This window comes from Ferrovibrio sp. (genome assembly GCF_025869515.1).
GTDB lineage: Bacteria > Pseudomonadota > Alphaproteobacteria > Ferrovibrionales > Ferrovibrionaceae > Ferrovibrio.
On sequence record NZ_JAOZVR010000074.1, the window covers coordinates 1 to 57,353 of the forward strand.

Consider the following 57,353-nt stretch of genomic DNA (forward strand, 5'->3'; position numbering starts at 1 on the left):
TGCAATCGCGTGTCATCATCACGTGCGCCGTGACCGGCAACCAGACCACGCCGGAGATGACGCCTCATCTGCCGATCACACCCGAAGAGATTGCCGAGGCCTGCCTGGGCGCGGCCGAGGCGGGCGCGGCCAGCGTGCATATCCACGTGCGCGATCCGAAGACCGGCCGGCCGTCGATGGAGATCGACTATTATCGCGACGTTATCGATCGCATCCGCGCCAGGAACAAACCGCTCATCATCAACCTCACCACCGGGCCGGGCGGCCGGTTCGTGCCGGACGCGGATGATCCGAAAGTCGCCGGCCCCGGCACCACGTTGACGCGGCCCGAAAACAGGGTCGCACATATTGCGCAGCTGAAGCCGGACATCGCGACCCTCGATCTCAACACCATGAATTCCGGCAAGCAGGTGGTCATCAATACGCCGGACAACGTTCGTCGCATGGCTGCGGTGATCAACGATGCGGGCGTGAAGCCCGAGATCGAACTGTTCGATTCCGGCGACATCGCCCTGTGCAGCGACCTCGTCCGTGACGGCACGCTGAAAGGCCCGGTCCTGTGCTCGATCGTCATGGGCGTGAAATACGGTTTCCAGCCATCGCCGGAAACGGTGCTGTATGCGCGCGGCCTGCTGCCGCCCGGCGCCGTATGGACCGCGTTCGGCACCGGTCGTATGTCTTTTCCGATGGTGGCGCAATCCTGTCTGGCAGGCGGCCATGTCCGCGTCGGACTGGAAGATGCGGTCTATCTCGCGAGGGACATGCTTGCCCCGTCCAATGCCGCGATGGTGGAGAAGGCGCGCGGCATTGTCGAATCGCTTGGCGGGCAGATCGCGACCGCGCGACAGGCCCGTGAAATTCTATCGCTGCCAGTGTAACGGAAAGAATGGTCTGACGAGGTCAAAAACAATCGCAGCGTAAATGCTGCATCAAAATCGGAGGAAACATGCGTCTGCTCTCTTTTGCCCTCTTGGGCCTTGCACTTGCTTTTTCACCCTGTCATGAGGCGGTGGCGGAAGGATGGCCGGATCGCCCGGTCACCATGATCGTGCCGTTCCCTCCGGGTTCTGCCGTCGACTTCCTCGCGCGGGCCACCGCCAGCCATCTGGCTGAAAGTTACGGCAAGCCGTTCGTCGTCGAGAACCGCACGGGCGCGGGCGGCAATATCGGCGGCGCCGCGGTGGCCAAGGCGCCAGCCGATGGCTACACGCTGTTGTTCGGGACGCCGTCGCCGATAGCGATCAACAAGTTGATGTACAAGGGGCTGAGCTATGATTCGGCGAAGGATTTCATGCCGGTCGTGCTCGTTGCCAGATCGCCGCTCATGATCTCGACGAGGCTCGGTTTTCCGGCGAAGACCTTCGAGGAGCTGATCGCTTATGCCAAGAAAAATCCGGGCAAGGTCAATGTCGGCAATCCGGGCAATGGCACGCTCGGGCATATCACGGCGGAGCTGATCCAGCAGTTTACCGGCGTGACGATGACGATGGTGCCCTATCGCGGTACGGTACCGCTGATGACCGACCTTCTTGGCGGGCAGGTGGATGTCGCCATGGATTTCATGCCGACCTATGTGCCGCAGGTGATTGAGCGCAAGATCAACGCACTTGCAGTGACGACCAGCCAGCGCAGCAAGCAGCTGCCTGACGTGCCGACGGTACAGGAAGCAGGCTTCAAGGGTTTCGAGGCCTCGGCGTGGTATGCGATGGTTGCGCCGACCGGCACGCCCCCCGACATCATCGGCAAGCTGAACAAGGGCGTGAACGACTTCCTGAAAAGCGACATGACCAAGAGCCTTCTCGAGCAGAATACCCTGGAAGGCGTCGGTGGATCGCCGGAAGACCTCAAGGCCTTCATCGCAAGCGAACTTGCCAAGTGGAAGCCGGTGATCGAGGCGGCAAAGATTTCGATGTAGCTGGGCGGGGCCGCCAGTGCGCGGCCCCGAAGCCGTTAGCTGAACTGTAAGAGTGGTGTGAATGGCCAGTATTGAAATTCCTGTGCTGCCGGTTCCGAAGGTTGCACTTGTCACCGGCAGCAGCAGCGGTATCGGCAAGGCGACCGCCGCCCGCCTCGCCGCCATGGGATCGGCAGTTGTGGTCGGCTACAACAGCCGGCAGGCCCTGGCGGAAGAAGTCGTTGCCGGCCTGCAGGGCAGCGGACATATGGCCCTGCGTATCGCAATCGAAGATTCCGCCTCCATCGCCGAAGCGGCGAAGGCTGTGGGAGACCGCTATGGGCGACTCGATGCACTGGTCAATTGCGGGGGCGCGACCACGCCAGTGCCCGTCAATGATCTGGACCGGCTGACGGACGATATCTTCGACCGCGCCGTTGCGATCAATCTGCGCGGACCCTTTGCCATGATCCGCGCCTTCCGTTCCCTTCTGGAATGTGGCGACCAGGCGGCGATTGTGAACATTTCCTCCATTGCTGCCCGTACGGGGCTGGGCAGCAGCCTGGCCTATCTGTCGGCAAAGGCAGGCGTCGACGCGCTCACCATCGCGCTCGCGAAAGTGCTTGCGCCGCGAATCCGCGTCTTCTCCGTCTCACCCGCCGGCGTGGATACGGAATTCGTTCCCGGCCGCAGCCGCGAGCAACTGCTGAAGGTGGCGGAAAAGCTGCCGCTGGCCCATGTCACTATGCCGGACGATGTCGCAAGGGCGGTGATCGCCTGTCTCGTTAATCTGACCAGCTCGACGGGCATTGTGGTGCCCGTGGATGAGGGCAGACATCTTTAAGGATGAGCAGGGAATGATCGAGAAGCTGAAATTCTATATCGACGGCGGCTGGGTGAATCCGTCCGTGCCGTCAACCTTGGGCATAACGAACCCTGCGACGGAGGAGACCTTCGCGCGAATCAGCCTGGGTTCCCGGCAGGATGTTGATCTGGCAGTAAAGGCGGCACGCCTTGCTTTCGCGACATATTCCGGGGTCAGTGTCGAGGATCGCCTGGCCTGGCTTCGGAAGATCATCGAAGGGTTTAAGGCACGCCTGCCGGAACTGGCGCGAACGATGACCCTGGAAATGGGCGCACCCATCACGTTTGCGACCGAGCGCCAGGCGACTGTCGCGCTCTTTCATTTCGAGGAAGCGGCACGCGTGCTGGCGCAATACCGGTTCGAGGAGCCGATGGGGAACGGGGTCATCCGCCGCGAACCGATCGGCGTCTGCGGCCTGATCACGCCATGGAACTGGCCGCTGAACCAGGTGGCCTCCAAAGTCGCGCCGGCACTGGCTACCGGCTGCACGGTCGTTCTGAAGCCCAGCGAGATCGCGCCACTCAGCGCGATGCTGCTGGCGGAGATCATTCACGATGCCGGCCTCCCGGCGGGCGTCTTCAATCTTGTGAACGGCGACGGCCCCACGGTCGGCGAAGCCATCGCTGCCCATCCGGAAATCGACATGGTGTCCATCACCGGCTCGACAGCGGCCGGTGTAAGAGTGGCCAAACTGGCAGCCGACACGGTCAAGCGCGTCGCGCAGGAACTGGGCGGCAAGTCCGCCAACATCATTCTTCCCGATGCCGACCTGAAGGCTGCCGTGATCGCGGGCGTCCATGCCTGTTACACGAATGGCGGGCAGAACTGCCAGTCGCCCACCCGCATGCTGATCCCGCGGACGCAGCGGGATGCGGCCTTCGCGGCGGCGCGCCAGGCGGTTGACACCATTCGCCTGGGAGATCCACTCGATCCGGCCTCCACCATGGGGCCGCTGGTGAGCCAGGCGCAGTTCGACAAGGTCCAGGCTCTGATCCAGTCGGGCCTCGATGAGGGTGCGACCCTGGTAGCAGGCGGAACCGGGCGGCCGGCCGACCTCAACCGCGGATATTATGTCCGCCCGACCGTCTTCGGCGATGTGACGCCGCAGATGCGGATCGCCCGCGAGGAGATCTTCGGCCCCGTGCTGGCGATCCTGGGCTATGACACCGAGGATGAAGCCGTCGAGATCGCCAACGACACGCCGTTCGGTCTGGCGGGTTTCGTGCAGTCGAAGAACCGCGACCATGCCCGCGCCGTCGCCAACCGCATCCGGGCCGGGCGCGTCTACCTCAACGGCGCGCCTTTCGACCGCAGCCTGCCCTTCGGCGGCTACAAGCAGTCTGGCAACGGGCGTGAATTCGGAGTTTTCGGATTCGAGGAGTATCTCGAAGTGAAGGCCATTCTCGGCTAGCGGCTGACACGGCCGCTAGTGCCTCCCGGCCTGTAACGCCGGCGTTTCACTGAAACGCCGGCGTCTTTTTACGTTCCGGCATCAGTTACCGGCAAACTTGTCCAGGCCCTTGCGCTGCAGCCATTTGGAGAGTTGGTCGGCCACGGCTTCGTTGTTGAGGTCGGCGAAGGGGATATGCGAGTTGCCGCGCAGGCCCGCATCCGGCAGTTTCAGTACCTCGCAGTCGCCACCATGCTTGTTCACGATGCCGCAGAAGGTTTTCGCCACCTCGGCCGAATTTTTCCAGATCGGGCGGGTGTCGGTATAATCGCCGAACACCATCTGGATCGGGAATTTCGTCAGCTTCATGAACTCGGCCAGTGGCACGGAGTGGGGACCGTAGGGTGCTTTCGGCTGCGGTTCGGGGCCCTCGCCAATCGGGAAAACGAACCCCGGGGTCTCATAAGCGACAATCCCCTTCATGTTGCTGCTGTTCGCCTTGAGCGCCGACAGCAGCGCGCGCCAGCCGCCGGCGGAATTGGTGAGGGCGATGACGGGGCCGATCCGGTCGATGGCCTGGCCGCCGGCCTCGGCCTGCAGCAGGGCATTGTCCAGTGTGTCGTATTCGTCGTAACGGGCGCGGGTCGCCTGGTTCCAGGCTTCCTTGTCGGCGGTCGGGAATTGCAGGCCCGGATGCCAGTTAGGATAGGTGATGCCGAAGCGCCAGGCGGCGAAGTTACGCTGGTCGAAATAATCCGGCGTATAGGTGATCGGCTCGCAGCTCCAGTTCGCGCGGCCGACGCGCGGGCCATCCCACAGATACACGGGATAGCCTTTGCGCAGGAACATGCTCTTGAAGCCTTCCCCGCCATCCCAGCGGTTCTCCCACACCTTGGTGCTGGAGCTGTGCCACATGACCAGGCCGACCTGCCGGCGCTTCTGCGGGATAAAGTATTCGACGTATCCGTGGTCGCAGGAGAGCGTCTCGTTGGGATTTTTCGGGTTGGCAATCATTCTGCCCCCCACCTCATACGCGCCTGTCGAGTCCAGGACGATCGGCGGTTTCGCCGCAGTCGAATTCCCTTGCGCGCAGGCAGCAAGGCTGAGTCCGGTCAGCAGCGCTGCTGCGACATGGAGTTTTAACTGTTTCGAGTCTTTAGAACGGTTTTTGTTTTTCCCGCACGTCATGATGTGCCTCCCTCCGGCTTTTCTTGTGCCGGCGACCCTACAGATGAAGGATGAGGAGCGGGACAGGAAGTTCCGGTCATTCCGCAATCCGGAATGTACTTGCCTTGGCATGGCCAGCGTTTCACAATACGAAACAAGCAACGTGTTTGAGGAAACGCCATGTCCCCGGCCGCCGATCAGGTGCAATCGGTTACGCGCGCGCTCGATCTCCTGCAGGCGCTGAACCGTCAGAAGGTCGCCTCGATCAAGCAGCTGCACGATACGACCGGCCTGCCCAAGCCGACCATCGTGCGCCTGCTCAGAACGCTGACCGTGCGGGGCTATGTCGTTAACGATCCCCGGCAGGGCGGCTATTCCGTGACCTCGCAGGTGCGCGCGCTGAGCTGCGGCTTCCACGGCGATCCGCTGGTGGTTGAGGCGGGACGGGCCTGGGCGATCGATCTTACCCGCCGGTTCAAGTGGCCGGCGGCGATTGCGGTGCTTGACGAAGACGCGATGACTGTACGTTTCAGCACCATCCCCGACAGCCCCATCTCGCCGTTCCACGGCACGGTGGGTCTGCGGCTCAGCCTGGTGTCGCGCAGCCTGGGGCGGGCCTATCTCGCGTTTTGCCCCGCCGCAGAACGCAACATCCTGCTGCAGATGCTGTCGGCGTCGAAAGATCCCGAAGATGCATCGGCCCGCCGGCCCACTGCGCTGCTGCGCAGCCTGCAACCCATTCGCAGCCAGGGCTTCGCCGAGCGCGATCCGACCGTCGAGCCAAAATCCTCCTCCACGCTGGCGGTTCCGGTGATGGATGGCGACCGCGTGCTGGCAACCCTGGGGCTGACCTATTTCACCTCGGCCATGAAGCGCGCCCAGGCGGTGGAGCTCTATGTGCCGCATCTGCGCGAGGCGGCGGAGAACATCACGCGCAGCATCAGTCGCCTGGGGAGCTGATACCCGGCAAAGGTCGTTCCGTAATACGGAATGCCACAGAAATCTTCGCCACGCAGCGGCGCACCTTCCGTATGATCCGGTCCAATCGACCGGCTCATGACGAGGGAGGCATGCCGTGTACAACCCCAGCGATCCGCGGGCGGGCCTGACGACCAAGCCGGCAGGCGCGCCGGCCGCGCCCATCACCGCTTATGGCGGCTGCGACTACGTACGCTTCTACCAGGAGACCCCGGAAGATGGTCCGGAGGGCAAGACCTGGTATGCGCGCGGTCAGAATTTCCTGATCGCCATCACCGATCCGGCGGAAGGCGCCGTGCTGATGCGCGCGGCGCAGCCGGATGAATATGCGATCATCCTGGACGACCCGAAGATCGAGGTGGAGATCACCACCGGTCAGGGTTCGCAGGTGGTGAAGGGCAATTCCCTGGCCTTCATCCCGCCTGGCAAATCGAGTGTGAAGGTGCTGAAGCCCGGTCGCATCGTGCGCATGTTCACCACGCAGTCGACCGACCTCGTGGCGAAGTGCATCAACAATGCCTCCTACAGGGAGCCGAAGCCGGCGGTGGCTCCGGTCAAGCCCTGGCCGGTGCCGAAAGACGGGTTGAAGCTTCGCGTCTATTCGCTCGACGTGCCGCCGGAGAAGGGGCGCTTCGGGCGCATTTGGCGCTGCACGACCCTGATGATCAACTACATCGATCCGCGCCAGGGTCCGCGCGACCCAACCACGCTCTCGCCGCATCATCACGACGATTTCGAGCAGGGTTCCCTCGCGCTGGAAGGCGAATTCGTTCACCACATTCGCTGGCCCTGGACGCCGAACAGGCATATCTGGCGCGACGACCAGCATGAGCTGTGCGGCAGTCCGTCCATCGCCGTCATCCCGCCGCCGTCGGTGCACACCACCGAAGCCGTCGGCAAGGGCCTGAACCAGCTCGTCGACCTGTTCTGCCCGCCGCGCATGGATTTCTCGCTGAAGCCCGGCTGGGTGCTGAATGCCGACGATTATCCGATGCCGGAATAGAGAGAGTCTGAACAGAGAATGAGTGAGCTTTAAGCATGGCGGAGACGCGTTCTTTCCGGCAGCGGCTGCTGGCCGGCGACAAGCTGGTTGGCACATTCCTCAAGACACCGACCAGTCACGCCACCGAGATTGTCGCGGGTCTCGGTTTCGATTTCGTGGTCATCGATCAGGAACATGCGCCGTTCGACCGCACCACGACCGACATCGCGCTGATGGCGGCGCGTGGCAGTAACATTCCGGCACTGGTGCGTGTGTCCGGCCCGGATACGATCCTGTCCGTGCTCGATTGTGGTGCAACCGGCATTCTGGTTCCGCATGTGGCGAGCGCCGATTATGCGCGCGAGGTGGCAGCTTTGTGCCGCTATCGCAATGGCCGCCGCGGCTATGCCACCAGCACCCGCGCCGGCGGTTATACGGCCGTCCCGATGTGGCAGCATATCCGCGCCTCGGACGATACGGTCACCGTCATCGCACAGATCGAGGACCCCGAGGCGCTTGACCGGATCGACACGATCGCTGCGGTCGAGGGAATCGACTCGCTTTTCATCGGGCGTGGCGACCTGACGGCAGCCTTCGGCGATGAGACGCCCAATCCGCCGGCCATACGGGCGGCGGTGGAGACGATAACGGCGGCGGCGCGCAAGGCGAACAAGCCGGTCAGCGTTTATGTCGGCGGCCGTCCCGAGGCGGAGTGGCTGCAGAGCCAAGGAGCGACAACCTTCATCTTGAATTCGGATCAGGGCTTTTTGCGTCAGGCGGCCACCAGGGGCCTCGCCGAGATGCGCGAAGTGCTCGGCTGACTTCCATGCTGGAGATTCGTCCTGCCGATCTGTCGGGCGACGCCGCCTATAAGCTGCTCTGCGGCGTCGTCGTGCCGCGGCCGATCGCCTGGGTCAGCACCAGGTCTGCGTCCGGTGTTTCGAACCTGGCGCCGTTCAGCTGTTTCACCTTCGTCTCACACCGCCCGCCGATGCTGGGCGTGAGTATTGGCCGAAGACCGAACGGCCTCAAGGATACGGCGCGCAACATCCATGAGACGCAGGAATTCGTAGTCCATATCGGCGACGAGACCCTGCTCGATCCGCTGCATCGCAGCGGTGCGGAGTTTCCGCCCGAGATCAGCGAAGCCGATCTGCTCGGGCTCGAGCTGGTGCCCAGCAAACTGGTGGCCCCGCTGCGCGTGGCGAAGGCGCCGATCGCCATGGAATGCCGGCTGCACAAGGTCGTCGATTTCGGCAGCAACCAGTTCTTCGCCGGCGAGATCCAGCTGTTCCATATCCGTGAGGGTCTCGCGGTGGACAACAAGATCGACACCGGCCGTCTGCGGCCCATCGCACGCCTGGGCGGTCCGAACTATGCGACGCTTGGCGAGATCATCGGCATGACGCCGCAGGCCGAGCAATCCAGCCCGCAAAAAAGCGCCGTCAGCTGGGGCTAGGGCGCGTTAACACCAACACCAGGAGACACAGCGATGAGCGGCGATCCCATTCTTACCTTTTCGAAAACCGTCGAGGAGTATTCTGACGCGCCTGAATCGGTGATCGCGGACATCCTGCGCGGCGCCGTCGACCTGCATTGTCACAGCGGTCCGTCGGTGATGCCGCGCTCTCTCAATCACCTGCAGGCGATTCTTGAGGCCCAGGATGCCGGCATGCACGCGATCCTGTTCAAGGATCACTACTACTCCGTGACGCCGGTGGCGAAGTATATCGAGGAGACCATGCCCGATCTCAGGCTCAGCCTGCTGACCGGCGTGGCGCTCAACAACACGGTCGGCGGACTCAATCCTTACGCGGTGGACCATATGCTCAAGCTCGGCGGGCATATCGTGTGGATGCCCACCTTCAGCGCGGCAAACCATCTGCGCCACGGCCACCGGCACGTCATCCTGCCGACCAAGGAAAGGATGCTGCAACCCACCGGCCTGTCGGTCGTCACCGACCGGGGCGATCTTAAGGAGGAGGTCAAGCCGATCCTGGATATAATCGCCGAGTCCGACTGCGTGCTTTCGGCGGGCCACCTGCATATCAGCGAGATCTGGCCGCTGTTCGACGAGGCCAAGAAGCGCGGCGTGAAGCGCCTGCTCGTCAACCACCCGACCTTCGTGGTCGATGCCAATCTGCGCGACATCAAAGAACTCGCCGATATGGGGGCTTATATCGAGCACTCGTTCTGCATGTTCATCAATGAGACCTACAACAAGAAATTCACCGGCGAACAGCTCAAGCAGCTGATCGACGCCGCCGGGGTCGAGCGCACGATCCTGGGCTCGGATCTCGGCCAGGCCAAGAATCCGCATCCGGTTGCCGGCTTCCGGGCGGTCATCCGGCTCTGCCTGGGGCTCGGCTACGGCGAGGCAGACATCCGCAAGATGATCGGCCTGAATGCCTGCCGGCTGATGGGTCTTCCGGAGCCGCAGCTCGCTGTATCGGCCGCCGCCGCCCGCTGAGCCACTTTATCCCCCTGCGCTCCACGCATCCGTTGCGTCGGATGCAGCGGACCTGTCCGGGGTGGAGCCGCGCCCTTGGCCAGACCCGGCTGCGGACAGGATCGCTCGTTTCCGGCACAAGTGATCCGATCTCTTTGCCGACAGTCAATTCGGCCCAATAGCCGCGGCCGGAAGATCAGTACCCGCCGCTTTTCGCAGATCTTGTGCAAAGCAACATCCGCAATGCCTGGCTCGGTCCCCTTGACGGGGTTTGGTAAACCCCGCAGCGCCATGTGTAGTTTCACGGCTGTTTACTCGTGTCGTGAAGTACCAAGTAGCGGCATTCAGCATCCTTGCTTGCCGGTGGTGCTGTCCCGGCTATATGCTGACATCTAATATATCAGGGAGGAGTGCCATAATGGCAGGTGTATTCTGCCGCGACGTCCGGAAGGCGTTCGGCGCGACGCATGTATTGCACGGCATTTCGGTCGATATTCCAGACGGTGAATTTGTCGTGCTCGTCGGGCCTTCCGGTTGCGGCAAATCCACCCTCCTCAGGATGATCGCCGGCCTTGAGAACATCACCGGCGGCGAGATCAGCATTGGCGACCATGTGGTCAATCATGTCCCCCCAAAAGAGCGGGACGTTGCCATGGTATTCCAGAATTACGCGCTCTATCCGCACATGACCGTAGAAGCCAACATGGCATTCTCGATGATGCTGCGTGGCGCCGAGAAAAGCGAAATCGACCAGCGCGTACAGGAGGCGGCAGGCATCCTGGGGCTGAAGCCTTTGCTCGGGCGCTTTCCGCGCCAGCTTTCGGGCGGCCAGCGCCAGCGCGTTGCCATGGGCCGCGCCATCGTGCGCGATCCGCAGGTTTTCCTGTTCGACGAACCGCTTTCCAACCTGGATGCGAAGCTGCGTGTTGCCATGCGCACGGAAATCAAGGAACTGCATCAGCGGCTTAAGACAACCACTGTCTACGTGACGCATGATCAGGTCGAGGCTATGACGATGGCCGACAAGATCGTGGTGATGCATGACGGCCGGGTCGAGCAGATCGGCGCGCCGCTCGATCTGTATGACCGGCCCGACAACATGTTCGTGGCGGGCTTTATCGGCTCTCCGGCCATGAATTTCGTGCACGGCAAGATCAATGGCGGCAGTTTCGAGGGGCAGGGCGGCCTGCATCTTCCGCTGTCATCGGCACCGAACGGGTCTGCCGGACAGCCAGCGGTCTACGGCATCCGGCCTGAACATTTCGCGCTCGCCGACGATGGCGTGGAGGCGGAAGTGCGGGTTGTCGAGCCGACCGGATCGGAAATCATGGTCGCCGCCAGGCTCGGCGAGGAGCATGTCATCGCAGTATTTCACGAGCGCCACAAATTCAGGCCGGGCGACAAGATCCGGCTTAAACCCAACCCAGGGCTTGTTCATCTGTTTGACGCGTCGACTGGAAAAAGGCTGAACGCCTGATAATCAACGGAGGAAACGACCGATGAACGATTTCACACGCCGTACATTTGTTAAAGGCAGTACCGCACTTGCAGGTGTCGGTATGCTTGGTGGCAGCGCCCTGTTCGATTGGGCCAAAGCCTGGGCACAGACTGCGCCCTGGAAGCCGGAGAAAGGCGCCAAGATTAACCTGATGCGCTGGCGCCGCTTCGTTGAAGCCGAAGATGTCGCCTTCATGAAAATGGTCAGCGCCTTCAAGGCGGCAACGGGCGTCGAAGTGAATGTGGTCAACGAATCGTTTGACGACATCCAGCCGAAAGCCTCCGTGGTGGCCAATACTGGCCAGGGCCTCGATATGGTCTGGGGCCTGTATTCGCTGCCGCATCTCTTCCCGCAGAAATGTCTGGATCAAACCGACGTGGCCGACTATCTCGGCAAGAAATACGGCGGCTGGGCCCCGGCGGCAGAGCTCTACGGCAAGTCTGGCGGTAAGTGGATCGGCATTCCGGTCGCCACCACCGGCGGCCTGATGAACTACCGCATCTCCTCGATGCAGAAGGCCGGCTTCAAGGAATTCCCCAAGGACACGGCCAGCTTCCTTGAACTGGTGAAAGCGCTCAAGAAGAACAACACGCCGGCCGGTTTCGCACTGGGACACGCCTCGGGCGATGCCAATACCTGGCTGCACTGGGCGCTGTGGTCGCATGGCGGCCAGCTGGTCGACAAGGATGACAAGGTCATCATCAACTCGCCGGAAACCGCCAAGGCGCTCGAATTCGTCAAGGCGCTGTACGAGAACTTTATCCCCGGCACCGCGTCGTGGAATGACTCGTCAAACAACAAGATTTTCGTGTCCGGCGATCTCCACCTCACCTCGAACGGCATCTCGGTCTATGTGGCAGCCCAGAAGGACAACAAGGCCGTCGCCGACGACATGGATCATGCCTATATGCCGATCGGCCCGGTCGGCAAGCCGACCGAACTGCATCTGGCCTTCCCGATCCTGACCTTCAACTTCACCAAGGCGCCGCAGGCTTGCAAGGCATTCACGGCGTTCATGCTGGAGGCGGAAAACTTCAACCCGTGGGTCGAGGCAGCGCAGGGGTATCTGTCGCACTTCCTCAACGCCTATGACAAGAATCCGATCTGGACCTCGGATCCCAAGCGCACGCCGTATCGCGATGTATCGAAGCGGACGCTGACGCCCGGTGGCCTTGGTTCGCTGGGCGAGAAAGCGGCAGCTGCGGTTGCCGATTTCATCGTCGTCGACATGTTCGCCAATTACGCAACAGGCCGCGAAGACGTGAAGGGCGCCATTGCCGTCGCCGAACGGCAGGCCAAGCGTATTTACCGCTGACGGGAATGGGTCACGGGCGGCTGTCCGCCCGTGACCCCCTGCCAGCCCAAAATTATATTGAACCGGGCGTATTGAACGGGAACAGCATGGTTGATGTGACCACTAAACCGATGACCAAAACCGGCGGGCGGCGCACACCGCAGCAGAGTCAGCTCAGCGCATGGAGCCAGCTCAAGTCGAACCGGACCTGGCTCGGCTACTGGTTCATGCTGCCTGCCCTGGCGATCCTGTTTCTTTTCCTCGCCTATCCACTGGGTCTCGGCGTGTGGCTCTCGTTTACGGATACGCGCATTGGCCGTAGCGGCGTTTTCATCGGGATCGAGAATTACGAGTGGCTGCAGGGTGATTCGATCTTCTGGCTCTCGGTCTTCAATACGCTGCTGTATACGATCGTCGCCAGTGCCATAAAGTTTGCCGCAGGCTTGTACCTGGCGCTGCTGCTCAACAAGCATATTCCCTTCAAGGCCATCATCCGCGCTGCGGTGCTGATACCATTCATTGTCCCGACGGTTCTCTCGGCGATTGCCTTCTGGTGGATCTACGACTCGCAATTCTCCATCCTGTCATGGTCTCTCAAAAAGCTGGGCCTGATCACGGTCAACATTGATTTTCTGGGCGATCCGTGGAATGCGCGCTGGTCAACCATCTTCGCCAATATCTGGCGCGGTATTCCCTTTGTTGCCATCACGTTGTTGGCCGGCCTGCAAACCGTATCGCCGTCGCTCTATGAAGCCGCGACGCTCGATGGCGCCACGCCCTGGCAGCGCTTCCGCCACATAACCTACCCGCTGCTGACGCCGATTATCGCTGTCGTGATGACATTCTCGGTGCTGTTCACCTTCACCGACTTCCAGTTGATCTGGGCGATGACCCGCGGCGGGCCGGTGAATGCCACTCACCTTATGGCCACGCTGTCGTATCAACGCGGGATCATCGCCGGGCAACTCGGCGAGGGTGCGGCGATCGCCACGGCCATGATTCCATTCCTGCTCGGCGCCATCATGATTTCGTGGTTCGGGCTGCAACGCCGGAAATGGCAGCAGGGAGCCGACAATGACTGAGGCCAAGACAATGGGTGCTGGCCGCGCGGGTGCGTCCGACGATCATTCCGAGGGTATGAGTTACCTGGAATCGGTGCCGCGGCGGCTGGTCACACTCTATCTGCCGCTGGCTCTGTTCCTCGTGATTCTGCTGTTTCCATTTTACTGGATGGCACTCACATCGATTAAGCCGAATGAGCAGTTGCTGGACATGGAGCGGGTCAGCCCGTTCTGGACCTGGGAGCCGACATTCCAACACATCAAGAAACTCCTGTTCGAGTCGAACTATCCGCGCTGGCTGTGGAACACGATGTATGTCGCGGCGGCGGCGACGGCATTGTCGCTGTTTGCCAGCGTGCTTGCCGCCTATGCCATCGTGCGCCTGCGCTTCCGGGGTGCACAGACCGTCGGCGGCCTGATCTTCCTTGCCTATCTTGTCCCGCCGTCCATCCTGTTCATCCCGCTCGCCACCGTCGTCTTCAATTACGGGCTGTTCGACAGTCCATTCGCCCTCATTCTGGTCTATCCGACCATCCTGATCCCGTTCTCCACCTGGCTTCTGATGGGGTACTTCAAGACCATTCCCTATGAGCTTGAGGAATGCGCGCTGATCGATGGTGCGTCGCGCTGGCAGATACTGACCAAGATAGTACTGCCGCTGTCCGTGCCGGGCCTGATCTCAGCCTTTATCTTCTGCTTCACGCTGTGTTGGAATGAGTTCATCTACGCGCTCACGTTCCTGCAGTCCGTCCAGAACAAGACGGTGCCCGTGGCCATCGTCAACGAATTCGTCGATGGCGATATCTATCGCTGGGGCTCGCTGATGGCGGGCGCGCTCGTGGGATCGCTGCCCCTCGTCGTACTTTATGCCTTCTTCGTGGAACACTATGTCTCGGCGATGACCGGCGCGGTGAAGGAATAGGAATCGTCAGCTCTCGGGTATCTTCAGGTCGCAGGAAATTGCGGGCTGCTGCAGGACCCGCCACCTCATTCAGCCGGTCAGTTTTCCATCAGGCGGGGCAGGATCGTCATCAGGCCGGGGAATGCCATGGCAATCAGCAGGCCTGCGCCCTGTAACAGGAAGAACGGCACGATGCCACGATAGACGACGCCCATATCCAGACTCCTGGGCAGCACGCCTTTCATATAGAACAGCGTGTAGCCAAAGGGCGGCGAGATATATCCCATCTGGATCGTGATGGCGTAGAGCACACCGAACCAGATTTCGTCGAAGCCGAGGAATTTCACCACCGGGATGAAGACCGGCACGGTGAGCAGGATGATGCCGATCTCGTCCAGTACGGTGCCGAGGAAGATCAGGATCAGCATCATCACCGCCAGGATCACGTAAGGTCCGACGTCGAGCGATTTGATCAGGCCGAGCAGCGAATCGGCGCCGCCCAGTCCGGTGAAGATGGCGACATAGGCTTTGGCGCCGATGGTGATCCACAGGATCATCGCCGTGGCCTTGCCGGTATCGGCTGCCGCCGAAACCAGCGCATCGATGCTCAGCTTCTTCTCCAGCGCCGTTGCAACCAGGGCGCCGAATACCCCGACGGCGGCGGCCTCGGTGGGTGTGGCGATGCCGAAGAAGATCGATCCCAGGATCAGCACGATCAGCAGGCCAGGCAGCACCAGCGCTTTCAGTGCGGTGAGGCGCTGGCGCAGGGGCACCGGCGCGTAATCCTCGCGCAGGGGCGCGGCGCCAGGCTTCAGCCAGGCCACCAGCAGGATATAGGTGATATACAGCAACGCCAGCACCAGGCCGGGCACAATGCCGGCGATCAGCATCTTGCCGATCGAGACCTGCGCGGTGACGGCATAGACGATGGTGAGTACCGAGGGTGGGATCAGGATGCCGAGCGTGCCGGCGGCGCAGATCGTGCCGGTGGCGAGCTCCGGGCTGTACTTGCGGCGCAGCATCTCGGGCAGGGCCAGCATGCCCATGGCGGTGACGGCGGCGCCGACCACGCCTGTCATCGCTGCCATGATCACGCAGATCACCACGGTGCCGACGGCAAGCCCGCCGCGCAGGCGGCCGAACCACAATTCCATGGCGCGGTAGAGCTTTTCGATCACGCCCGAGCGCGACAGCAACGCCGCCATCAGGATGTAAAGCGGTATCGCCAGCAGGGCTTCCGACTTCATGGTGTCGAAAATCTGCAGTACCAGAATGATGACGGCCTGCGGATTCCAGAACAGCACGGTGATCAGCAGTGACAGGCCGCCAAGCACGAAGGCGATCGGCAGTCCGGTCAGCATGAACAGCGTCAGGCCGCCGAACATCAGGATCAGAATGGCAGTCGAACTCACAGCGCGACCTCCTCGTGGCGATGGCCCATGGCACCGGGGTCGCGGAACAGCACGCGCAGGAATTCAGCCAGGCCCTGCAGCAGCATCAGGACCAGCGACAGCGGCACGGCCGCCTTGGTCCACCAGATCGGCGGGTTCCAGGCCGAGAAGGAGGTTTCGCCGTAATTCCAGGAATCGACCGCAGCCGGCACCGAGAACCACAGCAGGATCGCGCAGAAGGCGATGATGATCGGCAGGTTGACCAGTTCGACCATACGGTCGGCGCGCAGCTTCAGCCGCTGGCGCAGGATATCCATCGCCACATGGCCCTTGAGGTGCAGCACATAGGGGCCGGCGAGCAGGAAATATGGGCCGAACAGCAGGGTAGCCAGTTCCATGCCCCAGACCGTCGGCGCATTGAAGACATAGCGTGCCACCACGTCGATCAGCATCACCGGCACGATCAGGTAGACCAGGGATATGGCAAGATAGAAGGCTGCGCGGTTGATCGCGGTAACGGCACCGGTGAACCCGGCGATGACTGACGGCATGGGCTTCCCCGGTATTCTGGAAAGAAAACGGCGGATGCTGGGGCATCCGCCGTACGATGAGTGCGTTAGGCCAATACGCCGAGACGCTTCATGAAGGCAACCTGGCTTTCGAGAATTTTCTTGGCCAGCGGGTTGTCCTTGGTCGCTGCCTGCCAAGCCGCGACGGCCTTCGGACGGTTGGCAAGGATATCGGCCGGATCGAAGCTGTGGATGGTGCAACCCTTCGCTTTGTACTTTTCGAGTGCGAGCGCATCCTGCACCAGGATGTGCTGGCGCAGGCTGGAGGAGATTTCCCGCGCCGCCACGGCCAGGGCCGCCTTGAACTCGGCCGGCAGCTTTTCATAGGCGCCGCGATTGGCGACATAGCTGGTGGCCGTGGTCGGCTGATGCACGCCGGGCACCACCACATGCTTGGCCACTTCGGCGATACCGGCTTCGAAATTCGCCGTCAGGTCGCCGCGGTCGGCGATGTCGATCACGCCCTTGTCGAGTGCGGAATAGACCTCGCCGGTCGGCAGCGGCGAAACGCTGACGCCGAAGGCACCCATCACCGCCGAGGCCAGGCCGACGAAGCGGCCCTTCTTGCCGGCCAGATCGGCGATCTTGGTGATCGGCATCTTGGCGTGGATCGGCTCCTGGCCGTAGACCGTCGGAGCAATGTAGGTCAGCCCGGCCGGTGCATAGGCCTCGCGGGCCATCTCCAGGCCGCCGACCTCATAGAACCAGGCTTCGTACTGATCCGACTCGGGGAAGCCGAAGGGAATCGTGCTGGTGAAGGCAAAGGCCGGAATCTTGCCAGCCTCGTAACCGTCGAAAGTTTTCATCATCTCGAAGGCGCCGCCGCGCACGGCATCGAAGGCCTGCGCCGCTGGCACGATCTGGCCGCCGGCGAACAGTTCGAGGGTGAATTTGCCGCCGGTCAGTTCGGCGACGCGCTTGACGAAACGCTCTTCGAACTTCTGCGGCGTGGTGCCCGGATCCCACAGCGACTGCATGCGCCATTTCACAGCGCCGCTCTGGGCCAGCGCCGGTGTTGCAGCCGCAAAGGTAGCGGCTCCCAGCAGGGCGCCGCCCGAGCCGAGCAGCTTGCGTCGATTGATCGTCATTCCTGTTTCCTCCGGTTGGTTTGTTTTCTTGGATTACTGAACGCGGTGATTTCAAGCCTTGCGCAGGCGGGTGATGATTTCGGCCGCACGGTCGGTACGCACGTCATGGCTCGCCGCCAGTTCAGCGGCGACCTTGTCGATTTCCTCCCCTACTGCGCCGGCAACGATCGCGATATTTCTGGCATGCAGCGCCATATGGCCGCGTTGGATGCCTTCGGTGGCGAGCGCACGTAGTGCCGCCATGTTTTGCGCCAGGCCGACGGTGACGGTGACCTCAGCCAACTCCTGCGCCGTGGTCACGCCGAGGATGCGCAACGCCAGCTGGGCCAGCGGATGCGTCTTGGTGGCGCCGCCGACCAGGCCGAGTGCCATCGGCATCTCCAGCGTGCCGACCAGGCGACCGTCGTTGCTGAGTTCCCAGGTGGTCAGCGAAGTGTAATGGCCGCTGCGTGCGGCCCAGGCATGGGCGCCGGCCTCGATGGCGCGCCAGTCGTTGCCGGTGGCGACCACCACGGGATCGATGCCGTTCATGATGCCCTTGTTATGGGTCGCGGCGCGGTAAGGATCGACGGCGGCGAAGGTATAGGCGTCCAGAATGCCGTCGATGATGCGACGGCCGGAGAAATCCTTGGTCGCCAGCGCCTCCTCGGTGAGGCTGACGCGGGCGCGCGCCAGGCGGCGGTCGGCGAGATTGGACAGGATTCGCAGGCGCACCTGGCCGCCGGTAACACGCTCGACGATCGGCGCTACCGTCTCGGCCATGGTGTTCACCGTGTTGGCGCCCATGGCATCGCGCACATCGACCAGCAGATGCAGCACCACGATGGGGCCGCGCGGGGTCTGCGGAAAAACATGCACCTCGATGTCACGGCAGCCGCCGCCCAGACTAATCAGCACCTTGTCACGTGCATTGGCGGCGGCAATGATTTCGTCGCGGACGGCCAGAATCTGCAGCCGCGCGCCGTGCGGATCGGACAGGCCGATCACCTGCACCTGGGCGCGCATGATCGGCATGGTGCTGGAGGTTTCGAAGCCGCCGCAGCTGCGTGCGATCCGTGCCATATAGGCGGCGGCGGCAACGATGGAGGGTTCTTCCACCGCCATCGGAATCAGGTAGTCGCGGCCGTTGATCTGGAAATTGGTGGCGATGGCAAACGGCAGTTCGAAGGTGCCTATCACATTCTCGATCATGCCATTGGCGCGTTCGACCGGCAGGGCACCGGGCGCCGCCAGCAGGGCGCGGTCGGCGTCGCTCAGACCGGCGGCCTGCACCAGCGCCTCCAGGCGCTGCACCGGCGTCATGTTGCGGTAGTTTTCGATACGCGAATTCACATTTCGCCCTGCCTCAGTGGCAGAGACCGCCTTGCTCATGTGCTTCCTCCATATGGCCGCCGCCTTGCCGGCGCGGTCCTGATCGCTGCCCAAAATCAGGCGGCATGCGGGTTTAAACAAGGGACAATTCTCGGTATTGTCCGAGTAACTGTACTGATTGATTATCTGGTACAGTTTAAGAGGAAGCAGCATCATGCGGATCGCCAGGGCCGAGCAGATCGCCCGTAACATCGCGCAGCAGGTAGAACAGGGCCATCTGACGCCGGGCATGCGGCTCGGTTCGGTGCGCCAGGCGGCGGGCGAATTCGGCGTGTCGAAAAACACCATGGTCGAGGCTTACGACCGGCTGGTGGCGCAGGGCTATCTCGAACCCAAGCGCGGCTCGGGCTTCTATGTCGCGCGGCCACGGCCGAAGGCATCCGCCAGCATTCGTCCTGCCCATGTCAGCGAGGCCATCGACCTGGTCTCTCTGCTGCGCGAGCAACTCAACCAGCATTACGCCGTGCGCGTCGGCGACGGCCGGCCGCCGGCCGCATGGATGGAGGCATCCGAACTCGGCCGTCACCTGCGCCTGAGCACGCGCGGCGGCGAACGGATCGAACACGGCTATGGTGCACCGCAGGGCTATGGTCCGCTGCGCGAGATGATCGCCGGCCGGCTGATCGAACGCTCGATCCATGTGAATGCCGAACAGATTTTGCTCACCTTCGGTGCCAACCACGCGCTCGACCTGATCGTGCGGCATTTCATCGAGCCGGGCGACGCCGTGCTGGTCGACAGCCCGGGTTATTATCCGCTGTTCGGCAAGCTGCGGCTGGCGCGCGCCAATGTGATCGGCGTGCGCCGCACCGCCGAAGGCCCCGATCCGGAAGACTTGGAAGCCAAGGCGGCGCAGTACCGGCCGCGGCTGTTCTTCACGCAGACGCTGGCGCATAACCCGACCGGCACTTCGATGACGCCGGCGGCGATCCACCGCCTGCTGCAGCAGGCCGACCGGCTCGGCATGATCCTGGTGGAAGACGATCCCTTCGCCGATCTGCTGCCGCCGATCACACCGCGTCTGGCCACGCTGGACCAGCTCGACCGCGTGATCTATGTCGGCACATTTTCAAAAACGCTGTCGGCCAGCCTGCGCACCGGCTATATCGCCGCTTCGGCGGCGCTGATCCGCTCACTCACCGATGTGAAGATGCTGACCGTGGTGAACAGTTCGGGCTATGTCGAGCGACTGATCCACGATCTAATGGCCGACGGGCATTACCGCCATCACCTGAGCCGCCTGCGCGACCGGGTGGCGCGCGCCTCAAGCCGGGCGATGGCCGATCTCGCCGCCATCGGGCTGGGTGGTTTCAGCGCACCGGCCGGCGGCTATTACCTGTGGTGCCCGTTGCCACCGGGCTGCGACGATGTGAAGCTGGCGCGGCTGGCGGCCGAACGCGGCATCTTCCTGGCACCCAGCTCGATCTTCACGCTGGATCGCGCGGTCCATACGCCGGCGCTGCGTGTCAATGTAGCTTATGCGCAGGATGATGCGTTCCTGCGTTTCATGGCCGAGCAGTGCGGCGACCGATAAGGCCCCGACCTTTCTTGTCTGCTGGCTCGCGGTCATTCCGGCAGCCATGCAGAAACAGCTCGACGGCATGGTCGATCATGTCGTCGAGCGCGACTGCGGTCTTTGTTGCCGGCCGTGCAGCCAGCAGCAGGCCGAGCTGGTTCTGCGCCAGCACCATGCCGAGAAACTGCTGGGCCGCCAGTTCCGGATTCGCGATGCGCAGCGCTGATTGCACCCGGAGATATTCAGCCAGCGTATCGACAATGGCCTTGGGGCCATTGCGGAAGATCAGCTTGCCCAGCTGCGGATGGCGCACCGCTTCGGCAACAACGAGCCGATGCAGCGCCAGCGACCGCGGGGCCAGCGCCAGATCGAGATAGGCCCGCGCCACCTGTCGCAGGGCCTGGGCCGGCGGCAATCCCGCCAGGGTCAGGCGTTGAATCGTCCCGGTCAGCCGGCCGGCGAGTTCAGCTATGATCGCGCTGAACAACGCCTGTTTGCTGGAAAAATGCGCGTAAACGGTGATTTTCGATACTTCGGCGCGCTCGGCGATTGCGTCCATGCTGGCGGCGTGAAAGCCGCGTTCCAGGAACACATCCATGGCCACGGCCAGGATGTCGGCATGCTTGCGGGCATCGGCGGGGCGGCCGCGCCGGCGCACGGGCTGGCGAGAGGTTCGTGGCGGCGCCGCCCCGGAATTGGTACGCTTGGTTCGGACTGTCATGCGGTAACATTTGCCTTATATTTTCTACACTCTACAGTACAGATATACGGCGTGCATCTGGATACGGGGCAAGGTCCAGCGAAAGCCCGGTCTGTGAGATGGGCGGCGCCGTGTTTTCCGAATTGGCAGGCGGGTGATGAAGAAGAGCTTCGGTATCAGTATTCTTGTACTGGCGGCGGCGGGCGGCGTCATCTGGGTTTATGGCCCGCAGATCAGGTCGCAGCTGGCTCCCAACGCGGCCGGCACGACGACCGCTGCACCGCGCCAGGGCAGCGAGCAGGCGCCCATTCCCGTCGACATCCGTCCGGTCATCATCGGGGCGGTGCGTCAGCAGATCGAAGCGATCGGCAGTCTGCGCTCCGACGAATCCGTCGTTCTGCGGCCGGAAATCACCGGCCGGATCAGCGAGATTCTGTTCGAGGAAGGCCAGCCGGTGAAGCGCGGTACGCCGCTGCTGCGTCTGGATGCTGCGATCGCCCGCGCCCAGGTCAATCAGGCCCGTGCCAGCATCATCCTGAGCCGCGCCAATTTCAGCCGCGCCAGGGAATTGCATGAGCGCGGCGCCGGCACCCAGCGCACGCTCGACGAAGCGCTGGCCAAGCTGTCGAATGACGAGGCCGTGCTGGCGCTGGCCCAGGCCACGCTCGACAAAAGCAGTATCCAGGCGCCATTCGACGGCATCATCGGCCTGCGTCAAGTTAGTGTCGGCGATTACGTCAATCCGGGTCAGGCCATTGCCAATATCGAAAGCGTCGAGCAGCTCAAGGTCGATTTCCGTATCCCAGAAGTCCATGCACAGGTCATCGCTGTCGGACAGGCGATCCGCGTGCGCCTTGATGCCATCCCCGGCGCCATCTTCGAGGGCAGCGTCTATGCCATCGATCCGGCCATCGACCCGAACGGGCGCGCCGCCATCCTGCGTGCCCGCTTGCCCAACACCGACAAGAAGCTGCGGCCCGGCATGTTCGCCCGCGTCACCCTGATCGTGGAGGAACGGCCGAATGCGGTTCTGATTCCTGAAACCGCGCTGATGCCGATGGGACGCGACGTGTTTGCCTTCCGTGTCATCCAGGGCAAGGCTGTGCAGACCAGGTTGCATATCGGCCTGCGCCGCGGCGGCGAAGTGGAAGTGCTGGAAGGCCTCACGCCCGGCGACCAAATTGTCGCCGAAGGTGCACAGAAACTGCGCGACGGGCAGTTCGTCCGCGAATCGAAGCTGGCCGGGTCGTAGACCATGAAGATTTCCGATCTGTGCATCCGCCGCCCGGTTTTCGCCACCGTCCTCAGCCTGGTCGTGGTCCTGATCGGTCTGGTCGCCTTCACCCGCCTGACCGTGCGCGAATATCCGAATATCGATCCGCCGGTGGTGCTGGTCGAAACGATTTACCGCGGTGCCAGCGCAGAAGTGATCGAAAGCCAGGTCACCCGTGTTCTGGAAGAGTCGATTGCCGGCATCGAGGGAATCGACTTCGTCCGCTCGATCACCCGGCCGGAACGCAGTCTGGTCGTAGTGCGGTTCAAGCTGTCGCGCGACGCCGAAGCGACCGCTAATGACGTGCGCGACCGCGTCAGCCGGGTACGAGGCAAGCTTCCCGATGAAATCGACGAACCGATCGTCTCGAAGGTTGAGGCCGATGCCCAGCCGGTGCTCTACATCGCCTTCTCCTCGGACCGGCATTCCGCGCTCGAGCTGACCGATTTCGCCGATCGCTATGTGAAAGATCGGCTGCAGTCGATTGCCGGTGTAGCCGAGGCCCGTATTTTCGGCGAGCGGCGCTATGCCATGCGCATCTGGCTCGATGCCGGCCGCCTGGCGGCTTACAACCTGACGTCACAGGATGTCGAAGGCGCGCTGCGCCGGCAGAATGTGGAAGTGCCGGCCGGCCGTATCGAAAGCCGCAATATGGAATTCACCGTGTTGTCGGAAACCGACCTGCGCACGGCGGGACAGTTTGGCGCCATCATCATCCGTGAAGTGAGTGGTTATCCGGTGCGGCTCAGTGATGTCGGCCATGTCGAGGTCGGTCCGCTGGACGAGCGCGTCAGCGTGCGTTTCAACGGCAAGCCCGCCGTCTCACTCGGCATCGTCAAGCAGGCAGTGGCCAATCCGCTCGATATCTCCGAGGGTGTACGCGACGCCCTGCCTGCCATCCTGGACAGTCTGCCGGAAGGGATGCGCGCCGAAATCGCCTACGACACCTCGGTCTTCATCCGTGCCTCGATCGATTCGGTCTATCGCACCATCGGTGAGGCGGTGCTGCTGGTGGTGGCCGTGGTGTTCCTGTTTCTGCGCAACTGGCGCGCCACGCTGATCCCGGTCGTTACCATCCCGGCCTCACTGATGGGCGCCTTCGCGATCATGTATGCGATGGGATTCACCATCAACACGCTGACGTTGCTTGCTATGGTTCTTGCCATCGGGCTGGTGGTCGACGACGCCATTGTGGTGCTGGAGAATATCTACCGCCATATCGAAGAGGGCATGGCGCCGCTGGAGGCAGCTTTCAAGGGCGCCAAGGAAATCGGCTTCGCGGTGATCGCCATGACGCTGACGCTCGCGGCCGTCTATGCGCCGATCGGCTTCATGAGCGGTACCACTGGCCGCCTGTTCACCGAATTCGCCTGGGCACTGGCCGGCGCAGTGCTGGTCTCGGGCTTTGTCGCGCTGACGCTCAGTCCGATGATGTGCGGCCGGCTGCTGCGGCATGAATCCAAGCATGGCCGGCTGTTCAATCTGGTGGAGGATGCGCTCAACGGCATGACCAGCGGCTACAGCCGCTTCCTGCGCGTCACGCTGAAGGCGCGTCTGCTGGTGATCCTGGCCGGCCTGGTCTTTGCCGGCAGCAGCTATTTCCTGTTTTCCGCTCTCAAGCCGGAACTGTCGCCGATCGAGGATCGTGGCACCATCATCGGCAGCTTCAACGGGCCTGAAGGCGCCACCATCAATTACATGGAGAAATACGCCCGCCAGGTCGAGAAAATCATGGAAGCGGTGCCCGAAGCGCAATCACGTTTCGTCGTCTCGGGCAATCCCATCGTGTCGCAGGGCGTGTCCTTCACCCGCTTGGCACATTGGGATGAGCGCGATCGCAAGCAGCAGAAAATTGTCACCGAACTGACGCCCAGGTTCAGCGAACTCGCCGGCGTGCAGGGCTTTGTGAACAATCCACCCTCATTGGGCCAGAATCTGCGCTCATCGCCGATCTGGATCGTGCTCCAAGGCAGTATGGATTACGACGAATTGAATCGTCTTGTCGGTCTCGTATTGGCCGAGGCATCGACCTATCCCGCCCTGGCCAATGTCGATACCCGCCTCAAGCTCAACAAACCCGAGATCAAGGTTTCGGTGAACCGCGAAAAGGCCTCTGATCTCGGTATCGATGTCGACACCATCGGCCGCACGCTGGAAACCATGCTGGGCGGTCGTCAGGTGACGCGCTTCAAGCAGAATGGCAAACAGTATGACGTCATCGTGCAGGTGGCCGATATCGAACGCACCAATCCGGAAGATCTGTCGAAAATCTATGTGCGCAGCCGCAGCGGCCAGATGGTGCAACTGTCCAACCTGGTCGAGGTGCGCGAATCGCTTACGGCACGCGAGCTGACCCGCATGAGCCAGCTGCGCGCCGCCGATATCACGGCCAATGTGGCGCCTGGCTATTCCGAGGGCGAGGCTCTGGCGCAGCTGGAGGAGGCTGCCCGTAAGGTGCTGCCGGCCAACGTGCAGATCGACTACAATGGCCAGTCGCGCGAATTCAAGCAGGCGGCTGGCGACATCTATTTCACCTTCATTCTGGCCCTGATGTTCATCTACCTGGTGCTGGCGGCGCAGTTCGAGAGTTTCATCGATCCGTTCATCATCATGCTGACGGTGCCATTGTCGATGACCGGTGCGTTGCTGGCGCTCAAGCTCGGCGGCGGTACCATGAACATCTACAGCCAGGTCGGATTGGTGACACTGGTCGGCCTGATCACCAAGAACGGCATCCTGATCGTGGAGTTCGCCAACCAGTTGCAGGAAGAGGGACGCAGCCGGCTGGATGCAGTGATCGAAGCAGCGTCGCTGCGTCTGCGCCCGATCCTGATGACGACGGCCGCCATGGTGCTGGGCGCGGTGCCGCTGGCCATGGCCATGGGCGCCGGCGCCGAAAGCCGCAACCAGATCGGCCTGGTCATCGTCGGCGGACTACTGCTCGGCACGCTGCTCACTCTGTTCGTGGTGCCGACAGCCTATACCCTGCTGGCGCGCGACCGCAGCAAGGCTAGAGCCGCCGCCCCCGCACTGCATCCGGCCGAATAGGCCGGCTTACCACTGCAGGCGTTCGACGCCGTCGAAGGTCAGTTCGCTGCCATCGGCCATCACAATGGTGCCTGATACGTCGCTGCCCAGCGCCAGGGTGCCGGTCGCTGCATTGTTGGTGATCAGCGTGCCGTCGCTCAGCGTCACCGTCCAGTCGCCGAAACCCGGCCCGCCAGTCGCGCCATTGATATAGATGGTGTCGGTCCAACCGCCGGCCATGCCGCCGCTGAACTGGTCATTGCCCCAGCCGGCAGCGAAATAGGCAGTGTCGCTGCCGTCGCCACCCAGCATGATGTCATCGCCCAGCCCACCGCTCAGGCTGTCGTTGCCGATGCCGCCGCTCAGGGTGTTGGCGCCATCGCTGCCGGTCAGCGTATCGTTGTAGCTGCTGCCGGTCAGGTTCTCGATGGAACTGAGTGTATCGCCGACGGCATGGCCACCGCTGGCGGTGGCGGCGGCAAGGTTCACCGTCACGGCGGCATTCGAACCGGCGAAGCTGGCCGTATCGCTACCGTCACCGCCCGATAGCACGTCTCCGCCGGCCATGCCAGTCAGGATGTCATCGCCGCCGCCGCCGGTGAGCGTATTGGCGGCACTGCTGCCGGTCAGCGTGTCGGCGAAATCAGAGCCGGTCAGGTTCTCGATCGTAGTGTAGGTGTCGCCCGCCGCGTCGCCGGTATTGCTGGTGCTGGTCGTGAGGTTGGCTGTCACGCCGGCTGTAGCGCCTGCATAGCTGGCGGTATCGGTACCGGTGCCGCCAACCAGCACGTCGGCGCCGGCGCCGCCTTCCAGGATGTCATTACCGGTACCGCCATCAAGGCGATTGGCACCGGTGTCGCCGGTCAGCGTATCGGCGTAGCTGCTGCCGGTCAGATTCTCGATTTCTGACAGCGCATCGCCTTGAGCATCGCCGCCGAAACCTTCGCCGGTGGCGAGATTCGCAGTCACGGCAGTCGTGGAGGACGAATAGCTCGCCGTATCGATACCGGCGCCGCCGATCAGCGTATCGGCACCCGCGCCGCCCTGCAGCGTGTCAGTGCCGGCTCCGCCCTGCAGCGTATTGGCATTGACGTCGCCGGTCAGGCTGTCGTTGTAGTCAGAACCGATCACAATCTCGATGCCGGTCAGCGTATCGCCAGCCGCCTCGCTGCCGGTGCCACTGCCGGCGCCAGTGCCCAGGTTCACCGTGACCGCGGCAGTCGAGCCGGCATAGCTGGCTGTGTCGATGCCAAGGCCGCCGGCCAGGGTATCCGAGCCGAGGCCACCAATCAGCAGGTCGTCGCCTTCGCCGCCGGTCAGCACATTGGCCGCGGTATTACCGGTCAGGATGTCGCCGTAGACCGAGCCAGTGATGTTCTCGATAGTGGTGAGCGTGTCGCCGGCGGCATCGCCGCCGCTGGTGACGCCAGTGGCAAGATTGACGGTCACGGCCGCACCGGAGCCGGCATAGCTCGCGGTATCCGAACCATTGCCGCCGATCAGCGTGTCGGCGCCGGCGCCGCCTTCCAGAATGTTGGCGCTGTTGTCGCCGGTGAGTGTGTCGTCATAGGCCGAACCGGTCAGGTTCTCGATGGTGGCGAGCGTATCGCCCTGCGCATCGCCGCCGCTGCCTGTGCCGGCGGCCAGGCTGACGGTGACACCAGCCAAGGATGTCTTGTAGCTCGCAGTATCCGTGCCGGTGCCGCCGACCAGTGCATCGGCGCCGGCGCCGCCTTCCAGCATGTCGTTGCCGGTGCCGCCATCCAGGCGATTCGCGGCCGCATCGCCGGTCAGCGTGTCATTGTAGTTGCTGCCGGTGAGGTTTTCGATCTCCGACAGGACATCGCCTTCGGCATCGCCGCCGCTGCCGGCACCAGTGGCGAGATCGACATTCACCGCCACGGTAGACGCCACATAGCTTGCCGTGTCGGTGCCGGCGCCGCCGATCAGGGTGTCGGCGCCGGCCGCGCCGGTCAGTGTGTCGTTGCCGGCCCCGCCGTCGATCACGTTGGCGGCGGTACTGCCGGTCAAGGTATCGGCCAGATCCGAGCCGATCACATTCTCGAAGCCCGAGATCGTGTCGCCCTGGGCATCGCCGCCCGAGACGGCATTGGTCGCCAGATTGACCGAAACGGCCGCCGAGGAACCGGCATAGCTGATGGTATCGGTGCCGGTACCGCCCGACAGCACGTCGCTGCCGGCGCCGCCGCGCAGTACGTCGTCGCCCAGGCCGCCGGTCAGGGTATTGGCATTGGCATCGCCGGTCAGCGTGTCGGCGTAATCCGTGCCGGTGATATTCTCGATGGTGGCGAGTGTGTCGCCTTCGGCATCGCCGCCGCTGCCGGTGCCGGCGGCAAGGTTCACGGTCACTGCTTCAGTGGAAGCCGCATAGCTGGCGGTATCGGTGCCGACGCCGCCGATCAGGGTGTCGGCGCCGCCTGCGCCAACCAGCATGTCATTGCCGCTGCCACCAGTGATGACGTTGGCATTCGCATCTCCGGTCAGCGTGTCGGCGCCACTGCCGCCAGTCAGGTTCTCGATGCTGTCGAAGGTGTCGCCGGCCGCATCTGTGCCGCTGGCAGTACCGGTGGCGAGGTTCACGGTAACCGCCGCCGTCGAGGTCGTGTAACTGGCTGTATCGCTGCCGTCGCCGCCGACCAGTGCATCGGCGCCCGCGCCGCCGATCAGGATGTCGTCGCCCGCGCCGCCGTCGAGGCGGTTGCCAGCGGTGCTGCCGGTGAGAGTGTCGGCATAAGCCGAACCGACAAGATTCTCGATGGTGGCGAGCGTGTCGCCCTGGGCATCACCACCGGTGCCGGTGCCGCTGGCAAGGCTGACCGTGACGCCGGCCGAAGAGGCGGCGTAGCTGGCGGTATCGCTGCCCGTGCCGCCGGTCAGCACGTCGGCGCCGGCGCCGCCCTGCAGCAGGTCGTCGCCCAGGCCGCCGGTCAGTGTATTTACGTTGGCGTCGCCGGTGAGCGTATCGGCATGATCGGAACCGATCACCGTCTCGATGCCCGACAGCGTGTCACCCTCGGCATCGCCGCCCGTGCCGGTGCCGGCGGCGAGATCGATGGTTACGGCCGCCGTCGAGGCGGCATAGCTGGCGGTATCGGTGCCGGCACCGCCGATCAGGGTGTCGGCACCGCCGCCGCCGACCAGGGTGTCGTTGCCGACACCGCCATCGATGACATTGGCATCGGCGTTGCCGGTCAGCGTATCGGCGCCGCCGCCGCCGGTCAGGTTCTCGATGCTGCTGAAGGTATCGCCGGCGGCATCGCCGCCGCTGGCCGCGCCGGTGCCAAGATTGACGGTGACCGCGGTGTTGGAGGTGGCATAGCTGGCGGTATCGCTGCCGTCACCGCCGATCAGGGCATCAGCGCCGCCGCTGCCGATCAGGGTGTCGTCGCCGCTGCCGCCCTCCAGGCGATTCGCGGCCGTGGTGCCGGTCAGCGTATCGGCATGATCGGAACCGATGACATTCTCGATGGTGGCGAGCGTATCGCCCTGCGCATCGCCGCCGCTGCCGGTGCCAGCGGTCAGGTTCACGGTTACGCCGGCCGAAGAGCCGGCATAGCTGGCGGTGTCGGTGCCGGTGCCGCCGATCAGCGCATCGGCGCCCGCGCCACCCAGCAGCTGGTCATCGCCGGTGCCGCCATCCAGACGGTTGTCTGCCGCATCGCCGGTCAGCATGTCGGCATAGGAGCTGCCGGTGACATTCTCGATTTCGGACAGTGCGTCGCCTTCTGCGTCGCCGCCGCTGCCAAGGCCGGTGGCGAGATTGACGTTCACTGCGGCGGTGGAGGCGGCATAGCTGGCGGTATCGGTATCGGCGCCGCCGATCAGCGTATCGGCACCGGCGCCGCCGGTCAGCGTATCGGCACCGGCCGCACCTTCGAGGCGGTTGGCATTGGCATCGCCGGTCAGCGTGTCGCCATAGGCCGAGCCGGTGAGATTCTCAATGCCCGACAGCGTGTCGCTGGCGGCATCGCCGCCCGTGCCCGTGCCGCTCGCCAGGCTGACGGTCACCGCGGCCGTTGAGGCCATGTAACTTGCCGTGTCGGCTCCAGCGCCGCCGACCAGCGCATCCGCGCCGGCGCCACCGGTCAGCAGGTCGTCGCCGGCGCCACCCTCCAGGCGGTTGGCCGCCGCATCACCGGTCAACGTGTCGGCGTGATCCGAGCCGGTGAGGTTCTCGATGGTGGCAAGCGTGTCGCCATCGGCATCGCCGCCGCTGGCCGTGCCGGCCGCCAGGTTGACCGCGATGCCTGCTGCCGATCCGGCATAGCTGGCCGTGTCGGTGCCGATGCCGCCGATCAGCGTATCCGCACCGGCGCCACCGCTCAGCATGTCGTTGCCGCTGCCACCATCCAGCCGATTGGCATTGGCGTCGCCGGTCAGGGTGTCGTTGCCGCTGCCGCCGGTGAGGTCCTCGATCCCGGACAGGATATCGCCGGCGGCATCGCCGCCGCTGGCAGTCCCGGCCGCCAGATCGATGCTGACGGCCACTGTGGCGGTGGCGTAACTGGCTGTATCGCTGCCGGCGCCACCGATCAGGGTATCGGCGCCCGCGGCACCGCTCAGCGTGTCGTCGCCGGCGCCACCCTCCAGCCGGTTGGCATTGGCATCGCCGGTCAGCATGTCGGCAAAGTCGGAGCCGGTGACATTCTCGATGGTGGCGAGCGTATCGCCTTGGGCGTCGCCGCCTGTGCCGGTGCCGGCCGTCAGGCTGACGGTCACGCCGGTCGTGGAGGCCGCATAATTCGCCGTGTCGCTGCCGGTGCCGCCGATCAGCGCATCGGCACCGGCACCGCCGGTCAGCAGGTCATCGCCCGCGCCGCCATCCAGGCGGTTGGCCGCTGCATCGCCGGTCAGTGTGTCGCCGCCACTGCCGCCGGTGAGATTTTCAATTTCGGACAGTGTGTCGCCTTCGGCATCGCTGCCGCTCGCCGTGCCATCCGCCAGATTGACGTTCACCGTGGCCGTGGCGGTGGCATAGCTCGCGGTATCCGTGCCGGTGCCGCCGATCAGGGTATCCGCACCGGAACCGCCGGTCAGCGTGTCGTTGCCGGCGCCGCCATCGATGCGGTTTTCGCCGGCTTCGCCGGTCAGGGTATCGGCGCCGCTGCCGCCAACCAGATTCTCGATGCTGCTGAATGTGTCGCCGGCAGCATCGCCGCCGCTGGCAGTGCCCGTGGCAAGGCTCACGGTCACTGCGGTGGCCGTGCCGGCGTAGCTGGCGGTATCGCTGCCCTCGCCGCCGACCAGGGCGTCCGAACCGGCGCCACCGATCAGCAGATCGTCGCCGGCGCCGCCTTCGAGGCGGTTGTTCGCGGTGCTTCCGGTCAGCGTATCGGCAAAGTCGGAGCCAGTGACATTTTCGATGGTGGCGAGCGTGTCGCCCTGGGCGTCGCCGCCGGTGGCGGTGCCCGTCGCCAGGTTGACGGCGACGGCAGCGGAGGAGCCGGCATAACTTGCGGTATCGGTGCCGGTGCCGCCGATCAGGGTATCCGCGCCGCTGCCACCCAGCAGCGTATCGTTGCCGCTGCTGCCATCAAGCCGGTCGTTGCCGGCACCGCCTTCCAGCAGATTGTCGCCGGTATTGCCGGTCAGCGTATCGGCAAAGTCGGAGCCGATGATGTTTTCGATGGTGGCGAGCGTGTCGCCCTGGGCATCGCCGCCCGTGCCGGTGCCGCTGGTCAGGCTGACGGTGACAGCGGCGGAAGATCCGGCATAGCTCGCGGTATCGGTGCCGGTGCCACCGATCAGCGTATCACTGCCGGTGCCGCCGACCAGAAGGTCGTTACCAGTACCGCCATCCAGCCGGTCGTTGCCGGCGCCGCCATCCAGGCGGTTGTTGCCGGCATCGCCGGTGAGAGTGTCGGCGTAATCCGAGCCGGTGACATTTTCGATGGTGGCGAGCGTGTCGCCCTGGGCATCGCCGCCGGTGCCGGTGCCGGTCGCGAGATTGACCGTCACGGCCGCCGCCGAAGCCGCGTAACTGGCGGTATCGGCGCCATCGCCGCCGATCAGGGTATCCGCGCCGGCACCACCGGCGAGCGTATCGTCACCGGCGTCAGCGTCCAATGTATTGGCGCTGGCATCGCCGGTTATGGTATCGGAAAAATCAGATCCGATGACATTCTCAATGCTGCTGAGTGTATCGCCATCGCTGGCGGTGCCTGCTGCCAGATCGACGGTCACGCCGGCCGCCGCGCTGGCATAGCTGGCGGTATCGGTGCCGCTGCCGCCGATCAGGGTATCCGCGCCTGCCGCGCCTGCCAGCGTGTCATCGCCCGCGCCGCCATCCAGGATGTTGGCGCCGGCATCGCCGGTCAGCGTATCGGCGTGATCCGATCCGGTGACATTCTCGATGTCGGTCAGCGTGTCGCCGTCGCTGGCCGTACCCGCCGCCAGATCGACGGTCACGCCAGTCGTCGATGCAGCATAGCTGGCAGTGTCGGTGCCGCTGCCGCCGATCAGGGTATCCGCGCCTGCCGCGCCTGCCAGCGTGTCATCGCCCGCGCCGCCATCCAGGATGTTGGCGCCGGCATCGCCGGTCAGCGTATCGGCGTGATCCGATCCGGTGACATTCTCGATGTCGGTCAGCGTGTCGCCGTCGCTGGCCGTACCCGCCGCCAGATCGACGGTCACGCCGATGGTCGCGTCGGCATAGCTGGTTGTGTCGCTGCCGGCACCACCGGCGAGCACATCCGCGCCGCCGCCGCCAAGCAGGAGATTGTCGCCGGCGTCGCCGGTCAGCGTATCGGCGAAGGCCGAGCCGGTGAGATTTTCGATGCTGATATAGCTGTCGCCTTCGGCAAGGCCCTGCGTGCCTTTTCCGGCCGACAGATCGACCGTGACGCTCGCGCCGGCCGTGGCATAACTGACCGTATCACTGCCGGCCTTGCCATCGAAGGTCTCGGCTGTCGTCGTGGCCGTAAAGACGTCGTCGCCCGCGGTGCCGCTATGAACGAGAGGACCAGCCGGCGGTTCGGCCGGGGCTTCTTCCTCCAGCGTTTCGGGCGTCTCGATTTCGGAGGATGCAGCGCTCTGGTCCTGTGTGACGGACTGCAGCTCAGGCGCCGGTGCAGCGGCGGTGGCCGAAGCCGTGGCTGGTGTGGTCGCGGGCTGCGCCCGCGCCGTCGACAATGCGCCGGAGGGCTGCTGATCGGGTGTGAAATCGGCGCTGGTTGCGGCTGCCGCTGCGCCGCCCTCGGCCGTCGGAGCGGCAGCAGTTGCCGCCGGTGCCGGGATTGCTGCTGTATCGGCCGCTTCGGTGCCCGGCGCCGCAGTTGCGCGCGGAGTGATCGTGGCGCGGGCATCGGCCACGGTAATCGCAATACGCCCGTCGGCCAGGCCGGTATCGGTCGGCGCCGCAGTCTTATCCATTGCAGCCATCGCCGGTGTGGCGGATGGCTGGAGGTTGCCGCCGAAATCCGCAGTTCCTGTGCTCTGGCTCGCAACCGGTTGGTAGATGCGTTCTTCGCCGATCACAGTACCATAATGCACAGCGCCCAGCGCGGTGCCGGCATCGCTGTTTTCGGCACCATTCTGGGGTTGCGCGAGGGGGACTTCCGCGCTGCCCGACCGCGGTGTCTTACCGCCCTTGGGCAATGCGGTCAGTTCGTCGCTCAGGATATCGGATTTCGTGGCCATGGTCCTATTTTCGCCAGACAAGTAGTAATCAAGAGTTAATCTTGTGAAACGCTAACTCTCCTTTTAGTTATACCCAGTATATCGCCACCCGGCACATTAGTGTTGATTCCGGTCAATGCTCGCCTTCTTTGGGAAACATAAACATTGCCCCTGGAAATAATCTGTAGACGGATTTATGGCGAATGAGCCAAAGGTCTTTGATTCATAAAAATGCCGGCAGCAGTCTGATTTTCAATCCGACGCTGATTGCCTGTTCGATTCTGCTCAATCTGTTGGCCATTGCCCTGCCGATCTACACGCTTCAGGTCTATGACCGCGTGTTGCCCAATGCTGCCAGCGATACACTGCTTCTGCTCAGTATTTTATTGTTAACCATACTGCTGGGCGAAGGCGCCATGCGGGCCGTGCGCAGCGCGCTGGCCAGCTGGGCCGGTGCCCGCTTTGAACACCAGGCCGGTGTCGCCGGCATTGCTCGCCTGCTCGCTGCCGAGGTCAGGGCCGCCACGACCGAGACGACCGGCGCGCATCTTGAACGGCTGGGCGCCATCGATCGGTTACGTGAATTCTACGCCAACCAGGGTGCGATCATCGTGATCGACCTGCCCTTTGCTTTGCTGTTCACGGCCATCATCTGGTTTGTCGGCGGTCCTTTGGCCTGGCTGACGCTCGTAGTTTTCGCGATTTTCGCCATTGCCGCCGCCATGATCGGCCGTGTGCTGCACGATGCTGTCGATGCACGGACCGACTCCGACAAACGCCGCACCAGTTTCATGATCGAGGTCTTGTCCGGCATCACCACAGTGAAGGCGATGACCATGGAGCGGCTGATGATGCGCCGCTACGAGCGCCTGATGGATAGCGCCTCTGCGGCGGCTTTCCGCGTTACCTATCTTTCGGCCCTGTCCCAGGCCCTGGGCAGTTTCTTTTCCAACCTCGCCATCGTCGCCGTACTGGTCTATGGCTCGCTTCTGGTGCTCGACGGCCAGATGACGGTCGGTCAGCTGGCCTGCTGTTCGCTGCTGGCCGGCCGGGTCATGCAGCCGCTGCTGCGCGCCATGGGAATCTGGAGCAATTTCCAGGCGATCCGCCTGGCGGAACGTCAGCTCGGGCAGCTACATGCCCTGCCGCAGGAACCCGGGGCGCTGCAGCGCTATCCACGTATCGTCACCGACGGCCGTATCGACTTCCGTGATGTCAGCGTCGATGACGGAGTCGGACAGCCTCTGCTTGACCATGCCAGCATCGCCATCGCCGCCGGCGAGACCGTTGCCATCGTCGGTGCCGACAGCAGCGATCGCTCGGCCGTTCTGGCAGTGATCGCCGGCCTGCAACGGCCGACCGGCGGGCAGGTTCTCTATGACGGCACGGCGCTGAAAGCGACCGACCCGCGACCGGGTCCGGACGAGATCGGCCTGCTGCCGCGCCAGGCCACGGTGTTCCAGGGCAGCATGATCGATAATCTGACCATGTTCCGCCGCGGCACAGTCGTCGATACCGCGCTGCAGCTGGCCGAACGGTTGGGACTCGATGGCTATATCGCCACGCTGGCGAACGGCTACGAGACCACGGTCAGCGGCGGCCAGACCGAAACTCTGCCCGGCGGCGTGCGCCAGCGCATTGCCATCATCCGTGCCCTGGTCGAACAGCCGCGCATCATTCTGTTCGATGAAAGCAACAACGGCTTTGACCGCAATTCAAACGAACGACTGCTCGGCATGCTGGCGGAGCTGAAAGGCAGGGCGACTATTGTGCTGGTCAGCTACCAACCTTCGGTGCTGCGGCTGGCCGATCGTCTGTTCGAATTGCGAGACGGCAAGCTGGTCGAGCGGCCGGCATTGAGTCCGGTGCCGCCAGATGTAGTGAACGGACAGCCGGCATGAGCACACCGGTCAATCAGCCGCCGCCCTCTGTGGACGAGGCAAATAGTTTGCAGGTGGTGCGTGCCGAACCACTGGCCGAAGCAATGCGCCAGGGCCGAATGGGCGCCTTCCAGGCGGTGTCGCCTTTTGCCGCCTGTCTGATGCCGCTGCTCACCGCGCTCGGCTGGCAGGGCGATCCGCGCCATATTGTCGAGGCGCTGCCGCATTTCGCCGCTGATCTCGACCTCGATGGTCTGCGCAATGTGTTGATCGAACTCTCTTTTGTGACCAAGCCGCATGAGCGGCGGCTGGATGAGATCGATCCACGCCTGCTGCCCTGCCTGCATGTCGATCGCAGCGGCCGGCCGCGGGTGATGCTTGAGGCCGCCGACGGCATGATGCGGGTTTTCGACGGTATGCGGCGTGAGGAAATCCGTCTGAAAACCGCCGCCATTGCCGGCACAGCCTATTTCATCGAACCGGCCGAAACGCAGGACGAGATCGGGCCGCGCAAGACCTTTCTGGGCGTCATCGCGCGGCGCTTTTCCGGCGTGGCCATGCAGTTGGGCATGATCACCCTGTTCAACAATGTGCTGGCACTCGGGTTTCCGCTGTTTGCCCTGATGGTCTATGACAAGGTGATCGGTGGCCAGTCGCGCGAACTTGTGACCTATCTGCTGGTCGGTATCGGCCTGACCTTCGCCTTCGACTTCGCCTTGCGCATGCTGCGCAGCCGCATGCTGGCCTATATGGGCGCCCGGGTCGAACGGCTGGTCGCCATCGCGGTGCTCAAGCACCTGCTGCGCCTGCCGGTCGGTTATACTGAGGCGGCACCGATCGGCATGCAGCTGGCGCGGCTAAAGGAATTCGAGACGGTGCGCGAATTCTTCTCCGGGCCGCTGGCCGGCGTGGCGTTCGATCTGCCATTCCTGTTCGTATTTTTCCTGATGATTGCCTGGCTAGGCGGGCCGCTGGTGCTGGTCTCGCTGTTGCTCGGCCTGGTGATCCTGCTGATCGGCTATGCCTCGCAATATGTGCAGACCAATGCGCTGCAGGGCATGGCTGCCAGTCAGGCCGCGCGTCATGGCCTGACTGTCGAGATCGTGTCTAATCTGCAGGCGATCAAGCAATCGGGCAGCGCCGCCATCTGGCTGGAACGCTACCGTGCCGCCTCGGCGGCGGCGGCGGTCGACAGTCGCAAGCTGCAGATGATCTCCGGCATGCTCAACGCGCTGTCGCAGACCCTGATGATGCTGACCGGCATGATCGTTCTGGCCTGGGGCGCACTGCGCATCACCGATGGCAGCATGTCGGTCGGCGCGTTGGTGGCGACCATGGCCTTATCTTGGCGTGTACTGGCGCCGCTGCAGCTTGGCCTGATGGCGCTGACCCGGCTTGGCCAGATTCGCCTCGGCATGGCGCAGATCGATCGGCTGCTGCAGCTGCGCACCGAACTCAGCGACCGACCCGGCCCGGCAGTGGTGCAGCGTGTGTTTCGCGGCGCCATCACGCTCAATCGTGTCTCTCTTCGTTATCGGCCCGATGCAGAGCCTGCATTGCTCGGCATTGACCTGCAACTCAAGCCGGGTGAGATGATCGGCATCACCGGACATTCCGGATCGGGCAAGTCCACCATCCTCAAGGTGATGGCCGGGTTGTATCAGGCCCAGGCCGGCGCCGTGCTGCTCGATGGCCTCGATATCCGGCAGATGACGCCGCATGAATTGCGCAATGCCGTGACCTATGCGCCGCAGAACCGGCACCTGTTCCATGGCACGATTGCACAGAACCTGCGGCTGGCGGCACCGACCGCCAGCGACGACGACCTGAAGGCGGCACTGGCCGAAGCCGGCGCGCTGAATGAAATCCTGGCCCTGCCGGATGGCCTGCATACCGGCCTTGGCGATCATAGCGGCGCGCATCTGCTCTCCATCGGACTTCTGCAGCGCATTTCGCTGGCGCGCGTCTATCTGCGGCCTTCGGCCGTGCTGCTGCTCGATGAACCGGGCCAGTGGCTGGACGAGCCGGGCGATGCCGCGCTGATTGAGTCGCTACAGCGGCGCAAGGGCAAGCAGACCATCGTCATCGTGACGCACCGGCCCAGCCATCTGACTTTCTGCGACCGCGTCCTGCTGATGGAAAACGGCCGCATCATCGATATCCGCAGCGCCGGCAAGGGCGCCGCCGTGCCATCCCAGGGAGTTGGGAGATGAGTGAGACTTTACCCACCCTGCAGGCCGATCCGGCCCGCATTCGCCATCTCACGCTGGCGATCCAGCTGGAGGAAGGCCGGGCGCCGCGACTGATGCAGGTTTCGGTCTGGCTGATGATTTCTATCGTGATCTTCGCCATCGGTTGGGCGGCAGTGACCAAAGTGGCGCAGGTGGCGCGTGCGCCAGGCGAGATCGTGCCGAACGGCCATCTGCAGCCGGTGCAGCATCTGGAAGGTGGCAGCGTCGCCGAGGTGCTGGTACAGGAAGGCGACCTCGTCGAAGCGGGCCAGACCCTGGTGCGCCTCGATCATACCGGCGTGACGGCAGAACTCGACCAGCTACGCACCCGTGAACGCAGTCTGCGCCTGCAGGCCGAGCGCCTGCGCGCTTTCGCCGATGGCCGCGTTGCCGATCTCGATGACAGCCGGGAGCAGGGGCTTTCGTCCGATCAGGCAGCGATCCTGCGCAGCCAGGAACGCGCCAGGCTCAGCCAGCGCAATGTGCTCGAACGGCAGGCTGCCGGCCGCCGCGCCGATCTCGAAGCCCTGATCGGCCAGCAGAAGACCCTGCAGCGCCAGAGCGCGATCACAGCGGAGGCGCTGGATATGCGCAAAACGTTGTCGGAGAAGGGGCTGAATTCCCGCCTGACCTTCCTCGACGTGCAACGCGAGATGAACCGCGTGCAGGGCGAACTCACCACCGTGACGACCAATATCGGCCGGGCGCGCGAGGCGGTGGCCGAGGCCGAGCAACGGCTGATCGAACTCGACTCGCGGCTCTCGGCCGATGCCATGCGGGAACTCGGCGCAGTCACCAGCGACCTGCGCCAGATCGAAGAGGTCCGCGTCAAACTGGAAGACCGTGTGGCGCGCACCACCATTTCCTCGCCAGTGCGTGGCATCATCAAGGACCTGCGCGCCTATGCTGCCGGGGCGGTGGTGCCGCCGGGCGGCAATATCGCCGAAATCGTGCCGGTCGGCCGCGAACTGATGGTGGAAGCGCGTGTCAGCCCCTCGGATATCGGCCAGTTGCGGGCAGGGCAGCCAGTGGCGGTGAAAGTCTCGACCTACGATTTCGCGCAGTTCGGCAGCGTGCCGGGCCGGCTGGTGCATGTGTCAGCCTCCACCTTTCACGGCCCGCAGATCGCGCCCTTCTACAAGGCGCTGGTGCGGCTTGATCAGAACTATGTCGGCAACGATGCGTCGCGGAACCTGCTGCAGCCTGGTATGACGGTACTGGCTGATATCAAGACCGACGAGCGTACCGTGCTGCGCTTCCTGCTCAATCCAGTCTACCGGGCGCTCGACACCGCTTTCCAGGAGCGCTGATCGACTTCTGGGCCAGGCATTGATCGGCGCTGCCGGTTTGGCATTATCGCCGGATGACCGCTTCGCCCGCAGACCTGCCGCCTGAAATCCGCGATGCCTCGGCCTGGTATGGCCCTGCCATGCTGCAAGACCAAAGCTGGCTGGAGCATTTCACCGAAACCGAGATTGCGGAAGTGGAGTCGGCGATGCACCGCATCGCTGCTGGTCCCGATGCGGCGGTTGCCCGGCTGACACCGGCCGATTTTCCGTTGCCCGGTCTGGCTGTGCGGCTGGGGCGTGTCAGGGATGCGGTGCTCAGTGGCCGCGGCTTTGCCCTGCTGCGCGGCCTGCCGGTGCAGCGCTGGACTATGCGCGAAGCCGCCATTGCCTTCCTTGGCCTCGGCAGCCATCTGGGCAGTGCACGCTCGCAGAACGCCAGAGGCCATATCCTCGGTCATGTGAAAGATATGGGGCTGAACAGCGACGATCCGAATGTGCGCATCTACCAGACGCATGAGCGCCAGACCTTCCATACCGATTCCAGCGATATTGTCGGACTGCTCTGTCTGCAGGCGGCGAAATCCGGCGGTCACTCGGCATTGGTGAGTTCCGTCACCATCTTCAACGAGATGCGCAGACGCCGGCCAGACCTGCTGCCGCATCTATTCGCGCCGATCGAAACCGACCGGCGCGGCGAGGTGCCGGTAGGCGAGAAGCCGTATTTCACCATTCCGACCTATAACTGGCATGCAGGCCATCTTTCGGCGATCTATCAGCGCCAGTATATCGAATCGGCCCGCCGCTTCGCCGATGTACCGCCGCTGACGCCGGCGCAGGTCGAGGCTTATGATCTGTTCGACGCGCTGGCCAACGATCCGGCGCTGAATTTTCACATGGTGCTGGAACCGGGCGATATGCAGTTGGTGCATAACCACACCCTGCTGCATGACCGAACGGCTTTCGAGGACTGGACCGAACCGGCGAAACGCCGGCATCTGTTGCGGTTGTGGCTCGCGCCGAAGCAGGCGCGTCCGTTGTCGCCGGTGTTTGCCCAGCGCTATGGCAGCGTCACGCCCGGCGATCGTGGCGGTATCATTGTTCCTGGCACGCAACTGACCGTGCCTTTCGAGGCGGGGTGACATGCCGGACATCAAAACAGTCGCCATTGTCGGCGGTGGCCTGATCGGTGCCAGCTGGGCAGCTTTGTTCACCGCCGGCGGCATCGATGTGGTGGCCTGGGATCCCGATGCCACGGCACGCGCGCTGTTCCGCGAACGCGTCAATGCGGCGCGCAGGCAACTGGCCAAACTCGGCTACCGTGGCCGTGGCAAGCTGAAGATCGTCGCCCGTCTGAAGGCGGCGGTGGCGGATGCTGATCTGATCCAGGAAAACGCGCCCGAGAAACTGGAACTTAAACACCGGCTGTTCGCCGAGATCGTGGCGGCGGCAAAGCCGCAGGCGACGATTGCCAGCAGCACATCCTCCTTTGCCTGGTCGGCACTGACCGAAGGGATGAAAGAACCGTCGCGGCTGATCGTGTCGCATCCGTTCAATCCGCCGCATCTGGTGCCGCTGGTCGAGCTCTTCGGCACTGACGCGGCGCGCGTGCAGGCAGCGGCCGTGTTTTACGAGGCGATGGGCAAGGTGACGATCCGCATGAAACGCGAGGCGCCCGGCCATGTCGCCAACCGGCTCGCCTCGGCGCTGTGGCGCGAGGCCGTGCATATCGTGGCCGAAGGTATTGCCGATGTGGCCGATGTCGACAGGGCACTGGTGGAGGGGCCCGGTCTGCGCTGGTCGATCCAGGGCGCGCATATGACCTATCATCTGGGTGGGGGCGAGGGTGGCATTCGCCATTACCTCGATCATCTCGGCCCCAGCCAGGAAAAGCGCTGGGCCGCGCTGGGAAGTCCCAGCCTTACCCCTGAGGTAAAGGATATGCTGGTGCAGGGTGTTGAAAACGAAGCGGCCGGCCGCAGCATCAGTGAATTGAGTGCCGAACGCGATGCGACGCTGATCGAGGCGCTCAAACTGCGGGCCAAGCAAAAGCGAAAGATGTAGCCCGACAATATTTCGGCCTTGGACGAAGCATCCTGTCTTGTTCCGTCATGTTGAAGCTTTACTCTGGTGCCAACAAAGCCAGAGGAAACCCCATGCCCGTCTCGACATCGGATAAATGCGCCACCTTTCGCCGCCTGCACGACAGCGGCTGCTTCGTCATTCCCAATCCCTGGGATGCCGGCTCTGCCGTGCTGCTGCAAAGCCTCGGTTTCAAGGCGCTGGCCTCCACCAGTGCCGGCATGGCCTGGACCATGGCAAAGCCGGATAATAAGGTGGAATGTGGTGAGGTTCTGGCGCATCTAAAGACGCTGACCGCGGTGACCGACATTCCGGTCAATGCCGATTTCGAAAACGGCTTTGCCGAAGACCCCGCTGGCGTTGCCGCCAATGTAACCCGGGCGATCGAGACCGGCATCGCCGGGCTTTCGATTGAAGACTCCACCGGCAATAAGGAAGCACCGCTTTATGACTTCGATCTCGCCGTGCAGCGCATCGTTGCCGCCCGGGCCGCCATCGACAAGAGCGGCAGCGGCGTGCTGCTGACCGCGCGCAGTGAAGGATTCATCGCCGGCCGGCCGGATCTGGATGAAACGGTACGCCGTCTGAAGGCTTTTGCTGCCGCTGGTGCCGATGTGCTCTATGCGCCAGGCATTCGCGACGAGGCGCAGATCAGGGCTGTGGTGCAGGCCGCCGGCGGCAAGCCGGTCAATATGCTCACGCTCGGCCAGCCGGTGGCCGAACTGGCTAAGCTCGGCATCCGCCGCATCAGCGTCGGTGGGTCGCTGGCGCGCACGGCCTGGGGCGAATTCATCCGCGCCGCCAAGGAAATCGGCGCCGAAGGCACATTCGACCATTTCAAGCAGGCCGCCCCGAGCTCTGAGCTCAACCGGCTGTTCAGCGCACATACGAAGCGTTAGGGCGGCAATGTCGGTGACAGCCTGAAGGCGTTTCGACTGCGCATCCTCGCCGCCGTCTGATCCCATAGTCGCAGCGACCCGACAGAATCCGCTTGACGGCAGCGGGTCAGTTGCGTGAGTATTTTATAATAATACAATGTCTTCAAATAGAATACAATGAATCCTGCCACCGAGACTGATATCGCGATCGAGCCGGCCAAGGCCGGGAAAAAAGGCGGGGTCCGCCCCCTCAGCTCCGTGCTGAAAAGCCTGTCGCTACTCGATGCCCTGGCGACGGTGCCGAAACCGGTGCGCCTGGCCGACCTGACCCGGCAGGTCGGCGGCGAACGCGGCACGGTGTATCAGCGTCTGGTCACGCTGATGGCGGCCGGCTGGGTCGAGCAGCTCGAAGACGGCAGCTTCCGCCTCAGCTTGCGCGCCGTGCAGGTGGCACATGCCGCGCTGGAGCAATCCAGCCTCGGTACCCGTATCGTGCCGGTGATGCAGCGCCTGGTCGGTGAAGTGGGCGAGACCGCTTCGCTGGCGGTGCTGGATGGCGATGAGGCCCGCATCGTGCAGCGCGTCGAATCCGATGAGTTGTTGCGCGCCGACTCGAAGCTTGGTTCCAGCCTCTCCCTCGATAATTCTGCGACCGGCCGCGTGCTGGTCGCCTTTGCCGATGCCGAGCGGCTGGCGGCCTGGCGCCAGCGCAATGTGGCTTTGCCTGACAATGTCATGATGGCCCAGGTGCGGCGCGACTCCTTCGCGGTTTCCGGCAGCCGCGTCACCGGCATCTCGGCTTCGGCCGCACCGGTTTTCGACAGCGCCGGCCGCTGTTATGCCGCGCTGTCGCTGGTCGGGCCGAGTAATCGGTTTGTGGCCAGCAAAAGCCGCGATGCACTGATCCGCGCAGCCGAACAGGTCACCCGCATGATCCAGGGCAAGGACCAATGAGCGCGCCTCGTCCGGCTCCGCCGATGGTGCAGCCGATGGCGCTGCGCCCGCCAGAGCAGGTGATGCGACCCGAGCGCCTCGCGGCGATCCAGCCGAGCCGGCTGAGCGTATCGCGCGCCATGATGGCGCGGATGACGCGCGAACGCTGGGATGTGCGCTGCCTCAGCTTCGATATCGACGAGCGTGCCAAGGGCACGGCGCTGTACCGCATCACGGCGCCGGGTGGCGTGTTCGATTTCCCGGTCTTCTCGTTTGAATTCAATCCGGCCGGTCGCACCGGCCGCATCATCGGCCGCAACTGGGACATGATGGGAGCGCTGGTCGAAGGCCCGATGTCGGCGCTCGAAATCGAGCATACCCAGCGCGAACTGCCCAAACTTTATGCCGGCCGCGCCACCGAACGCACGCTGGTCTGGGCACGCTCCAACCGCTCGTCGCGCGCCTTCGATCATGTGGTCGACAGTCTCAGCGCCGGGCAGCAGCCGGAACTCAGCCGCTTGTCGCAGGTCTGCTACCTGATGCGCAATACCGGACTGGACGGCAATGGCACCTTCGGTACCCGCTCGTTCCGCGCACTGGAAAGCAATCATCCGCTGCGCAACCCGCTGGCAGCCCAGATGCTCAGTGCCTATATGATGCGCGAATTCGCCACCGATCTGGTGACAGGCCTGGCACGCCATCGTGGTGGGGCGCAGGCTGTCGAGCTCGATCCGGCGATCCGGCGATTTCTCGGTGTTGGCAACGGCTCGGCGCTCGGCCTGATCCTGTTCGCCAACAATCACCCCAAGCTGCTCGACCGTTTCCTGCATGCGCGCGAAACAGCACTGGCCCATGCCAAGGGGCTGGCGGCGCTGCCCGGCAGCCCGGAGATCAAACGCTTGCAGACTTTGCTGGATCGCGTCATCCGGTTTCGGCTGGAAGACCGCACGGTTTACGATGCGCTGGTGCCCAGCGACACGATCGCTGCGGAGCTTGCCATCGTACGTAACGCGCTGAACGATTATATCGCCACCGGTCATATTGGTGGCTTGCCATCCCCTGTGCCGCTGGCGGCGCTGTGCGATCATCTGGAAACCCGGGTGCTGCCCGAGACGCAGGAAACCTTGCATTCGCTGCTGATCGAGTTGGTGCCCGAGCTGGCCGATTCGCTGTGCGAGACATTGATTGTCAGCGAAGAAACCACGGTAGCGCCTGCCATGCGGGTCGGCGAACTGCGCCAGATTCTGCATGACGACTATGCTTGGTGTTTTGCCATGGATCTCAGCACCGAGGCATCGCGCCGCTATATCTGGTACAAGTCGGCCACCGCCGAGGAACCCCGCCGCGGTCCGCGCGAGGAGGTCGAGCAGGCCTTTAATCTCGGTCTCGATCTGCCACGCCTGATCCAGCAGCTTGATATTGCGCTTGCCAGCCAGCCAGCCGATCGCACGATGGCACATTTCCTGCTCGGCCACCCAGAGCATCGCGGCATCGTCGCCCGCGTGCAGACCCTGCGCGGCCTGCGCTATCACTCACCGCATATGAATATCATGGGTGAAGATTTCATTCCGATCCAGATGGTGCGGCTGCTCAATGTCGGTCTGCATGGCATCGACAAGACCCGCGATTTCCTCAATCGCAACCTCCGCGGTGTACTCTATCACGGCGCGCCGCTGCCAGAAGATCTGCGAACCGGTGCGCATGGTGACTGGTTCTATCCCGCGGAGCCCGTGTGATGAACCTGTCCAGTGCCGTAATCGCCGACGATGAAATTCTGCTGTCGGTACGCGAGACGCGCCTGATTGTCGAGCGCATCCTGCTGCTCACGGATCTGCCGCGCGGCAGCGTCACGGCGGTGCGCGAAGCGATCCTGGCCTGCGAAGGCCATGGCCTGGGGGCGCTGGCGCATCTGCGCGATGATTTCGACAATATCAATGCGATGCAGCCGGCCCGGGTCTTTTTCTTTGAGGCCGATGGCAAGGCCGAGCTTGATGCCAAGGGCGAACATGCCTGGGCAATCATGCCGTCGCTGGTCGAACTGGTGGTCGAGCAGTGCCGCCGGCCGGTCGCTAGTCAGGCGGCGGGGTGCGGCACGGCCTCGCTGGCGGTGCATGATGTGCGCATGCCGGCGATGCTGGCGGCGCTGACGCCGCTGGCGCTGCGCCATCAGGTCAGCCTGGGGATCACCATCACCGATGACGGTGCACTGATCCGTGGTGCCGACCGCAGCACTGAAACCAGCGCTATTGCTATGTCGAGCAATGACCTAGATCCATTCCTGTCGCGCATGCTGCGCGAGGGTTTCCACACGCCGCGCCAGCTCTGGTCGGACCTCTATCATCTGTCGAACCGGTCGCTGACGCCCGATTCCGTGGTGTCGCGCCGCCACGCCGGCCCAATCATCGTCGATGAGAATGGCCGCATCATCGGTCGTCCCGATGACGATGAAACCGACTTATCCCTGTTGTCCCAGCCTGCCGCCTGAGGGTTCCGACGATGCGTAACGATGCGATGATCTTTGATGGATTACAGTGCGGCCATTTCGATCGTGCGGTTTTCGAATCGCTGCTCAGGGGCACGGTCCGTTGCGTCACCGTCACGCTTGGTTTCTGGGAAAACGCCATCGAATCGATGGATGCCATTGCGCGCTGGCGCGAGATGGCACGCGCCAATGCCGATATCGTCAGCATCGCACGCACGGCCGTCGATATCGACCGCGCGGTAGCGGAGGGCAAGCTGGCGCTGTTGCTCGGTTTCCAAAATGCCATGCTGTTCGAAGGCCGCATTGCTTTCGTCGAGTTGTTTGCCGATCTCGGTGTGCGCGTGGTGCAGCTCACCTACAACAACCAGAACGACCTCGGCGGCAGTTGCTACGAGGAGCATGATTCCGGCTTGGCCCGCTATGGCAAAGAAGTGATCCGAGAGATGAACCGCACCGGCATCCTGGTCGACCTGTCGCATGTCGGCAATCGCACCACGCTGGATGCGGTGAAATTCTCGCAGAAGCCGGTGGCGGTCAGCCATGCCAATGCCGACTCGCTCTATCCGCACAAGCGCAACAAGACCGACGATGTGCTGAAGGCGCTGAAGGACAATGGTGGCGTGATCGGCTGCGCCACGTATCGCAATATCGCCGGCGATCATTATTGCGCTTCGGTCGACAATTGGTGCGACATGGTGGCGCGCACGGTGGAGATCGCTGGCATTGATCATGTCGGTATCGGCACCGATCGCAGCCATAATACCACCCAGAAGGACCTGGACTGGATGCGCGCCGGCCGCTGGACCCGTGGCATCGATTACGGTGCGGGTTCGGCCGCGCGCCCGGGCAAGGCGCCGCCGGCCGATTGGTTCAGAGATGTGCAGAATATCGGTGAGATCACCGGTGGTCTGCAGCGCAAGGGCTTCAATGCCGAGGAAGTCGCCAAGATCACGCATGGCAACTGGCGTCGCGTCTACGAGGCCTCACTCGCCTGAATACGCGCTGATATCAACCGGGGATACTGGAGGAGGGGGTTATGACCAATAAGAATATCAAGACTGAAGGCAAGTCCATCAGCCGCCGTTCGGCACTGCAGCTGGCCGGCGCCACGGTCGCGCTCACGTTTCCCGGCCCCTTCATCAGTCGCGCCCATGCGCGCGACGTCCTTTATGTGAACACCTGGGGCGGTCCCTGGGAGGAAGCGGCGCAGAAGCATCTGTTCGAACCCTTCATGAAAGAGACCGGCGTCGAGATCAAGACAGTCTCGCCGGTTTCGTTTGCCAAGCTGGCTGCGCAGGTGAAAACCGGTGTCTATGAATTCGACGTCACCACGCTGGGCGATTCAGATATCGTGCGCGCCAATGAAGCCGGTATTATCGAGGATGCGTCCAAAGCGCCGCTCGACCAGTCCAAACTCTGGCCCGGCGCGGTGTTCCAGAATGGCGTCGGCTCGCATGCCTTTGCCACGCTGATTTCCTATCGCAAGGACAAATTCCCCAATGGCGGGCCGCAGAGCTGGGCCGATTTCTTCAACCCGCAGAAATTCCCCGGCACGCGCTGTCTGCAGCGTCATGCCGGCCGTGTGCTGGCGATCGCGCTGCTCGCCGATGGCGTGGCGCCGGACAAGCTGTATCCGATGGATCTCGACCGCGCCTTCAAGGCGCTGGAACGGATCAAGCCGCACCTGCGCGTGTGGTGGACGCAGGGCCCGCAGTCGGGCCAGCTGCTGCGCGACGGCGAAGTGGATATGATCGGCATCTGGCAGACCTATCCGGTACGCCTGATGCGGGAAAAGCAGCCGGTCGAACTGGTCTGGAACCAGGCGTTGCTCGATCGCGCCTACTGGGTGGTGTCGAAAGGCTCGCCGCGCGCCGACCTGGCGTGGAAATTCGTCCAGTCGGCGATCCGGCCCGAGCGCATTTCGAAATTCGCACTGGAGAATATCTACGGCCCGCTCAATCCGAAGGCCTTCGAGCATGTCAGCACCGACGACGCCAGGCTGATGCCGACCTCGCCCGAGAATATCAAGAAAGTGGTGATCCAGGACACCAGCAAAGCTTCCGATCAGCTGCAGGAGGCCAGCAAGCAGTTCGAGCGCTGGATCGGCCGCTAAGACCGGAGCATTGGTATGACGCAGGGCACGGGCATTATGATGCAGCAGCGGGCCGGTCGCAGGACCACATGGCTGCTGCTGTTGCCCGTGCTCGTTTTCCTGGCGGTGTTTTTTCTCGTGCCGCTCGGGCAGGTGCTATATTTCAGCGTGATGGATCCGACCTTCACGCTGCATCATTACCTGGCGTTCTTCACCGACGACTTCTACTGGCGGGTGCTGTTCGGTACCTTCCGCACAACCGCCATCGTTACCGCGTTTTCCCTGCTGCTGTCCTATCCGCTCAGCTATGCCATCGTGCGACTGGGTGGCGGCTTTGCCACCGCGATGCTGCTGATCGTGGCGATGAGCTTCTGGACCAGCTTCCTGGTCCGCACTTTTGCCTGGATGGTGATCCTTGGCAATAACGGCCCGCTGCGCGCCATTCTGGCTACCATGGGCTGGACTCCGCCGCCGGAACTGCTGTTCACCCGGTTCAGCTCCACGTTGGCGATGGTGCACCTGCTGGTGCCCTTCATGGTGCTGGCGCTCTATTCGGTGATGAAGAAGATCGACTACACCCTGGTGCGGGCCGCCATCAGCCTTGGCGCCACGCCGTTCGAAGCCTTCCGCCGGGTCTTTCTGCCGCTCAGCGCGCCCGGCATCGTCAACGGCTGCACGCTGGTTTTCATCATGTGCCTGGGCTTCTATGTCACGCCGGTGCTGCTCGGCAGTCCGCGCGAACAGATGATTGCCGGGCTGATCGGCACCCAGATCGAGGAATTCCTCGAATTCGGCGAGGCCTCGGCCACCGCCGTGATCCTGCTCTGCGTCACCATGACGGTGTTTGCCATCTACAACCGCTTTGTCGGTCTCGACAAGCTGTGGGGCTGAGCATGCGCATCGTCATTGCCCTGGCCCTGCTCTCTGCGCTGTTCATCCTTGGACCGCTGCTGATCGTGGTGCCGATGTCGTTCAGCACGGCGAAATCCTTCGCCTTCCCACCGCCGGATTACTGGCTCGGCTACTACCGCGCGTTCTTCGCCGATATCCGCTGGACCCAGCCGGTGATCAATTCGGTGCTGATTGCGCTGGCCACCATGCTGCTGACCATGGCGCTGGTGATCCCGGCCTCGTTCGCCATGGTGCGGCAGCGCTTTCTCGGCCGATCGGCGATGAACCTTTTGCTGATGATGCCGATGATCGTGCCGCATATCGTCATGGCGCTCGGCTACTACTCCTATTTCGGCCATCTGAAGATCATTCATTCGCCGCTCGGCGTGGTGCTGGCCCATACCTGCCTGTCGGTGCCGGTCTGCTACCTGATCATCGCCGCCGCCCTGAAAGGCTTCGACCGCAACCTGGAGCGCGCCGCGATGAATCTGGGCGCCAGCCCGCTGCGTACCTTCTGGGAAGTCACCTTCCCGGTGCTGCGGCCGGGCTTCCTGGTCGGAGGCCTCTTCGCATTCATCCATTCCTTCGACGAGGCGGTCGTGGCAATCTTCATTTCCGGCCAGGCGGCATCCACCCTGCCGCGCAAGATGTTCGACAGTATCCGCATCGAGGCCGATCCGATCGTCTCGGTGGTCTCGACGCTGCTGTTCGCCGCCGTGCTGCTGGCCGTGCTCAGTCCATTGCTGTGGCGTGCCATAAGTAATACGCGGCGGCAGGTGCAGAGCGGGACCGCGACGGCATGAATGCATTTGCGGGGCGTATGGAAGGACGGCAGGGCGTGACGGGCAGCTATCTCGAGATCCGCGATCTGGTCAAATCCTACGACGGCTATCAACAGGCCGTGCGCGGCATTTCGCTCGCTATCGCCAAGGGTGAATTCGTGTCATTCCTGGGACCGAGCGGTTCGGGCAAGACCACGACGCTGATGATGGTGGCCGGTTTCGAGCAGCCGACCGCGGGCCGCATCGTTCTGGGCGGGCGAGAGATCGCCCCGGTACCGCCGCACAAACGCAATATCGGCATGGTGTTCCAGAATTATGCGCTGTTTCCGCATATGACGGCGGCCGAGAATGTCGGCTTTCCCCTGCGCATGCGCAAACGTCCGGCAGCCGAAATTACCCGGCGCAGCCGCGAAGCGCTGGCGATGGTCGGACTGGCTGATTTCGCCGGCCGACAGCCGCGCGAACTCTCCGGCGGCCAGCAGCAACGCGTGGCGTTGGCGCGTGCGCTGGTGTTCGAGCCCGATGTGCTGCTGCTGGACGAACCACTGGGCGCGCTGGACAAGAATCTGCGCGAGCATATGCAGGTCGAGATCAAGCGCATCCATCGCGAGCTTGGCATCACCACGATCTACGTCACCCATGACCAGACCGAAGCGATGACCATGTCGGATCGCATCGCCGTGTTCAGCCAGGGTGTGGTAGAGCAGTTTGCCGCGCCGCTGGATGTTTACCTGCGCCCGGCGACCCGCTTTGTCGGTGGCTTTGTCGGCGACAGCAATTTCTTCGAGGCCAGCGGCCGGACCGGCATGCTGGAAGTCGCGGGGCTTGGCACGCTGAGCCTGCCGCAGGCGCCGGTATCGGCCAGTGGCCGTTACGATGTGCTGGTGCGACCCGAGGCGATCGGCCTGTGGCGCGGCAGCGGCGACAGGGCTGGCCATTGCGTGGTGCCGTTTACCGTGACGGCACTGGTCAATTACGGCGACAGCGTGCTGCTGATCGGCAGCAGCGGCGACCTCAGCCTGCGCGCCCGCATCCCTTTTATGCTAGCAACCGATATCCGTGAAGGTACCGCACTCAGCCTAAGCTGGCGCCACGCCGACATGCATTGCATACCGGCTTGAACGCTTATGCCGGCCTGGACCGGCTGAGCGGTGCTGCGGTGAACGGCGAAGTGCCGGCGCCGAGCAGGATGCCAGGCTTGTTCTTGCGTTCGAACGGCAGTTCCACCAGCGGCGGGATCGGACAGCTGTAAGGCGCGCCGGCGGTACGTTGTTCCCATTCCTCGCGGGCGGATTTCAGCAGCGCCTCGTCGCTGAACGCGTCAATGGCGGTGGCCGCCATGGCCTTGGCCGCCTGCAGCATTGCCTTGTGCGCGGCCGGCTGTTTACCCTGTGCCACCAGCTGCCAGGAATGTCCCGGAGTGCCGACGGCGAAGCAGGGGGCCCAGCATTGAACGGTGGGCGTCAGCCAGCTGACATCGCCCACATCGGTGGAGCCATAGAGCTGCCGGGGTGTGCCATCGAAGGGCAGGATGCCTTCATGCAGCGGCCTGTCATAAGTGGTCGGTTCGCCGACGCTGCGTAAGCTTGAGAATACATCCTCCGGCGTCAACGCATCGCGTCGCATGCGCTCGGCAAAGGCGCGGTCGGCATCGTCGAACTGCACGGGGCCGAGCTGTTCTATATTGCGATGCATCGCCCATTCCAGTGCCATATTGGGCAGCACTTCGGAGCAGGCCTTGTCGAAATCGACAAAGGCCTGGGTCTCGGTCATCAGTGCAGCACCCTCGGCGATTTTCTTGACCCGCTCGAACAGGGTATTGGCCAGTGCCACCGAAGGACCGCGCACCAGGTACAGCACTTCCGCCCTGGCCTGCACCACATTGGGCGAGATGCCACCGGTATCGGTGATGGCGTAATGCACCCGGGTATTGGAAGGCATATGTTCGCGCATGTAATTGACGCCGACATTCATCAGTTCGACGGCATCCAGCGCGCTACGGCCCAGATGCGGCGCGCTGGCCGCGTGGGCGGCACGGCCGCTGAAGCGGAAATAGGCCTGGATATTGGCCAGGCTGTTGACCGACATGACGCCGAAGAAGCTGCCGGGATGCCAGGTGACGGCGGCATCCAGATCGGCGAACAGGCCGGCGCGTGCCATGAAGGTCTTGCCCGATCCGCCTTCTTCTGCCGGGCAGCCGTAATAGCGCACGCGGCCGGGCAGCCTGTGCTGTGCCAGATAATCCTTCACCGCGATGGCCGCCAGCATGGCGCCGGCGCCCAGCAGGTTATGGCCGCAGCCCTGGCCGTTGGCCTGTGTGGTCGACCGCCGCTCGGTGACGCCCGAGGCCTGGCCGAGGCCTGACAGGGCATCATATTCGCCGAGCAAACCAATTAGCGGACCATTGCCGCCGCCACTATCATGCCCAGCTTCCGCCATGAAGGCAGTGGGGATGCCGGCGATGTCGCGGGTGATGCGAAAGCCCTCTTTTTCCAGCAGCGCAACCTGCGCCGCAACCGCGCCATGCTCCTGATAGCGCAGTTCGGCCAGATCCCATACCGCATCGCTCAGCGCCATGCAGGCTGCGGCCTTGATGTCGCACAAAGAAGATATGTCGCGGATATTCTGCATAGGCTCGCTTGTTTTTGCGCTTTCCAGGATCGGCAGAATCCTTCTACTCTGAAAACCGGATCGCGGTAAGGGCGTGCTGCCCGAGGCCGCATATATTGCGGGGGATCGCATGAAACAGATTGCGCGTGACTGGTTGCGTCGTATTGCAGGGGCACTGGTGAGCAGCATGCTGCTGGCCGCTGCACTGCCGGTATCAGCCCAGGACCTGAAGATCGGGCTGAAGACCGAGCCCAGCTCGCTGGACCCGCATTATCATGCGCTGATCCCCAACAACCAGATCGCCTTCCATATCTTCGAGGCGCTGACCATGACGGATGCCGATGGCAATCTGCATCCGGGTCTGGCGACATCGTGGAAAGCGATCAGCGATACGGTGTGGGAATTCAAGCTGCGCCCGAATGTCAAATTCTCCGACGGTTCGCCGTTCACGGCCGAGGATGTGGTCTTCACATTCGGACGCACCGGCAAGGTGCCGAACAGCCCGTCGCCGTTTACCATCTATTCCAAGCAGGTCATCGGTTTCGATATCGTCGATCCGTTGACCATCCATCTCAGGACGGCCGCAGCAGCGCCGGCGCTGCCACTCGATATGTCCTTCATCGCCATCATGTCGAAGAAAGCGGCCAAGCCCGATGTGGCCGAGGGCATGACCACCGAAGGCCTCAATCAGGGGCAGGGCCTGATCGGCACCGGTCCGTTCAAATATGTGGAATGGAAGCGCGGCAATCAGCTGGTGCTGGAACGCAACGAGGCTTACTGGGGCGCCAAGCCGGCCTGGAAGACGGTGACCTTCCGGCCACTCACCAACTCGGCGACCCGTGTGGCAGCCATGCTGGCCGGTGACGTCGATCTGATCGAGGATCCACCGACCGACGATCTCGACCGGCTGAAGAAAGATCCGAAGCTGCGGGTTTCTGAATTCGTCTCCAACCGCATCATTTATATCCATATGGATCATTTCGCTGAGCCCAGCATCGGCATCGAGGGCACCAACGGCAAGAATCCGCTGAAGGACAAGCGGGTGCGCCAGGCGCTGTCGCTCGCCATCGACCGCGAGGCGATCGGCGCGCGCATCATGGAAAATGTCGGTATCCCGGCCGGCGGTTTCCTGCCTTACCCGATGTTCGGTGCCGGCAAGGACGAGAAGCCGGACAAATACGACCTGAACAAGGCCAAGGCCCTGCTGGCTGAAGCCGGTTATCCCGATGGTTTCAGCATTGCCCTGGGCACGCCGAACGGCCGCTACATCAACGACATCAAGGTGGCCCAGGCGGTTGCCGCGATGTGGACCCGCGCCGGTATCAAGACCAAGGTGGATGCAGCCGTGCCGCCGGTCTTCTTCAAGAGTCGTGACGAGTTCAAATACAGCGCCTATATGGCCGGCTGGGGTGCGGGCGAGGTGAGCAATTCGCTGCGCTCGTTGGTTGCCACGCCGAACCGCGAAAAAGGCATGGGCACCACCAACAAGGGCCGCTATTCCAACCCGGCTCTGGATGCCAAGATTGAAGAGGCCCTGCGCACGATCGACAACGACAAGCGGTCTGCCCTGCTGCAGGAGGCGACCAAGATCGCCATGACCGATTATGCCCTGCTGCCGCTGCATTTCGAGAAGTCGACCTGGGCCATGAAGCAGACGATCACCTATCCGGGCCGCAACGACCAGATGGTGCGGGCGGATTTCATCAAGCCGGCGAAATAGCGTCGCCGACCTCATCAGCACAAAGGGCCGCAGTGATGCGGCCCTTTTCGTTTAAGCGGCATGCCGCCGCAGTTTATAACCCGTGTTTGGCAATCTGCCAGCCGGTATGGTTGAGGTTGCGGTTGCCAGCCTGGATACCAATATCTTCCAGCGTGGTCGCCATTGAATCGTTCCAGCGATTCAGGAATCCGAACAGGGCGATCACGCCGACAATCTCAACGATTTCATCGTCATTCCAGTGTTGGCGCAGAGCAGTCTGAATCTCGAGTGTCACTGCATTCGGCACGCAGGCTGCCGCCAGGGCAAAATCGAAGGCCGCCCGTTCGGCGTCGCTGAAATGCGGGCTGGTCTGGTATTCCCAGATGTCGCGCAGTCGTTCCAGGCTGGCACCGAAACGTTCGGCCGCCAGGATGGTATGCGCTTCACAGTAGCGGCAGCCGGCGGCATGTGAGGCGACATAGCCGATCAGGCGCTTCTGTTCGGCGGTGACGCGACCGCCATTTTCCATCACGGCTTTGTTCAGATCGGTGAAGGCACGGGCGATGGCCGGCCGGCGCTGCATGGTGAGCACACTGTTCGGCACTACGCCCAGCGGGCCGCGGAAGAACTGGATCAGATCTGTCAGGTCGGGATTGTGGTCTTCGGGGAGCGGAGCAACCAGGGGCATGTTTTATCTTCCGTGTCAATCGGCTGCGTCGCGCGGTGGGGATTTCGGCATGGCTTTGCGTTCCTCGTCCTGCAGCACGCGCCACAGGATCTTGCCGGTCGCCGATTTCGGCAGGGCTTGCGCGAATTCGACCACGCGCGGCACCTTGTAAGCCGCCATGCGCTCGCGGCACCAGGCCTGCACGCTGTCCGGCGTCATGGTGGTGGCGCCATCCTTCGGCACGATCACGGCTTTCACTGTTTCACCGCGATGGGCATCGGCAGTGGCGATGATGCAGACCTCGCGGATACCGGGATGGGCATACATCATGGCCTCGATCTCGCTTGGCCAGACCTTGTAACCGGAGGCATTGATCATGCGCTTGAGGCGGTCGACAAGGAAGAAGAAACCCTGTTCGTCGTAATAACCGAGGTCGCCGGAGCGGAAGAAGCGCTTGCCGTCGCGTTCGAAAAACACCTTCGCGGTTTCTTCCGGCCGGTTCCAGTAGCCGAGGAAAATCTGCGGCCCGGCCATCACGATCTCGCCGGTCTCGTTGGGGCCGAGCTCTTCCAGCGTGTCGGGATTTACGATGCGGGAATCGACATCGAAGACCGGAATCCCCAGGCATTGCGGCTTCGGATTGTCGACCGGGTTGATATGCGTGGCGGCGATGGTCTCCGACAGGCCATAGCCTTCGATGTAATCCAGCCCGGTGAAATCCTTCAACTTGGCCGCCACCGCCCTGGGCATCGGGGCGCCGCCGCCGCCGATGCCGATCAGCGACGACAGGTCCCAGCTGGCTGAGGCCGGATCGGACAGGAAGTCGACGCACATCGTGGTGATATTGCGCCAGTGCGTGACGCGATGGCGCCGGATCAGCTCGGCCGCCACCTTGCGGTCCCAGCGCGTCATCACCACCAGCGTCGCACCGTTGAACAGCGGCGCATTCATCGAATTCTGCATGCCGGTGACATGGAACAGCGGCAGGGTGACCAGCTGCACCGATTCCGGTGTCGCCGGATTCCAGGCGATCGAGCCGAACAGCGTGGCGGTCACGCCGCGGATACTGTGCAGGCAGCCTTTCGGCGCGCCGGTGGTACCCGAGGAATAAGGCAGCACACACCAGTCGTCATGCGTCGCCTTGTGGGGGCTGGCCGCATGGTTTGCCGCCAGCGCGTCACTCCAGGCGATGGCGGGCGCCGACACGGCCATGCGCGGCGCCGTCATCACGTCCGGCAGATCGAAGTCGGTCGGCTGGGTCAGGTAGTCGGCATAGGCTGCCACCACGGCATGCTGCAGCTCGACGCCGAGCAGCGGCTGCGCATGGGGGAAAACCTCCTGGCCGCAGATCACGGTGCCGGCATTGGTATCGCGCGCGATATGGCGCAGTTCTTCGGCTTTGCTCATCGGGTTGACCGGCACCACCACGGCGGTCAGCCGCTGGATAGCGTAATAGGCGATTACGTATTGCGGGCTGTTCTGCATGTAGAGCAGCACCCGGTCGGCACGCTGTACACCGCAATGCTGTTCCAGCCAGCCGGCCAGCCGGTCGACATGGTCTTTCAGCTGCGCATAGGTCAGGACCGAACCGTAATAGAGGATCGCCGGCTTGGTCGGGTAACGCCGGGCCGACAGTTCCAGGTTTTCGTACAGGCTGGTGGCCGGCAGGGTCAGGTGTTTGGGCACCCCCTTGGGCCAGACCGCGTAATGCCGGTCGAACATCGGTTTCCTCCGTTTATGCCGGGCATGCTCCGGTGTTTCGGTTCCGGATTCAATTGTGACCTAAGGGAAGGCGCGCGTTCGGTTGACGGCGGGCGGGAACAGGCAGATAATATTTGCAAATGCAAATAAATCCGTGTCGGGAGGATTCGGATATGAACTTTGCCCCTACCTCACTGTCAGCCGAGACCCTGCCGCGCTGGGCCGATGAGGGTTCCAGTCGGATTCCCTTCTGGGCCTATACCGACCCGATGGTCTATCGCCGTGAGATCGAGCGGTTTTTCCATGGCGGTGGCCACTGGTGCTACGTCGCGCTGGAGGCCGAGCTGCCCAAGGCGGGCGATTACAAGCTGTCGTATGTCGGCGAGCGGCAGGTGATCGTCGTGCGAGACCGCGATCAAAGCATACACGTCGTGGAAAACCGCTGCGCCCATCGCGGCGTGCGCTTTTGCCAGAAGCCGCGCGGCACTGCGCGCAGCTTCGTCTGCCCCTATCACCAATGGACCTACAAGCTGAATGGCGATCTCGCCGGTCTGCCGTTTCGCCAGGGCGTGAAAAAGGACGATGGCGAAGTGCAGGGCGGCATGCCGCCCGACTTCGATCTCAAGCAGCATGGTTTGACCAAGCTCAAAGTCGCGACCTATAACGGCCTGGTCTTTGCGACTTTCGATCACGATGCGCCGGGTTTCGAGGATTACATCGGTCCGGATGTGATGCCGTGGCTCAACCGCATTTTCGACGGCCGCAAGCTCACCATCCTCGGCACCAACCGCCAGCGTATTCCGGGCAACTGGAAGCTGATGATGGAGAATATCAAGGATCCGTATCATCCGGGCCTGCTGCACACCTGGTTCGTCACCTTCGGCCTGTGGCGGGCCGATCAGCAATCGCGCATGGTGATGGACAGCCATGGCCGCCATGCGGTGATGATCTCGCAGCGCAATGCTGGCGGCGAGGCCAAGGCGGTCACCGAAGGGGTCACCAGCTTCAAGAAGGACATGACGCTGAACGATACGCGCCTGCTCGATGTGATGCCGGAATACTGGTGGAAGGGGCCGACGGTGACGATGATTACCCTGTTTCCCAGCGTGATCATCCAGCAGCAGGTCAATTCGCTCTCCACGCGGCATATCGTGCCGTCCGGTCCTGATGCTTTCGATTTCGTCTGGACGCATTTTGGCTTTGAAGAGGATGACGAGACAATGACGCGGCGTCGGTTGCGCCAGGCCAACCTTTTCGGCCCGGCCGGCTTCGTTTCGGCCGACGACGGCGAGGTGATCGAATTCTCTCAGGATGGTTTCCGCCAGAAGGGCGCCGAGGGCGCCACGGTCTGCGAACTGGACGGCCGCGGCATCGCACCGACCTCGCATATGGTCACCGAAACGCTGATCCGTGGCATGTATGGATACTGGCGCAAGGTGATGGAGATCTGATCATGCCGATGCGCCCGCATGCCATCGCCCTGTCGGTGCTGGAATCCCAGTATCGCGTCGACCAGTTCAATGCCGCCTATGGCGACTGCCTGGATCGTGGCGCGTATGACTCCTGGATTGCCATGTTCACAGAGGACTGCCTCTACAAGGTGGTGCCGCGGGAAAATCACGATGCCGGGCTGCCGCTCTGCACCATGGCGCTGGAAGGCCAGGGCATGCTGAAGGACCGTGTCTACGGCATCACCAACACCTTGTTTCACGCACCCTACTATCAGCGCCATGTGATCGGTGGCGCGCGTATCCTGTCGGATAACGGCATCACGATTGAAGCAACCGCGAATTATTCTGTCTTCCGCACCAAACCCGGCTCGGTCTCCGAGGTTTACAACGTCGGCCGCTATCTCGATCGCTTCGTTTATGGCGACCAGGGCCTGCTGCTGCAGGAACGGCTTTGCGTCTTCGACAGCGAGCTGATCCTCAATTCCCTGATCTATCCGATCTAGACGACGCGGTTTTTCAGCTCCGCCGCTGCTTTCAGCAGCCCCCGGGCCGATTTGGGAAGCCCTTGCGCAAAACTGGCCCAGTACGTGGAGAAAGAGAAATATAACCCCCGCACCCCCAGCCCCACCAAACCAC

General features: G+C 63.2%; 43 protein-coding genes. 33 read left to right on the forward strand and 10 right to left on the reverse strand.

The annotated features are described in order from the left end of the window. From OJJ21_RS11330 to OJJ21_RS11345, 4 genes are all read left to right on the forward strand, one after another. Positions 1 to 878: 3-keto-5-aminohexanoate cleavage protein (locus OJJ21_RS11330; protein WP_297686248.1), on the forward strand; the 878-nt coding region annotated here is incomplete at its 5' end. 68 nt (positions 879 to 946) lie between these two features. Beyond that, positions 947 to 1,915, forward strand: coding sequence for a tripartite tricarboxylate transporter substrate binding protein (locus tag OJJ21_RS11335; protein ID WP_297686249.1), 969 nt, complete (start codon positions 947 to 949; stop codon positions 1,913 to 1,915). A gap of 61 nt (positions 1,916 to 1,976) precedes the next feature. Next, positions 1,977 to 2,738 carry an SDR family oxidoreductase gene (locus tag OJJ21_RS11340; RefSeq protein WP_297686250.1) on the forward strand — a complete coding sequence of 254 codons (762 nt, stop codon included), beginning with the start codon at positions 1,977 to 1,979 and terminating at the stop codon, positions 2,736 to 2,738. Positions 2,739 to 2,751: 13 nt separating this feature from the next. After that, positions 2,752 to 4,170, forward strand: coding sequence for an aldehyde dehydrogenase family protein (locus OJJ21_RS11345; protein WP_297686251.1), 1,419 nt, complete (start codon positions 2,752 to 2,754; stop codon positions 4,168 to 4,170). Positions 4,171 to 4,251: 81 nt separating this feature from the next. On the opposite strand, the gene OJJ21_RS11350 is transcribed toward OJJ21_RS11345, so the two are convergent. Beyond that, positions 4,252 to 5,163 carry an alpha/beta fold hydrolase gene (locus tag OJJ21_RS11350; protein ID WP_297686252.1) on the reverse strand — a complete coding sequence of 304 codons (912 nt, stop codon included), beginning with the start codon at positions 5,161 to 5,163 and terminating at the stop codon, positions 4,252 to 4,254. A gap of 333 nt (positions 5,164 to 5,496) precedes the next feature. Here OJJ21_RS11350 and OJJ21_RS11355 point away from each other — a divergent pair, with 333 nt between their 5' ends. The 9 genes from OJJ21_RS11355 (at position 5,497) to OJJ21_RS11395 (ending at position 14,500) form a co-directional block, all read left to right on the forward strand. Further along, positions 5,497 to 6,276, forward strand: a complete 780-nt coding sequence (locus OJJ21_RS11355) for a DNA-binding transcriptional regulator (protein WP_297686253.1) — start codon at positions 5,497 to 5,499, stop codon at positions 6,274 to 6,276. A gap of 115 nt (positions 6,277 to 6,391) precedes the next feature. Continuing rightward, positions 6,392 to 7,297 carry a hypothetical protein gene (locus tag OJJ21_RS11360; protein ID WP_297686254.1) on the forward strand — a complete coding sequence of 302 codons (906 nt, stop codon included), beginning with the start codon at positions 6,392 to 6,394 and terminating at the stop codon, positions 7,295 to 7,297. Between the two features lie 35 nt (positions 7,298 to 7,332). Next, entirely contained in the window at positions 7,333 to 8,097 is a 765-nt protein-coding gene (locus tag OJJ21_RS11365; protein ID WP_297686255.1) for an aldolase/citrate lyase family protein, read from the forward strand. Positions 8,098 to 8,102: 5 nt separating this feature from the next. Next, positions 8,103 to 8,735: a flavin reductase family protein gene (locus tag OJJ21_RS11370; protein WP_297686257.1), complete on the forward strand. Its 633-nt coding sequence runs from the start codon at positions 8,103 to 8,105 to the stop codon at positions 8,733 to 8,735. A gap of 33 nt (positions 8,736 to 8,768) precedes the next feature. After that, positions 8,769 to 9,746 carry a DUF6282 family protein gene (locus tag OJJ21_RS11375; RefSeq protein WP_297686259.1) on the forward strand — a complete coding sequence of 326 codons (978 nt, stop codon included), beginning with the start codon at positions 8,769 to 8,771 and terminating at the stop codon, positions 9,744 to 9,746. Between the two features lie 397 nt (positions 9,747 to 10,143). Continuing rightward, a complete protein-coding gene (gene ugpC, locus OJJ21_RS11380) occupies positions 10,144 to 11,202 on the forward strand; it encodes a sn-glycerol-3-phosphate ABC transporter ATP-binding protein UgpC (protein ID WP_297686326.1) in 1,059 nt (352 codons plus the stop codon). A 22-nt stretch (positions 11,203 to 11,224) separates the two neighbouring features. After that, on the forward strand, positions 11,225 to 12,538 hold the full coding sequence (locus OJJ21_RS11385) for an ABC transporter substrate-binding protein (RefSeq protein ID WP_297686261.1): 1,314 nt from the start codon (positions 11,225 to 11,227) through the stop codon (positions 12,536 to 12,538). Between the two features lie 5 nt (positions 12,539 to 12,543). After that, positions 12,544 to 13,599 (forward strand): sugar ABC transporter permease, encoded by a 1,056-nt coding sequence (locus OJJ21_RS11390; RefSeq protein WP_297686263.1) that lies wholly within the window; start codon positions 12,544 to 12,546, stop codon positions 13,597 to 13,599. Next, the gene (locus OJJ21_RS11395) at positions 13,592 to 14,500 is read left to right on the forward strand and encodes a carbohydrate ABC transporter permease (RefSeq protein WP_297686265.1); all 909 of its coding nucleotides are present in this window, start codon (positions 13,592 to 13,594) and stop codon (positions 14,498 to 14,500) included. The genes OJJ21_RS11390 and OJJ21_RS11395 overlap by 8 nt, the downstream gene beginning before the upstream one ends. Before the next feature lie 77 nt (positions 14,501 to 14,577). Here OJJ21_RS11395 and OJJ21_RS11400 read toward each other — a convergent pair whose 3' ends face one another. The 4 genes from OJJ21_RS11400 to OJJ21_RS11415 all read right to left on the reverse strand — a co-directional run bounded on the left by OJJ21_RS11400 (position 14,578) and on the right by OJJ21_RS11415 (position 18,898). After that, positions 14,578 to 15,891 (reverse strand): TRAP transporter large permease subunit, encoded by a 1,314-nt coding sequence (locus OJJ21_RS11400; protein WP_297686267.1) that lies wholly within the window; start codon positions 15,889 to 15,891, stop codon positions 14,578 to 14,580. After that, positions 15,888 to 16,421 (reverse strand): TRAP transporter small permease subunit, encoded by a 534-nt coding sequence (locus tag OJJ21_RS11405; protein ID WP_297686269.1) that lies wholly within the window; start codon positions 16,419 to 16,421, stop codon positions 15,888 to 15,890. The genes OJJ21_RS11400 and OJJ21_RS11405 overlap by 4 nt, the downstream gene beginning before the upstream one ends. A gap of 65 nt (positions 16,422 to 16,486) precedes the next feature. Next, on the reverse strand, positions 16,487 to 17,527 hold the full coding sequence (dctP, locus tag OJJ21_RS11410) for a TRAP transporter substrate-binding protein DctP (RefSeq protein WP_297686271.1): 1,041 nt from the start codon (positions 17,525 to 17,527) through the stop codon (positions 16,487 to 16,489). A 51-nt stretch (positions 17,528 to 17,578) separates the two neighbouring features. Then, positions 17,579 to 18,898, reverse strand: a complete 1,320-nt coding sequence (locus OJJ21_RS11415; protein WP_297686273.1) for a hydroxymethylglutaryl-CoA reductase, degradative — start codon at positions 18,896 to 18,898, stop codon at positions 17,579 to 17,581. A gap of 154 nt (positions 18,899 to 19,052) precedes the next feature. Between OJJ21_RS11415 and OJJ21_RS11420 the strand changes: the two genes are divergently transcribed. Beyond that, positions 19,053 to 20,432 (forward strand): PLP-dependent aminotransferase family protein, encoded by a 1,380-nt coding sequence (locus tag OJJ21_RS11420; protein ID WP_297686274.1) that lies wholly within the window; start codon positions 19,053 to 19,055, stop codon positions 20,430 to 20,432. On the opposite strand, the gene OJJ21_RS11425 is transcribed toward OJJ21_RS11420, so the two are convergent. After that, on the reverse strand, positions 20,404 to 21,135 hold the full coding sequence (locus OJJ21_RS11425; RefSeq protein WP_297686276.1) for a TetR/AcrR family transcriptional regulator: 732 nt from the start codon (positions 21,133 to 21,135) through the stop codon (positions 20,404 to 20,406). The two genes, OJJ21_RS11420 and OJJ21_RS11425, sit on opposite strands and share 29 nt — an antisense overlap. Before the next feature lie 136 nt (positions 21,136 to 21,271). On the opposite strand from OJJ21_RS11425, the gene OJJ21_RS11430 reads away from it, so the two are divergent. Next, entirely contained in the window at positions 21,272 to 22,366 is a 1,095-nt protein-coding gene (locus OJJ21_RS11430; RefSeq protein WP_297686278.1) for an efflux RND transporter periplasmic adaptor subunit, read from the forward strand. A gap of 3 nt (positions 22,367 to 22,369) precedes the next feature. Continuing rightward, the gene (locus OJJ21_RS11435) at positions 22,370 to 25,435 is read left to right on the forward strand and encodes an efflux RND transporter permease subunit (protein WP_297686281.1); all 3,066 of its coding nucleotides are present in this window, start codon (positions 22,370 to 22,372) and stop codon (positions 25,433 to 25,435) included. A 6-nt stretch (positions 25,436 to 25,441) separates the two neighbouring features. Here the strand turns inward: OJJ21_RS11435 and OJJ21_RS11440 are convergent, their stop codons facing one another. Continuing rightward, a complete protein-coding gene (locus OJJ21_RS11440; RefSeq protein ID WP_297686283.1) occupies positions 25,442 to 33,073 on the reverse strand; it encodes a hypothetical protein in 7,632 nt (2,543 codons plus the stop codon). Between the two features lie 182 nt (positions 33,074 to 33,255). On the opposite strand from OJJ21_RS11440, the gene OJJ21_RS11445 reads away from it, so the two are divergent. From OJJ21_RS11445 to OJJ21_RS11510, 14 genes are all read left to right on the forward strand, one after another. Further along, complete coding sequence (locus OJJ21_RS11445; protein ID WP_297686285.1) at positions 33,256 to 34,953, forward strand: ABC transporter transmembrane domain-containing protein; 1,698 nt, start codon at positions 33,256 to 33,258, stop codon at positions 34,951 to 34,953. Then, positions 34,950 to 37,145 (forward strand): ATP-binding cassette domain-containing protein, encoded by a 2,196-nt coding sequence (locus OJJ21_RS11450; RefSeq protein WP_297686287.1) that lies wholly within the window; start codon positions 34,950 to 34,952, stop codon positions 37,143 to 37,145. The genes OJJ21_RS11445 and OJJ21_RS11450 overlap by 4 nt, the downstream gene beginning before the upstream one ends. Continuing rightward, positions 37,142 to 38,473, forward strand: a complete 1,332-nt coding sequence (locus OJJ21_RS11455) for an HlyD family type I secretion periplasmic adaptor subunit (RefSeq protein WP_297686289.1) — start codon at positions 37,142 to 37,144, stop codon at positions 38,471 to 38,473. Before OJJ21_RS11450 ends, OJJ21_RS11455 begins: the two co-directional genes overlap by 4 nt. Positions 38,474 to 38,526: 53 nt before the next feature. Next, positions 38,527 to 39,591: a TauD/TfdA family dioxygenase gene (locus OJJ21_RS11460; RefSeq protein ID WP_297686291.1), complete on the forward strand. Its 1,065-nt coding sequence runs from the start codon at positions 38,527 to 38,529 to the stop codon at positions 39,589 to 39,591. A gap of 1 nt (position 39,592) precedes the next feature. Continuing rightward, entirely contained in the window at positions 39,593 to 40,513 is a 921-nt protein-coding gene (locus OJJ21_RS11465) for a 3-hydroxyacyl-CoA dehydrogenase NAD-binding domain-containing protein (protein ID WP_297686292.1), read from the forward strand. Between the two features lie 92 nt (positions 40,514 to 40,605). Beyond that, complete coding sequence (locus OJJ21_RS11470; RefSeq protein WP_297686295.1) at positions 40,606 to 41,430, forward strand: isocitrate lyase/phosphoenolpyruvate mutase family protein; 825 nt, start codon at positions 40,606 to 40,608, stop codon at positions 41,428 to 41,430. Between the two features lie 156 nt (positions 41,431 to 41,586). Continuing rightward, a complete protein-coding gene (locus OJJ21_RS11475; RefSeq protein ID WP_297686297.1) occupies positions 41,587 to 42,363 on the forward strand; it encodes an IclR family transcriptional regulator in 777 nt (258 codons plus the stop codon). Then, positions 42,360 to 44,078, forward strand: a complete 1,719-nt coding sequence (locus OJJ21_RS11480) for a hypothetical protein (protein WP_297686300.1) — start codon at positions 42,360 to 42,362, stop codon at positions 44,076 to 44,078. The genes OJJ21_RS11475 and OJJ21_RS11480 overlap by 4 nt, the downstream gene beginning before the upstream one ends. Next, positions 44,078 to 44,827 (forward strand): hypothetical protein, encoded by a 750-nt coding sequence (locus OJJ21_RS11485; RefSeq protein ID WP_297686302.1) that lies wholly within the window; start codon positions 44,078 to 44,080, stop codon positions 44,825 to 44,827. Before OJJ21_RS11480 ends, OJJ21_RS11485 begins: the two co-directional genes overlap by 1 nt. Positions 44,828 to 44,838: 11 nt before the next feature. Further along, on the forward strand, positions 44,839 to 45,819 hold the full coding sequence (locus OJJ21_RS11490) for a dipeptidase (protein ID WP_297686304.1): 981 nt from the start codon (positions 44,839 to 44,841) through the stop codon (positions 45,817 to 45,819). 41 nt (positions 45,820 to 45,860) lie between these two features. After that, the gene (locus OJJ21_RS11495; RefSeq protein WP_297686306.1) at positions 45,861 to 46,937 is read left to right on the forward strand and encodes an ABC transporter substrate-binding protein; all 1,077 of its coding nucleotides are present in this window, start codon (positions 45,861 to 45,863) and stop codon (positions 46,935 to 46,937) included. A gap of 15 nt (positions 46,938 to 46,952) precedes the next feature. Then, entirely contained in the window at positions 46,953 to 47,807 is an 855-nt protein-coding gene (locus OJJ21_RS11500; RefSeq protein WP_297686308.1) for an ABC transporter permease, read from the forward strand. Between the two features lie 2 nt (positions 47,808 to 47,809). After that, positions 47,810 to 48,610 (forward strand): ABC transporter permease, encoded by an 801-nt coding sequence (locus OJJ21_RS11505; protein WP_297686310.1) that lies wholly within the window; start codon positions 47,810 to 47,812, stop codon positions 48,608 to 48,610. After that, entirely contained in the window at positions 48,607 to 49,710 is a 1,104-nt protein-coding gene (locus OJJ21_RS11510) for an ABC transporter ATP-binding protein (RefSeq protein WP_297686312.1), read from the forward strand. The genes OJJ21_RS11505 and OJJ21_RS11510 overlap by 4 nt, the downstream gene beginning before the upstream one ends. 4 nt (positions 49,711 to 49,714) lie before the next feature. Here OJJ21_RS11510 and OJJ21_RS11515 read toward each other — a convergent pair whose 3' ends face one another. Beyond that, a complete protein-coding gene (locus OJJ21_RS11515) occupies positions 49,715 to 51,220 on the reverse strand; it encodes a M20 family metallopeptidase (protein ID WP_297686314.1) in 1,506 nt (501 codons plus the stop codon). 109 nt (positions 51,221 to 51,329) lie between these two features. Here OJJ21_RS11515 and OJJ21_RS11520 point away from each other — a divergent pair, with 109 nt between their 5' ends. Then, the gene (locus tag OJJ21_RS11520; protein WP_297686316.1) at positions 51,330 to 52,919 is read left to right on the forward strand and encodes an ABC transporter substrate-binding protein; all 1,590 of its coding nucleotides are present in this window, start codon (positions 51,330 to 51,332) and stop codon (positions 52,917 to 52,919) included. A 73-nt stretch (positions 52,920 to 52,992) separates the two neighbouring features. On the opposite strand, the gene OJJ21_RS11525 is transcribed toward OJJ21_RS11520, so the two are convergent. Next, on the reverse strand, positions 52,993 to 53,586 hold the full coding sequence (locus OJJ21_RS11525; RefSeq protein WP_297686318.1) for a carboxymuconolactone decarboxylase family protein: 594 nt from the start codon (positions 53,584 to 53,586) through the stop codon (positions 52,993 to 52,995). A gap of 15 nt (positions 53,587 to 53,601) precedes the next feature. Continuing rightward, on the reverse strand, positions 53,602 to 55,287 hold the full coding sequence (locus OJJ21_RS11530; RefSeq protein ID WP_297686321.1) for a long-chain-fatty-acid--CoA ligase: 1,686 nt from the start codon (positions 55,285 to 55,287) through the stop codon (positions 53,602 to 53,604). A gap of 152 nt (positions 55,288 to 55,439) precedes the next feature. On the opposite strand from OJJ21_RS11530, the gene OJJ21_RS11535 reads away from it, so the two are divergent. After that, positions 55,440 to 56,717, forward strand: coding sequence for an aromatic ring-hydroxylating dioxygenase subunit alpha (locus OJJ21_RS11535; protein WP_297686323.1), 1,278 nt, complete (start codon positions 55,440 to 55,442; stop codon positions 56,715 to 56,717). Between the two features lie 2 nt (positions 56,718 to 56,719). After that, positions 56,720 to 57,220: an aromatic-ring-hydroxylating dioxygenase subunit beta gene (locus tag OJJ21_RS11540; protein ID WP_297686325.1), complete on the forward strand. Its 501-nt coding sequence runs from the start codon at positions 56,720 to 56,722 to the stop codon at positions 57,218 to 57,220. The last annotated feature ends 133 nt before the right edge of the window (positions 57,221 to 57,353 follow it).

Excerpts from the sequence above, each read along its gene's own strand:
- OJJ21_RS11335 (WP_297686249.1), top strand. The coding sequence starts at position 947 with ATGCGTCTGCTCTCTTTTGCCCTCTTGGGCCTTGCACTTGCTTTTTCA.
- OJJ21_RS11340 (WP_297686250.1), top strand. The coding sequence starts at position 1,977 with ATGGCCAGTATTGAAATTCCTGTGCTGCCGGTTCCGAAGGTTGCACTT.
- OJJ21_RS11345 (WP_297686251.1), top strand. The coding sequence starts at position 2,752 with ATGATCGAGAAGCTGAAATTCTATATCGACGGCGGCTGGGTGAATCCG.
- OJJ21_RS11350 (WP_297686252.1), bottom strand. The coding sequence starts at position 5,163 with ATGATTGCCAACCCGAAAAATCCCAACGAGACGCTCTCCTGCGACCAC.
- OJJ21_RS11355 (WP_297686253.1), top strand. The coding sequence starts at position 5,497 with ATGTCCCCGGCCGCCGATCAGGTGCAATCGGTTACGCGCGCGCTCGAT.
- OJJ21_RS11365 (WP_297686255.1), top strand. The coding sequence starts at position 7,333 with ATGGCGGAGACGCGTTCTTTCCGGCAGCGGCTGCTGGCCGGCGACAAG.
- OJJ21_RS11370 (WP_297686257.1), top strand. The coding sequence starts at position 8,103 with ATGCTGGAGATTCGTCCTGCCGATCTGTCGGGCGACGCCGCCTATAAG.
- OJJ21_RS11375 (WP_297686259.1), top strand. The coding sequence starts at position 8,769 with ATGAGCGGCGATCCCATTCTTACCTTTTCGAAAACCGTCGAGGAGTAT.
- ugpC (WP_297686326.1), top strand. The coding sequence starts at position 10,144 with ATGGCAGGTGTATTCTGCCGCGACGTCCGGAAGGCGTTCGGCGCGACG.
- OJJ21_RS11385 (WP_297686261.1), top strand. The coding sequence starts at position 11,225 with ATGAACGATTTCACACGCCGTACATTTGTTAAAGGCAGTACCGCACTT.
- OJJ21_RS11390 (WP_297686263.1), top strand. The coding sequence starts at position 12,544 with ATGGGTCACGGGCGGCTGTCCGCCCGTGACCCCCTGCCAGCCCAAAAT.
- OJJ21_RS11395 (WP_297686265.1), top strand. The coding sequence starts at position 13,592 with ATGACTGAGGCCAAGACAATGGGTGCTGGCCGCGCGGGTGCGTCCGAC.
- OJJ21_RS11405 (WP_297686269.1), bottom strand. The coding sequence starts at position 16,421 with ATGCCGTCAGTCATCGCCGGGTTCACCGGTGCCGTTACCGCGATCAAC.
- dctP (WP_297686271.1), bottom strand. The coding sequence starts at position 17,527 with ATGACGATCAATCGACGCAAGCTGCTCGGCTCGGGCGGCGCCCTGCTG.
- OJJ21_RS11415 (WP_297686273.1), bottom strand. The coding sequence starts at position 18,898 with ATGAGCAAGGCGGTCTCTGCCACTGAGGCAGGGCGAAATGTGAATTCG.
- OJJ21_RS11420 (WP_297686274.1), top strand. The coding sequence starts at position 19,053 with ATGCGGATCGCCAGGGCCGAGCAGATCGCCCGTAACATCGCGCAGCAG.
- OJJ21_RS11425 (WP_297686276.1), bottom strand. The coding sequence starts at position 21,135 with ATGACAGTCCGAACCAAGCGTACCAATTCCGGGGCGGCGCCGCCACGA.
- OJJ21_RS11430 (WP_297686278.1), top strand. The coding sequence starts at position 21,272 with ATGAAGAAGAGCTTCGGTATCAGTATTCTTGTACTGGCGGCGGCGGGC.
- OJJ21_RS11435 (WP_297686281.1), top strand. The coding sequence starts at position 22,370 with ATGAAGATTTCCGATCTGTGCATCCGCCGCCCGGTTTTCGCCACCGTC.
- OJJ21_RS11440 (WP_297686283.1), bottom strand. The coding sequence starts at position 33,073 with ATGGCCACGAAATCCGATATCCTGAGCGACGAACTGACCGCATTGCCC.
- OJJ21_RS11445 (WP_297686285.1), top strand. The coding sequence starts at position 33,256 with ATGAGCCAAAGGTCTTTGATTCATAAAAATGCCGGCAGCAGTCTGATT.
- OJJ21_RS11450 (WP_297686287.1), top strand. The coding sequence starts at position 34,950 with ATGAGCACACCGGTCAATCAGCCGCCGCCCTCTGTGGACGAGGCAAAT.
- OJJ21_RS11455 (WP_297686289.1), top strand. The coding sequence starts at position 37,142 with ATGAGTGAGACTTTACCCACCCTGCAGGCCGATCCGGCCCGCATTCGC.
- OJJ21_RS11460 (WP_297686291.1), top strand. The coding sequence starts at position 38,527 with ATGACCGCTTCGCCCGCAGACCTGCCGCCTGAAATCCGCGATGCCTCG.
- OJJ21_RS11465 (WP_297686292.1), top strand. The coding sequence starts at position 39,593 with ATGCCGGACATCAAAACAGTCGCCATTGTCGGCGGTGGCCTGATCGGT.
- OJJ21_RS11470 (WP_297686295.1), top strand. The coding sequence starts at position 40,606 with ATGCCCGTCTCGACATCGGATAAATGCGCCACCTTTCGCCGCCTGCAC.
- OJJ21_RS11475 (WP_297686297.1), top strand. The coding sequence starts at position 41,587 with ATGAATCCTGCCACCGAGACTGATATCGCGATCGAGCCGGCCAAGGCC.
- OJJ21_RS11480 (WP_297686300.1), top strand. The coding sequence starts at position 42,360 with ATGAGCGCGCCTCGTCCGGCTCCGCCGATGGTGCAGCCGATGGCGCTG.
- OJJ21_RS11485 (WP_297686302.1), top strand. The coding sequence starts at position 44,078 with ATGAACCTGTCCAGTGCCGTAATCGCCGACGATGAAATTCTGCTGTCG.
- OJJ21_RS11490 (WP_297686304.1), top strand. The coding sequence starts at position 44,839 with ATGCGTAACGATGCGATGATCTTTGATGGATTACAGTGCGGCCATTTC.
- OJJ21_RS11495 (WP_297686306.1), top strand. The coding sequence starts at position 45,861 with ATGACCAATAAGAATATCAAGACTGAAGGCAAGTCCATCAGCCGCCGT.
- OJJ21_RS11500 (WP_297686308.1), top strand. The coding sequence starts at position 46,953 with ATGACGCAGGGCACGGGCATTATGATGCAGCAGCGGGCCGGTCGCAGG.
- OJJ21_RS11505 (WP_297686310.1), top strand. The coding sequence starts at position 47,810 with ATGCGCATCGTCATTGCCCTGGCCCTGCTCTCTGCGCTGTTCATCCTT.
- OJJ21_RS11510 (WP_297686312.1), top strand. The coding sequence starts at position 48,607 with ATGAATGCATTTGCGGGGCGTATGGAAGGACGGCAGGGCGTGACGGGC.
- OJJ21_RS11515 (WP_297686314.1), bottom strand. The coding sequence starts at position 51,220 with ATGCAGAATATCCGCGACATATCTTCTTTGTGCGACATCAAGGCCGCA.
- OJJ21_RS11520 (WP_297686316.1), top strand. The coding sequence starts at position 51,330 with ATGAAACAGATTGCGCGTGACTGGTTGCGTCGTATTGCAGGGGCACTG.
- OJJ21_RS11525 (WP_297686318.1), bottom strand. The coding sequence starts at position 53,586 with ATGCCCCTGGTTGCTCCGCTCCCCGAAGACCACAATCCCGACCTGACA.
- OJJ21_RS11530 (WP_297686321.1), bottom strand. The coding sequence starts at position 55,287 with ATGTTCGACCGGCATTACGCGGTCTGGCCCAAGGGGGTGCCCAAACAC.
- OJJ21_RS11535 (WP_297686323.1), top strand. The coding sequence starts at position 55,440 with ATGAACTTTGCCCCTACCTCACTGTCAGCCGAGACCCTGCCGCGCTGG.
- OJJ21_RS11540 (WP_297686325.1), top strand. The coding sequence starts at position 56,720 with ATGCCGATGCGCCCGCATGCCATCGCCCTGTCGGTGCTGGAATCCCAG.